The sequence below is a fragment of the Microbacterium sp. SORGH_AS_0428 genome (assembly GCF_031453615.1).
Classification (GTDB): domain Bacteria; phylum Actinomycetota; class Actinomycetes; order Actinomycetales; family Microbacteriaceae; genus Microbacterium.
On sequence record NZ_JAVIZT010000001.1, the window covers coordinates 2,045,231 to 2,100,646 of the forward strand.

Consider the following 55,416-nt stretch of genomic DNA (forward strand, 5'->3'; position numbering starts at 1 on the left):
CGGACTCGTCGCCCGCCTCATCGCGCCCTGGTCGAAGGGAGCCCACAAGTGACCGAAGCAGCCATCGCGGCCACCGGCACGCGGCAGTCCGCCGAAGCCATGAACCAGCCCTCCGGCCCGCAGCCGCCCGCCCGGAAGCCCGATCTCCAGGTGACAGTGCGCAAGCAGGTGGCGTCCGGTGCCCTCAAGGCGTTCGGCTGGGGCATGGTGACCTTCGTCGGCACCCTCGTGGGCGTGCTCGCCCTCTGGGTAGGTGTCCTGGCGATCCTCAACGTCTCGCCCATGATCGCCAAGGGCCCCATCGACGTGTGGAACTACCTCTTCACGCTGCCGGCAGCCGAGGCGAACCGCGAGCTGATGTTCGGAAACCTGGCCGTCACGCTGGGGCACTCGCTCATCGGCTTCGTGTCGGGACTGGTCGTCGCGATCCTCGGGGCCAGCATCTTCCAGCTGAGCAAGGGCATCGAGCACGCGCTCATGCCGGTCGCGATGCTCCTGCGCTCGGTGCCGCTGATCGCGATGGCACCGGTGATCATCATGATCTTCGGCCGCGACATCGCGACCGTCGCCGTCATCGGCGGGATCGTCGTGCTCTTCCCCGCCCTCGTGAACATCTCCTTCGGGCTCAAGTCCGCCTCCGCGCAGATGAACGACCTCGTCGAGGTCTACGGCGGCGGCTCCTGGGCCAAGCTGCGCAAGATCGCCATGCCGTCCTCGCTTCCGGCGTTCTTCGCCGCCGTGCGCATCTCCGTGCCCGGTGCGATCACCGGTGCGCTGCTCGCCGAGTGGCTCGCCGTCGGCGGCGGGATCGGCGGCTCGATCGCCGGTTACATCCCGCAGGCGCAGTTCAGCGCGCTCTGGACATCCGTGGTGCTCGTCACGATCGTCTCGCTCGTGCTGTACAACGTGATCCAGATCGTCGAGAACGTGGTCCTCGCCCGCATGGGCATGCGCGCCCAGACCGGCATCTGACCCTCGCGGCTCGCGCCGCATCCGCCTCTTCCAGGAAGATCTTCGGTATGACCGATCTCACCGCGTTCGCGCACGGCCTGCCCAAGGCAGAGCTCCACCTGCACCTCGAGGGCACACTCGAGCCCGACCTCAAGTTCGCGCTCGCCGAGCGCAACGGGATCGAGCTCGCCGAGAAGACGGTCGACGAGGTGAAGGCCACTTACGACTTCACCGACCTCACGAGCTTCCTCGCGGTGTACTACCCGGCGATGCGGGTCCTGGTCACGGCCGACGACTTCCACGACCTCGCCTGGGCCTACCTCCAGCGGGCGGCGGCGCAGGGCGTCGTGCACGTCGAGATGTTCTTCGACCCGCAGGCGCACACCGGTCGCGGAGTGCCGTTCGGCGATGTGATCGGCGGGTATCGCCGTGCCGTGGTGCGCGCGGAGCGCGAGCTCGGCATCTCGGCCGAGCTCATCATGTGCTTCCTGCGCGACTATTCCGCCGAGTTCGCCTTCGCGACGCTCATGGAGGCGCTGCCCTACAAGCAGTGGATCCTCGGGATCGGCCTGGACTCCGACGAGCGCGGCAACCCGCCGGAGAAGTTCGCCGAGGTCTTCGCCCGGGCGCGCGCCGAGGGCTTCCTGCTCACGATGCACTGCGACATCGACCAGCCCGGCTCGATCGACAACATCCGCGCGGTGCTCGACGAGATCCAGGTCGACCGCATCGACCACGGCACGAACATCGTCGAGGACCCGGCGCTCGTCGCCCTCGCCATCGAGCGCGGGCTCGGCTTCACCACGTGCCCGGTGTCGAACTCCTTCGTGACCGAGCAGATGAAGGCGGACGAGATCGTGGGGCTGCTCCGCCAGGGCGCCAAGGTCACGCTGAACTCCGACGACCCGGCGTACTTCGGTGCGTACGTCGGCGACACGTACGTCGCGCTCGCCGAGAAGGCGGGGCTGACCGAGACCGATCTGGTGCAGTTCGCGATCAACTCGTTCGAGGCCTCGTGGCTGACACCGGCTCGCCGCGCCGGCTACCTCGCGGCCGTCGCCGACTATGCGGCGCGCCACGGCGTCGCGATGCCCGCCGCATAACCTCGGACCATGACCGACCCTGTCGCCACGATCGCCGCTGACGAGGATGCGGCCGGCCAGCGTCTGGGCGCCCGCATCCGCGAGCTGCGACAGGCGCGCGGACTCACCCTCGTGCGCTTGGCCGCCGCCACCGAGCTCTCGCATCCGTTCCTGAGTCAGCTGGAACGGGGGCTCGCCCAGCCGAGCCTGGCGTCGCTGCGACGCATCGCGGTGGCGCTGGAGACGAGCCCGATCGAGCTGATCGCCGCCTCCGACGAGCCGCGCGAGGCCGCATCCGCGATCGAGATCCAGCGCGCGGGATCCGGCGCCGTGCCGGAGGGGTTCGCATCCGGTACCGCGCGGATGCTGGCGCACGACGCGCGCGCCTTCCACCCGGTCGAGGTCGTCGCCGACGCCCTCGTGCCCGGTGAGAGCTTCACCCACGAGGAGGAGGAGTTCCTCTATGTGGTGGCCGGGGGCATCCGGATCGAGCTCGACGGTGAGGCGCACGATCTGACCGCCGGCGACTCGGTGCACTTCCCCGGGGGCGTCGTGCACCGCTGGTGGTCGCTGGACGAGAAGCCGTACCGGCTTCTCGTCGTCAAGAGCGCGGGCGTTCTCAGGCCCCGCACACCCGGAGGAACACCGTGATCTCGTACGCCGACTACCTGCAGCTGCTGCCCAAGACGGAACTGCACTGCCACTTCGCCTCGACCATGACGGCGACGACCTTCATCGAGCTGGCCGCGCGCTACGGCGTGGAGCTGTGGGGCGATGACCCCGAGACGCTCTTCGACTTCGCCGACCTGCCCGAGTTCCTCGTCGCCTTCCGCGCCGCGCACGACGTGCTGCGCGAGCCGGCGGACTTCGAGCGCGTCGCCTGGGAGGGTGTGCGGGCCGCTGTCGCCGAGGGCAACCTCCGCTACCGCGAGTACTACGTCAACCCGCAGTACTTCGCCGCCCGCGGGATCGGTTACCGCGACGTGATGGACCCGATCATCGCGGGCCTGCGACGCGCCGAGGCCGACTTCGGCGTCGGGTTCCGCATCGTTGCCGCGATCAACCGGCGCGACAGCCCGGAGTCCGCGGTCGCGATGGTGCGCGAGGTGATCGAGCACGGCATCCCGGAGGTCGTGGGCATCGGCCAGGACGACCTCACCCCGGAGAACACCGAGGACCCCACCCGGTTCGCGGCCGCGTACCGGCTGGCCGCATCCGCCGGTCTGAAACTGACGGCGCACGTCGGGGAGACGCCGACGGCGACGCCGGATGCGGTGCGCGAGGCGATCGAGGTGCTGGGCTGCGACCGCCTCGACCACGGGTACCGCATCGTCGACGACCCGGCCGTCGTGGCGCTCGCGCTCGAGCGCGGCATCGGGTTCGCGACGACGCCCGTGTCGACGACGATCTGCTCGGGCTGGACTCTGGACGAGGGGCACCGACTGCGCGCCATGATCGACGCGGGGCTCACGGTCAGCGTGTCCACCGACGATGCGATGTTCTTCCGCACCGACATCGGCAAGGAGTACCGCGAGGGACTCATGGCATTGGGCGTCGATGCGGCCGCGGCGAAGCGGATCGCGCTCGCCGGCATCGACATCTCGTTCGCGGATGCGGCCACGAAGGCGCGCCTGCGCGGCGAGTTCGAGGGCGCCTTCATCGCCCTCGACGCCCTCCTCGAGCCCTGACTGCCGGTCCTCTTCGGTTCGAGGGACGCGTTTCGCTCCCTTTTCCGTGGTTTGGCCGCGTTTCGGGTCCCTCGAACAGGGCTTACCGCGGTCAGGCGGCCGCGGAACGGCGACGGAAGTACGGGTTCGACGTCGGCAGGTACATCAGCACGGCCGCGGCGAGGGCGACGACCACGATGAGGATGTCCACGATGTTGCCCGCGGCGAAGGCGGGGAGCCCGGCCAGCACCGCGATGATCGCCAGGATGAGCAGCACGATGCGTGCCCAGTTGCGTCCGCGGAGCATGTAGACGGCGAACAGGATGCGCAGCGCCGCCCCGCCGGCGAGGCCGATGATCGCCGCGGCAGGACCCACGGCGTCGGCGACCTGTGCGTTGCCGCCGACATCGACCACGGCGTAGCTCCCGTTCGCGAGCGACGTGAGGATCGAGATCGCCGAGAGCGCGACGCTCGCGATCCAGAGCCAGAAGGATGCGGTGACCGCCGTCGGGCGTGCGCTGTTGTCCATGATCGTTCCCCCTCCGAGCCGCCCACGATGGGTGCTCTGGCTCAGACCATAGGGCACGCACAGGCGCGCCGCCGGGCTGTGCGCGTCGTGGACCGGGCCGGTCGTGCTTCCTCCGGCGGTATCGCGCACGCGTGGTCGCCGCATCCGGTGTCCCGGGCCCCGTGTTCGAGGGACCCGTGTTGTCGCGCCGGGGGCGTGCGGTCGGCGTTTCGGGCCTCTCGAACGGAGCTTGCCGGTGTTCGAGAGACGCGAATCGCCGCTTCGGGGCCGGTTGGACCGCGTTTCGGGTCTCTCGAACAGAACTCAGGCGAAGAAGCCCGGGGCGGGGGATCAGCGAGCGGCGGCGACGAGTTCGGCGCCGCGCTCGGCGATCGCCACCGTCGGGGCCTGCGTGTTGCACGTCGGGATCGAGGGCATCACCGACGCGTCCGCCACCCACAGCCCCTCGAGGCCCCTCACCCGCAGCGCGGGATCGACCACCGCGAGCTCGTCCGTGCCGATGCGCGCGGTGCCCGAGCAATGGAAGAACGTGCCGATGTTCTCTCGCACGAACCGAACCCTGTCCGCGGGCGCGAGTCCTGCGGCCGGCGTGATCGGGCCCTCCGCGAGATCGGCGTAGGCGGATGCGGCGACGAGATCCTGCACGGCGTCGACCGCCTCGACCATGGCTGCGAGATCCGTCGGATCGGCGAGGTAGTTCGGATGGATGTCGGCGGCAGCATCCGGATCCGCCGAGCGCACCCGCACCCAGCCGACGCTGCGCGAGCGGTACAGGCCCGGGACCAGGGCGAACACGCGATTCCCGGACAGGTCGTGGCGCGCGTGCAGCACGTCGTCGCCGCGAGAGCCGTGCGCGACGACCGTGTGGAGGTCGGGGCCGGTCTCGGCGTAGGAGCTGCGCCAGTTGAGCATCGCGCCGCCGCCGTTGCCGATCACCGGGCCGAGGTCGTGCCGGGCGCGGAAGTTCATGCCCAGGATCAGCGGGTGATCCTGGAAGTTCTCGCCGACCCCGGGCAGATGGTGCATCGCTCGGATGCCGGATGCGGCGAGCCGCGCGGCGTCCCCGATCCCCGACAGCTGCAGCAGCCGCGGGGTGTCGAGCGCCCCGGCCGCCAGCACGATGCGCGTGGCGGCGGTCTCCACGGCGACATCGCCCACCGTGTGCCGCACGCCGGTGACGCGGTCTCCGGTCAGGACCAGCGCGTGGACCCGGCTGTCGACCAGCACGTCGAGATTCGCTCGGCCCAGCGCGGGCTCGAGATAGCCTCGCGCGGTGCTCCAGCGCTCGAAGGATCCGTCGTCCCCCTCGACCGCGTTGTAGTCCGGGTAGGTCGCGCCCTCGTTGGACGCCGCATTCGCGTCGTCGATCACCGGGAGGCCGCGTTCGGCGGAGGCGGCGATGAGCGCGTGCGCGATCGGGTGCACGTGCGCGAGAGGCCCGACCCGCATCGGTCCCGTGAGCCCGCGGTACGCCCGGTCGCCGCCGGCGCGGGACTCGGACCGGCGGAAGTACGGCAGCAGATCGTCGTAGCCCCAGCCGGCGGCGCCCGCATCCGCCCACGCGTCGTAGTCCGCGCGGTTGCCGCGGTACCAGAGCATGGCATTCGTCGAGGACGATCCGCCGAGCACCTTGCCGCGCGGCATCGCGAGGGAGCGACCGAGAACGTGCGGGGTGGGCGTCGACCGGTAGCCGTGGTCGTACGCCCCGCCGATGAGGGCGTCCCAGTGCGCGGCCTCGAGGATCTCGCGCACGCCGCGGTGGTCGCCGCCCGCTTCGATCAGGAGCACGCGGACAGCGGGATCCTCCGACAGGCGCGCCGCCAGCACGCATCCGGCCGCCCCGCCGCCGACCACGATCTCGTCGTAGCCGGCGGCGGGGGTGCGCACCAGGGGCATCACGCGCTCCTGGGCGCGAGGGTGTCGTCTTGCGACGCTCGTGGAGCGACCGGCACGATCTGAGACGCGACCATCAGTTGTGCTCGCTCGGACCCATGATGCTGATGCCCTCCGTGGCCTCGACGTGGCGCACGAAGATGTACTTGTCCTCGCGTCCGTCGGAGTGCTTGCGCTTGATCCCGGGCTCGAGGATCCCGTCGGTCTTCGCGACGACGATGTACGGCTCGGATGCGGCGAGTCCCGCCGCGCAGTGCGCGTCGAACTCTTCGAGCGTCTCGGCGGTGAACGCCTTCTCGACACCCGCGCCGCGGGCGATCGCGGCAAGGTCGACGCGACCCTTCGCCGTGTGCGTGGCCGGGCCCCCGATCGACTGGTATTGCTCGTTGTCCCACACGACGATGAACAGGTTCTCCGGGCGCTCGTTGCCGAGGGTCGCGAGGATCCCGAGGTTGAACAGGAGGCCGCCGTCGGTGTCGAGCGAGACGATGCGGCGGTGGGGCAGGCCCACGGCGAGGCCGAACGCCTCCGGCGTCACGCATCCGAGCTGCTGCTGGAACAGGCTCGCCTCGCGCATGTGCGGGGCGGCGTTGTACCACTCGTCGACGGCGCCGCCGAGGGAGAGGATGACCAGCTCGTCCGCAAGGCGTGCGGCGAGCAGCTTCATGGCTTCGAATCGGGAGTAGCTCATCGGACCAGATCCCCTCCGAGGACGATGGCGGCGTGGTAGTACGACGCGTAGGCGGTGTCGTAGGCACGGACGATCGCCGTCTCGAGCTGGTCGACGTCGCGGACGATCGTGTACGGCGTGCGCAGCGCCTTCAGCAGCGGCTCCATCGTGATGCCGTGCGGGATCGCCCACCAGTTGTTCTCGCCCATCTCCCCGCGGTAGCTCATGATCATGACGACGGGGATGCCGGCGCCGAGACCCATGCGGGCGAGGTGCTCGGTCGCGGCGCGCAGCCCCGAGTTCTCCATGACCAGTACGGCGCGCTTGCCCGAGAGGAACACGCCGCCGGCGATCGCGGCGCCCTCGCCCTCGTTCGTGACGGGGATGGTGCGGATGTCGGGGTCCGCATCCAGAGCCGGGTACAGCTCCTTCAGCAGCGAGTCGGGCAGGTACGTGGCGACGGAGACGCCGGCTCGCTTGAGCCCGCGGATCACCGCCTCGACGGCGTCGGCTCTCATGTGCTCTCTCTTTCGTGCGGGTGGGTGGAGTGTCTTCCGGGTTCGGGGCGCCTTTCGCGCTGTGGGGCGGACACTTCGCGCCCCACAGCAGCACGTGCGCCCCGAAGCCGGGAGCTGGGTGGCGGATCAGGACGGAACGGATGCGGCCTCGCGCGCGGCGAGCGAATGCGCGCGGTGCGTGGGGGCCAGGCGAGGACCGCCGCCGAAGTGCTCGCGCAGCGTGGCGCCGGCGGGAGGGCCGACCCGGCTCCGCTCGGCCAGCACGGGCACCACGAGGTCGATGAACGCGCGGTAAGCTCCGGGCCCGCCGAAGGTCGGCTCCAGCATGAGACCGTCGAGTCCGGAGCCGTCGACGATCGCCTCGATCTCGTCGGCGACCTGTTCGGGGGATCCGGTGATCTGGAACCCGCGGATCGCCTTCGTGCGGAACTGGTCGAGGATCTCGCCCACACGCATCTCGGGGTTCTGGCGCGCGTAGCGCTGGATGAGGGTCTGGCCGAGGTCCGTGCGCAGGTCCACGACCCTGGTGTCGGGATCGATGCCGGTGAGATCGAGCCCGGTGATCCCGGCGAACATGACGGCCGCATCCGCGCGCTGCAGCACGGCCTCGTACTCGTCGCGCAGGGCGCGCGCCTCGGCCTCGGTCGCGGCCACCGTCACGGTCATGCCCGAGATCACGGCGATGTCGTGCGGGTCGCGCCCGTGGGTCACGGCCTGTGCCCGGATGTCGTCGACGTGCGCCTTGGCGGCGGCGATCGACTGGCCCTGGATGAACACGGCCTCGGCGTTGCGGGCTGCGTAGGCGCGACCGCGGTCCGAGGTGCCGGCCTGGAAGAGCACCGGGGTGCGTTGCGGCGTGGGCGGCACCGCGAAGATCCCGGCGGCGCGCTGGTAGGTGCCCGCGACCTCCACGCGGTGCAGCTTCGCGGGGTCGGCGTACACGCCCCGTGCGCGGTCGCGCAGCTCGGCGTCGTCGTCCCAGCTGTGCTCCCACAGGCGCAGGCACGTGTCGAGGAACTCGTCGGCGGCGTCGTAGCGCTGGTCGTGGTCGAGCGCCTCGGTCACCCCGAACAGCTGGTCCGTGGTCGCCTGTGAGCTGCCGGTCACGACGTTCCAGCCGATGCGTCCGCCGGTGAAACGGTCGAGGGTCGCGAAGCGGCGCGCGGTCCCGTAGGGCTTCTCCACGGTCGTGGGCGAGGTCACCACGAACCCCAGGTGCTCGGTCTCGCGTGCGAGCGTCGCGATCGCGAGCATCGGATCCAGCGCGGGGAACTGGATGCCGTGGGCCGCCACCTCGTCGGGCATCCGCCCCTCGAGCGTGGCGTAGCCGTAGGTGTCGGCGAAGAACAGGAAGTCGAAGCCGGCCGCATCCAGTTCGCGCGCCAGATCGACCCAGTAGTCGAGGCGGTCCCAGTCGTCGCCGCGGCCGTCGGGATGCGTCCAGGTGGGCATGCCGTTGGAGGGGTTCATCATCTCGAAGACCCCGAGCGCGATCCTTGTCATACGACCATCACCACCGACTTCGTCTCGAGATAGTTCTCCAACCCCTGCGCTCCGTTCTCGTAGCCCCAGCCCGACTCCTTGTGCCCGCCCTTGGGGAGCTCGGGGCCCAGGAAGGAGTGGCAGTTGACCCACACGGTTCCTGCCGCAAGGCGTGCGGCGACGCGGTGGGCGTTGCTGAGCCCCTCCGTCCAGATGCTCGCGGCGAGCCCGTAGTCGCTGTCGTTCGCCCAGCCGACGACCTCGTCGAGGTCGTCGAACGGGGTCACGACGGCGACGGGTCCGAAGATCTCCTCGCGCATGAGGCGGGCGTGCGGGGGGACGTCGGTCAGCACGGTGGGGGTGAAGAAGGTGCCTGCGCTTCCGGTGCGCTCGCCGCCGGTGACCACGGTGACCCCGTCGGCCGCACCCTCGTCGACGTAGGCGGCGACGCGCCTGGCCTGCGTCTCGCTCACGAGGGGGCCGAGATCCGTACCGGCCGCAAGTCCGTGACCGAGTCGCAGTGCGTCGCCCGCGGCCGCCATGCCGGCGACGACCTCGTCATACACGTCGCGGTGCGCGTAGATGCGTGCGCTCGCGACGCACACCTGGCCGCCGTTGTCGAAGATGCCGCGTGAGACGCCCGCGACGGCGGCGGACAGATCCGCATCCGGCAGGATGATCGACGGCGACTTGCCGCCGAGCTCCAGCGTGAGGCGGGCCAGACGATCGGATGCGGTCGCCACCAGCTTCTTGCCCACCGCGGTCGAGCCGGTGAAGGCGATCTTCGCGACGCCGCGGTGCTCGACGAGTGCCTGTCCGGTCTCGTGCCCGTAGCCGGTGACGATGTTGACCACGCCGTCGGGCAGCCCCGCCTCCTGCAGGAGGCGTCCGAGGTAGAGCGCGCTGAGCGAGGTGTTCTCGGCGGGCTTGAGAACGATCGTGCAGCCGGCCGCCAGAGCGGGGGCGAGCTTCATCGCCGTCATGATGAGCGGCGAGTTCCACGGCACGATCGCCGCGACCACGCCCACGGGCTCGCGCCGCGTGTAGGCGAAGACGTCCTTGCCCTCGGGGGTGCGGGTCAGCGAGGTGGGGATCGTCTCGCCCGTGATCTTCGTGGGCCAGCCCGCGTAGTAGCGGAACTGCGAGATGGCGGCGGGAACCTCGCCGAAGCGGGCCGTGCCGAGGCTCTTGCCCTGGTCGAGGGTCTCGAGCTCGGCGAGGTCGTCGAGGTGCTCCTCCATGACGTCGGCGATGCGCCACAGCAGCTTCGAGCGGTCGGCCGGCCGCATCCGCGCCCAGGCGGGGCTCTCCAGCGCGGCGCCCGCCGCGCGGACGGCGGCATCGACGTCGGCGGCCGAGGCGCGAGCCACCTCGGCGAGCATCTCGCCGGTCGCCGGGTCGAGCGAGGCGAAGGTGTCGGATGCGGCGACCCAGCGTCCGCCGATGAGCAGGCGACCGGGATCGTCGGCGAGGAAGCGGGCGACCCGCTCGCGGAGCGGCCCGTGATCGAGCGCGATGGTCATGGCGTGGCCTTTCAGTGGAACAGTCCGTCGAGCTCGCCCTGCGCTGCGATCCAGGCGGAGCGGCGGGCGAAGAGGTCGGGCACGAGCGCGCGCACGCGGTCGATGAGCTCGCCCAGGTCGGCGTTCACGAGGCGGCCGTCCTGCACGACGATCCCCCCGTCGACGACCGTCATGTCGACATCGGAGCCGCGCACCGCGTGCACGAGGTTGTGGTGGATGTTGGGATATGCGCCGTCGGGCATGAAGGGGGTCATGCGGGGGGTGTCGGTACGCACGGCGACGAAGTCGGCCTTCCGACCCGGGGTCAGCGCGCCGAGCTCGTCGCCGCGGCCGATCGCCGCCGCGCCGCCGCGGGTCGCCATGCCCAGCACCTGCCACGAGTCCATCGCAGCCGCATCCATCGTGCGGAGCTTGCCGAGGAGGGAGGCGACCTTCATCTCCTCGAACATGTCGAGGTTGTTGTTCTCCTTCTCGCCGTCGGTCCCGAGTCCCACGTGGACACCCGCGGCGAGCATCTCGGCGACCGGTGCCATCCCGCTGGCGAGCTTCATGTTGGAGACCGGGTTGTGCGAGACGCCGACGCCGCGCGCGGCGATGAGGTCGACCTCGGCCTGATCCAGCCACACGGCGTGGGCGATCATCGCGCGCGGCACATCGAAGAAGCCGAGCTCCTCGAGCGCGAACATCGGCCGGGCGCCGTGGCGGGCGGCGAAATCGGCCAGTTCGATCTCCGACTCGCTGCAGTGCGTGTAGAGACCGGTGCCGTAGGCGTTGGCCAGTGCGATCGCGCGGCGCTGGCCCGCCGCATCCGCGTAGAACGGGTGCTCGAGTCCGACCCAGGGCATGATGCGGCCGTTGGCTGCGCCCGTCCACTCCGACAGCATCCGCTCGTTGTCGTCGAGGGTGTCGAAGTAGTCGAAGTCGGGGTGCTCGCCGACGTAGTTCACGGTGACGACACGGTTGCCGAGCGCGGATGCGGCGCGCGCTGCGCCGTCCATGTAGCGCCACATGTCGACGACGGTCGTGGTGCCGGCCAGCAGCCCCTCGGCGTAGCAGAGCCACGCGGCGGCCTCGGCCTCGTCGGGGCGAAGCACGCGGTGCATCGGGTCGATGTGCAGCCGCAGCCACTCCCAGACCGGCAGGTGCTCGGCGGTGCCGCGCAGCATCCCGGAGTGGTGGTGGGCGTTGATCAGGCCCGGCATGAGCAGGCGGTCGGGCAGCTCGATGCGCTCGGCGTCGGGGTGCGCCGCGATCAGCTCCGCGCGGGGCGCGACGTCGGTGATCGTGTCGCCGGTGACGAGGACGCCCGCATCCGTGAGGACGCGGCGCTCGTCGTCCATCGTGACGACGACATCGGGCAGGAAGAGGCGCGCGGTGGGAGGCACGCTGCCGATCGTAGGTACCTATCGTTGATTACACATACCAATCACGTTTCGCGCGCGTTACCTCTGGGCCGAAACGGGCGACCCAGCTCCCCGGGCGAGCCGGGGTGTGGATGCGCGAGCCGGGGAGTCAGCGCTGGGCGACGTGCACAAGCAGCAGCACGGCCGGCTCGGCGCCGTCGATGCGCCAGCGGTTGCGCAGTGCGCCGGGGTGCGAGAGGGCGTCGCCGGCGCCGAGCGTCCACGAACCGCGGTCCTCGAGCTCCACCGTCAGGGATCCCGAGACGAGGTAGATCGTGTTCTCGCCGTCGGATTCGAACCACTCGCCCACATACGGCGCGCGGGTGATGCGGTACTCCTGCACGGTCGCTCCGCGGGTGGCGGCGGAGGAGATGATCCGGCTGACGGCGCCGTCGTCGCTCTCCGAGACGGGAACGAGCTCGCCCTCGCCGCGACGGACGACGTGGATCGGCTCCGGCTCCTCCTCGGCCGGCAGCAGTTCCGACGGGGAGATGTCGAGCACCTTCGCGAGCTTGAAGAGCGTGAGGATCGACGGCATCGTCCGGCCGCCCTCGATCTGGCTCAGGAACGGCTGACTGATCTCCGCCGCGCCCGCCAGAGCCCGCATCGACAGCTTCTTGGCCGTGCGGGCGGCGCGGATGCGGCGTCCGAGCGAGACGCCGATGTACGCCTCCGCGTCGGCGGGGCCGGCCGCATCCGGCTCGGTCAGGGCGTCGGTCGTCACGGACCCAGGATCGCACCGGCCCCGCTGTGTCACAAACCAACCGGTATCCGACCGATGGCTCGAGGGACCCGATTCGTGGTGTCTCTGCCCGCGGGGCTGCACTTCGGGTCCCTCGAGCCGCGGGAATCAGCACCGGACAGTGTTCGAGGGGCGCGAATCGTCGTGTTTCGGGTCGCCGGGCCGCGTTTCGGGTCCCTTGAACAGGGGATGCGGCGTGCCGGGCGCGCGGGGGAGCCCGAGGTTCACCCCTGGGCGAGGCGCCAGACGCGCGCGCGGGTGAACGGCTGCTGGTACGGGCGCACCCCCAGTGCGCGGGCGATCGCGTTGCCGATCGCCGGTGCGACGGGATTGTAGGGCGACTCGCTCATCGACTTCGCGCCGAACGGGCCGAGGTCGTCACGGGTCTCGGCGAAGTACACCTCGGTGTCGACGATGTCGGCGAACTGCGGCACGCGGTACGTGCGGAAGACCGGGTTCTCCACGCGGCCGTCCGCGTCGATCAGCACCTCTTCGTAGAGCGCGCTGCCGATACCCTGTGCCGCACCGCCCTCGACCTGGCCCCGGCACTGCGCCGGATTGAGGACCGTGCCCGCATCCGCCGACTGGATGGACTGGAGGATGCGGACGATACCGGTCGAGGGGTCGACGGCCACCCGCACGGCGTGCACGTTGAATGCGAGAGAGCGCACCTCGCCGAGCTCCGCGCCCGTGGTCGTCAGACCCTCCGGCGTCGCATCGGATGCGGCCGCCACGATCTCCGCGAAGGAGATCAGTCGGTCGCCGGAGCGCACCCCGTCCGAGGTGAGCTCGGGTTCCGCATCCGGGACGAGCTCGCGCGCGATGCGCAGCATGCGCTGCTCGAGGGCGAGGCAGGCCGCGTAGAGCGCTTTGCCGGCGACCGTCACGCCCGCCGAGGCGAAGGCGCCCGTGTCGTGGCTGACGAGGTCGGTGTCGGCGGTCTTGAGGTCGAGCCGGTCCACGCCGACGCCGAAGACGGATGCGGCGATCTGGCGCAGCACGACCGTGGTGCCGTTGCCGAACTCGCTCGTGCCGGCGCGCAGCGCGTAGGTGCCGTCGGGGCGCAGCGTGGCGGTGGTGTGGGAGATGTGGCCGAACGGGGCCATCGTCGCGATCATCGCGACCGCCATGCCCTCGCCGACCGCCCAGCCCTCGGGCGCGGTCACTCCGTTGCCGCGCCGCAGCGCGCTCTCGGCCAGATCCAGGCACTGGTCGAGTCCGTAGGATCCCCACCGCAGGTCGGGCTCGTGCAGCTCGTCGCCCGGCCGGATCACGTTGCGTCGACGGAGCTCGAACGGGTCCATGTCGAGGGCGAGGGCCAGTTCGTCCATCGCCGACTCGACCCCCAGGATCACCTGGCCGAGCCCGTACCCGCGGAACGCTCCGGAGGGCACGTTGTTCGTGTACACGACCTCCGCGTGGATGTCGCGCACGGGTGAGCGGTACACCGTCATCGCGTCGGCGCACGCGTGGAACAGCACGCCCCGCGAGTGGTTGCCGTAGGCTCCGGTGTCGCTCAGAAGGTCGAGCTTCATCGCGGTCAGCATGCCGTCGCGGGTCGCGCCGAGCGTCACCGCGACGCGCATCGGATGACGCAGAGCTGCGCGCTGGAACTCGTCGGTGCGGGAGAACTCGTACGAGACCGGACGGCCGGTGTCGAGCACGGCGAGGGCCACGAGGTCCTCCGTGAAGATCTCCTGCTTGCCGCCGAAGCCGCCGCCGACGCGGGCAGCGTACACGCGCACCTCGGCGGGGTTCCGGCCGAAGATCCGTGCGATCTCGTCGCGCACGAGGAACGGAACCTGGGTGCTGGAGCGGATGACGAGCCGCCCGTCGTCGTCGATCCACCCGATCGAGCCGTGCGTCTCGAGCTGTGCGTGGGTCACGCGGCCGGTCTGCCAGGTCCCCGTGACGGTGACCTCGCTCGCCGCCAGCGCCTCCTCGACGTCGCCGCCGTGGTTCTCCTGCAGCGAGAGCACCGTGTTGCGATCGGCGTGGTCGACGCGGTCCTGCGGCGTGCGGTCCGGGTGCAGCAGCGGTGCACCCGGGGTCCGGGCGGCCTCAGGGTCGAAGACGGCGGGCAGTACCTCGTAGTCCACCCGGATGGCGCGGCAGGCCGCATCCGCCGCCGCCGCCGTCTCTGCCACGACGGCCGCGACCCGCTGACCCACGTGGCGCACCACCGAGTCGAGCATGCGGGTGTCGTCGGGGTCGTCCGTGCGGTGCTCGTGGCGGCCGGTCGAGTACCGCACGTCCGGGACGTCCTCGTGCGTGTAGACCGCCACGACCCCCGCGATCGCGCGCGCGGCGGTCGTGTCGATCGAGCGGATGCGGGCGTGCGCGTGCGGCGAGGACAGCACACGCAGCACGAGGGTGCCGACGACGGGCTCGTCGAAGGTATAGGGCTCGAGCCCCTGCACGATGCGGCGGGCGGCTGGCGGGACGAGCGAGGTGCCGACGGCGCCGGTGGGCGCGGATCCGGTCTCGCGCACGGGGCCCAGCACCGAGGATCGGATGGCCTCGCGGATGGGGCGGTACCCGGTGCAGCGGCACAGGTTGCCCTTCATCTTGCGGTCGAGGTCGTCGAGATCGTGCTCGCAGACGGTGGATGCGGTCACGCTCATTCCGGGCGTGCAGAATCCGCACTGGAATCCGAAGTTCTCGGCGATCGCCTCCTGTACGGGGTGCAGCTCGCCGGGCGGGGCGAGGCCCGCGGCGGTCGTGACCGAACGGCCCTCCATCCGCACGGCCGGGATGATGCAGGAGTGCACGGGCTCGCCGTCCAGGAGCACCGAGCAGGCGCCGCAGTCGCCGGCGTCGCACCCCTTCTTCACCTCGGTGTGTCCGTGCTCGCGCAGGAGCGTGCGGAGGCACTGACCGGCGGCGGGCTCCGCATCCACGGCCTCGCCGTTGACCTCGAACCTCATACGGCCTCCTCCAGCTCGGCCCGGATCCGCTCCGCGAACTCGATGCTCACCCCTCGCCGCCAGTCCGCAGAACCGAGGGGATCGGTGTAGTAACCGGACACGGAACCGACGGATGCAGCCAGCGTCGCCGCATCCGGAAGCGAGGCGAAGCGCAGCACGGTGGGCGCCGCAGTGGCGGCGGTCAGGGTGAACACGCTCCGTCCGTCCTCGTCGACGCGGCCGGTGACGACCGCTCCGGAGCGGCCCAGCTCGGCGAGGGCGATCTTGCGCAGGCGCACGGTGGAGCGCAGGGCGGATGCGGGGAACTCGAGCGCCCGCAGGACCTCCCCGCGGGCCAGCACGTTGGTGCCGTTGCCGGTGGGCACTTCGGCGACGGGCATGCGGCGCTCGTCGCCGTCCGGCGTCCAGATGACGGCCGTCGCGTCCAGCGCTGCGGCGAGTGAGATCATGGCGCCCGCGGCGAACGAGCGGCACACGTTGCCGCCGACGGTGGCGGTGTTCCAGATCTTGAACGATGCGAGGAGGGCATGCGCCGCATCCGCGACGAGGTGTGCGGCGGTCCACTCGGCGGGAACCGGCGGCAGGTCGGCCGCGCGCCCCTCGGACCAGGCGAGGAAACGGGCGATCGTGCAGGTGGCTCCGACCCGCAGGCCGTTCTCGATGAGCTCGATCTCGGCCCAGCCGAGGGTCGTGAGATCGACGAAGCCGGTCGTGCCCGGCAGCGGCTCGCTCATGAGCCAGGTGCCGCCCGCGATGAAGACCTCGCCCTCGTTCAGGCGCAGGTCGGACCGGCTTCGCGCCGGGCGGAAACTCGTGATGGTCGTGATGTCCACGGCTGCCTCGGGATGTTGGTCACATGAACAGCCCTCAGTGAACCAGGGCGGCGTTTCGTGGGTGTTTCGCGGGCGTGAGCCCGCGATCCCCGGCGAGCAGGCTACGCCCGGACGCGAGCATAACTCCCGCACATCCGCCGTGCCGTACTCTGCCGCGCCGTCAGCCGCCGGTTCTGCAGGAGTTCGGGCACGCGGATGTCGCAGGAGTCGTGTGCGGGCGCGAGCGGCATCCGACCCTTCCCTGCGACGCAACTCCTGCAGAACCGTGTGTCGACGTCGCAGCGGGCCCCGCCCGGCCGGTTCTGCAGGAGTTCGGGCATGGAATGGGCCCCGCACGCGCGGGGCGACGGGTCAGCGCGGAGCCCACCCCGCGACCAGGATGCGGGCGTTGTCCACGAGGTCCGCCGCCGCGGCGGGCTGGGCGCGCACGATGGCCATGGCCGAGAGCACGTGCGCGGTGCAGGAGCGGGTGAGCACGGCGTGGTCCTCCGCATCCAGATCGGGGCGACGGGCGGCGACGCCGGCGGCGAAGGCCGTCGTCAGTTCGGTGCGGTACTGGCCGACCGCGCGTCTGACGTGCTCGTCGTCGGCCAGGGTGCCGCGCACGGTGTTCATCAGGAGGCAGCCGTGCTCGGCGAGCCGCGTCCGAGGGGCTTGCAGAGCGGCGGCAAGACCGGTGAGGTAGGTCTCGAGCGCATCGGCGCTCACGTCGGGTCCCAGGAGAGGGGCGAGTCGTGGCCGGATCACCTCGTCGAGGTAGCTCTCGATCGCCGCGTCGAACAGCTCGCGCTTGCTGCCGAACGAGTGGTACAGGCTCGAGCGGCCGAGCCCGGTGGCCGCCTCGAGGTCCGGAACGGATGCCTCGGCATAACCGTGCTGCCAGAACACGTCGCGCGCCGCGCGCACGACCGCGTCTTCGTCGAAGGTCCGAGTGCGACCCATTCCGACCACCGCCTTTACTAGAACGTCCATTGCAGTATATATTGAAACGACCGTTGCAATAACAGGAGGATTCCATGCTCATCGTCGGACTCGTGTTCGCGGGCCTCGCGGCCGTGCTGCACGTCTACATCTTCTGGATGGAATCGTTCGCGTGGGATCGTCCCCGCACCCGTCAGACCTTCGGTCTGGGCAGCGACGAGCAGGTGCAGATGACGAAGCCGATGGCGTACAACCAGGGCTTCTACAACCTGTTCCTCGCCCTCACGGTCTTCGTCGGCATCGTCGGTGTCGCGGCGGGAGCGACGGCGGTGGGCGGGGCGCTCGTGCTGACCGGCACCGGCTCGATGCTGGCGGCGGCCCTGGTGCTGCTGCTCTCGGACCGCACCAAGGCGCGCGCCGCGATCACGCAGGGCACGCTGCCGCTGCTCGCCGTCATCGCGACGACGATCGGCCTGCTGCTGCAGTCGAACCTGGCCGCCTGACCGCAACGACCTCGGGGACATCCACCCGATGCCCCCGCTTCCCTCACCCCACGAGAAAGAGGAAAAACATGCGCGCCATCGTGCACTCCGCCTTCGGCGATCCCGCCGAGGTCCTTCACGTCGAGGATGCTCCGCTCCCCGAGCCCGGCGCAGGGCAGGTCCGTGTGCGGACGCTGCTCTCGCCCATCCACAACCACGACCTGTGGACCGTGCGCGGCACCTACGGCTTCAAGCCCGAGCTTCCGGCGCGCGCCGGGACCGAGGCCGTCGGCGTCGTGGATGCGGTCGGCGAGGGCGTCGAGAACCTGAGCGTGGGCCAGCGCGTCGCCACCGGTGGGACCTTCGGCGTGTGGGCCGAGTACTTCATCGGCCACGCGGCCGCGATGATCCCGGTGCCCGACGCGATGGACGACGTCACCGCCTCTCAGCTCGTCTCCATGCCCTTCAGCGCCCTGAGTCTCATCGAGTTCCTCGAGCTCGAGCGCGGCGACTGGCTCGTGCAGAACGCGGCGAACGGCGCCGTCGGTCGCCTCGTCGCGCAGCTCGCGGTGGCCCGCGGCCTGAACGTGCTCGGACTCGTCCGTCGCGACGCGGGTGTGGCCGAGCTCGAGGGCCTCGGCATCGGCAACGTCGTCTCGACGGAGGGTGAGAACTGGCGCGAGCGCGTCGCCGAGATCACCGGTGGCGCCCCGATCGTCGCCGGTGTGGACTCGGTCGGCGGCGCCGCATCCGGTGAGGTGCTCTCGCTGCTCGCCGAGAACGGCACGCTGGTTGCCTTCGGTGCGATGGCCTCGCCGATCATGGAGATCGCCTCGGGCGACGTGATCTTCAAGCAGGCCACGGTGAAGGGCTTCTGGGGCAGCAAGGTCAGCTCGTCGATGGCGCCCGCGCGCCGCGGTGAACTGCTGCGCGAGCTCGTGACCCGCATCGGCGAGGGCGTTCTCACGCTCCCGGCCTCGCACACGTTCAGCTTCGACGAGATCTCGGATGCGGCCCGCGCCAACTTCGAGCCCGGCCGCATCGGTAAGGTGCTCCTCAAGCCCTGAGCGCGCGTCCTCTCACCGAGCGAGCATCCGTTCGCCGGGCGAGCATCCGATGGGGTGCTCACTCGGTGAACGGGTGCTCGTTCGCGTCGGGGCCTACAGCTCCAGCTCGACCGCGGTCTCGAGCGCGGCCTCGATCGAGCGCATCCAGCCGTCCTTGAGCGCGGTGTTCTTCTCGTCGTACAGCGATGCGCCGTCGACGAGGTTGCTCGAGCAGGCGCACACCATGCCGGCGCGCAGTCCCCGCATCCGCGCGACGATGTAGAGCGCCGAGGCCTCCATCTCGACGTTGAGGATGCCCATCCGGTTCAGCTGGCCGATCCACTCCGGGGTCTCGGCGTAGAAGGCGTCGTCGCTCACGCTGATCCCGCTGTGCGAGCGCGTGCCGGATGCGGCGGCCAGCCGCTCGGAGTGGCGTTGCAACGCCAGCGTGAGCGACAGGTCCGGCACCGCCGGGAAGCCCTTGGGAAGGTACGCGTCGGTCGTGCCGTCGTTGCGGAAGCTGCCTTCGCTCACGAGCAGGTCGCCGGGTTCGATGCCCGGCTGGAGCCCGGCGGAGCTGCCGACGCGGATGAACGAGGTCACCCCGACGCGGGCGAGCTCCTCCACAGCGATCGCGGTCGAGGGGCAGCCCATCCCGGTGGAGGTGGCCGTGATGTGGCGCCCCTTGTACCAGCCGGTCATCGTGCGGTGCTCGCGGTTGTGCGCGACCTCGCGCACGTCGGTCAGGAACTCGGCGACCAGCGGTACCCGGAACGGATCGCCCGGCAGGAGTGCCACGGACGACACCTCTCCCGGTGCGATGCCGATGTGATACTGCCTGGCCGTGAGACCGGCCTGGGACTTGTCGACGGGCTGAGACATGCCTGCTCCTCGGGTGCTGAGACGAACGGTTCGTCGCAGTCCCCGCCCTGGCTGTCGCCATGGTTGTTAGGACGCGCGGTCAGGCTAGCACCGCGTGCGCGTCTGCTTCGCCGAGCGCGCACTCACTCGTCGAGTGAGCACCCGATCGGATGCTCGCTCGACGAACGGATGCTCACTCGGGATGCGGATGCGCGCGGATGCAGGGCCCCCGTGCCGGCGCGCAGCGGCAGACCCGAGCCGCCGCGGCGCGCGGCGACGATCTCGGCCAGCACGGCGATCGCCGTCTCCGCGGGCGTGACACCGGCCAGATCCAGTCCGAGCGGCGAGTGCAGGCGTGCGAGGTCCGCGTCGGCGACGCCGGCCTCGCGCAGCAGCTGCGCGCGACGGGCCACGGTGCGCCGCGCGCCCATCGCGCCCACGAAGCCCACGGGCAGAGCCAGCGCGGTCTGCAGCGCCGGGATGTCGAGGCGCAGATCGTGGGTGAGCACGCAGACGGCCGTGCGCTCGTCGAGCTCGCCCCTCTCGTCGAGCTGCTGGAGGTACTCGTGCGGGAGGGTGCACACCCGCTCGATGGCCTCGGGGAAGCGTTCCTCGGTGACGAGGGTGTCCCATACGTCGCAGACCGAGACGGCGAAGCCGGATGCGGCGGCCACCCGGCTGAGGGTTGCGGCGTGCTCGCCCGCTCCGAGGATCACGAGGCGCGAGCGGCGCGGGGCCGCCACCACGAGCAGGTCGTGGTGCAGCGCGCTCTCGGGCACCGCGTCGCGCGGCACGAGCGTGCCGGCGTCGGGTCCCGCCGCAACGATGCCGATGGCGGCCGGGCGATCAGCCGCCGCGCGCTCGAGGGCGTCGAGGGCGACCGCATCCGTGGGGGAGACGACGCTGATGAGGGCGTCGATCGTGCCGCCGCAGGCGAGCCCCGCGGCGAACGCCTGATCGTCGGTGAACCCGAACCGCGCCGCGTCGCCCGTGCCGCGCGCGAGGGCTGCGAGTGCGAGCGCGACCGCGTCGCCCTCCACGCATCCGCCCGAGATCGAGCCGATCACCCGTGCGTCCCGGGTGACGGCCATGGCCGAGCCGACGCCGCGGGGAGCGGAGCGGGCGACTGCGGCGACGGTGATGGTCGCCACGGTCTGTCCCGCACGCAGCAGCGGCAACAGGTCGGCGGCGAGTTCGAGCATCCTCCCACGCTAACCAGCGCGTGTTTCGTGCGCGATACGCTGACCTGATCATGCCCCAGCCAGCTGTCGCCGGCCTCGTGCTCGCCGCCGGTGCGGGGCGCCGGTTCGGCTCTCCCAAGGCCCTCGCCCGCACCCCCGACCAACGCTCGTGGCTCGCGCTCGCCGTCGGAGCGCTCCGGGATGCGGGCTGTTCGCCGGTCTACGTCGCGGTGGGGGCGTGCCTCGACGAGGTTCTGCCGCTCGTACCCGCCGATGCGGAGCCCGTTGTCGTCCCCGACCCGTCCGAGGGGATGAGCGCCTCGCTGCGCGCCGGGCTCGTCGCCGCGACGGCGTCGGATGCGGTCGCTCTCGCGATCATCACGGTGGACACCCCCGAGCTTCCGGCTTCCGCGGTGCAGCGGGTGACGGGCGCAGCGGATGCCGCATCGCTCGTGCAGGCGGTGTACGGCGACCGGCCCGGGCACCCTGTGGTGATCGGCCGCGACCACTGGTCGGCGCTCGCCGCATCCGTCGTCGGGGATCGGGGAGCGCGTGACTATCTGCGTGCCCACGGCGCGGAGCGGATCGACTGCGCCGACCTCTGGTCCGGGGAGGACCGCGACACCCGTTGATGCGCCCTGGCGCCGCCGCGGCCCAGAATGGGCGTATGCCGGACGACACCGACGACGAGCTGGCGCGTCTGCAGGCGCGTGCGTACGGTCCCGCCGCCGACATCGATGCGGAAGGCCTCGCCCGGCTCGCCGCGCTCCAGGAGAGCAGGACCGCTGCCGTGCCCACCGCTGGGCTTACGGCGGACGCCGCCTCCGCCACGGACGCGTTGGCGGCGCTCTTCGGACCGCTGTCGGGACCAGCGGGCGCCGCATCCGACGTCGCGGCCCCGACGCGTCGCGGGTTGCGTGCCGGACTCCGTGAGGAAGACCTCGCGCCCGCACCCGAGCCCGGACTCGTCTTCGAGCCGCTGCCCGATGCCGCGTCGGAGGCCGCCGAGGAGGAACCCGCTGCGCCCGCGCGATCGAGCTCCGCCACGCGGATCGCCGCGTGGCTGCCGAGCGGACGGATGCGGTGGGTGTGGCTCGCGAGCCTCGTGGTCGCGATCGTCGTGACGGCGCTCGTCACGGCGTGGCTGCGCCCCTCGGACGGCGCGGGACGCGCTGCGACGTTGACGCTGCGGACCGACACCGCGACAGGCGACCGTATGCGCGGGTCCATGTCGATGGAAGACGGTGTGCGTTACTTCGGCGAGTACCTCGGGCTTCACATCTACTCGGTCGACTCCTGCCTCGAGGCATCCGTGGGCGATGCCCGGCGGCCCGTGTGGCGTACCTGCGCCAGCGAGGAACTCACCCCGATCATGGACGTCTACTTCTCCGGTGCGAACGACGAAGGCGGACTACCGGTACCGGATGCGGTGTCGGAGCGTTTCCCGGAGGGGGCCGTCATCCGCTTCACCCTTCGCGGTGACACCGTGCTCGTCGACGAGGGTCCCCTGCCCAGCCGCGGCTGAGCGTCGTCCACCGAGATCCGGCCGAACAAGGAGGAGCATGCCCGACCCGACCGAGGAAGAGCTCGCTCGCCTGCGTGCCCGCGCCTACGGCCCGCATGCCGATCTCGACGAGGCGGGGCTCGCGCGGCTCGCCGAGCTCGAGGCCACGCTCTCCCCGCGGCGGCCGAGCGCTCGGCTCGCCCCGGAGCCGAGGCCAGACCCGGAGCCGGAACCGGGCACCGTGCCGCAACCGGCCGCCGCGGAGGGCACGTCTCCTTCCGACGAGCCGGAGCCGGTCCCGCTGATCGCCCCGGTGTCGTTGACGGCACAGCCGACACCGCGCACGCTCGATCGCCGTCTGCGCGTCGCCTGGGTCCTCAGCATCGTCGTGACCGCAGGCATCGCTGCCGGCGTCACCGCGTGGACGCTCCCGTGGGGCGTGCGCGACGACCAGCAGCACGCCGCGCGGCTCACCGAGCAGCCCGGTGTGCCGGAGGGCGTGGATCAGTGGAAGATGACCGGACTCGAGGCCGGCGAGCTCCGTTCGTTCGGCTCTTACGCCGGCCTCGAGGTGTACGCGACCGATGCGTGCATCATCGTCGCGACGGCACCCCTCACCGACCCTGGCTCGGGAAGCGGCACGTGCGCGGGTGCAGGGCTCGAACCGCTCGTCGAGTTCCACATCCCACGGCGCTCGCGCGCGAGCGCCGGTGATTTCGGCTACCCCGAAGAACTGCGCGACCGGTTCCCCGATGGCATCGTGCTGCGCTTCGCACGCCACGGTGACGTCATCCTCGTCGACGAGGGAGAATTGCCGCCCTGGTTCTGAGTCGCGCTCAGGTGCGGATCACGATGTTCTCGGGCTCCTCGCCCGCGAGCAGGTGGGCGATCTGACGGCGCACGAGGGCCACCATCCGCGGCTGCATCGCCGTCGACGCGCCGCCGACGTGGGGCGAGATGAGCACGCCCGGCAGCTCCCACAGCGGGTGATCCGTCGGGAGCGGCTCGGGATCGGTGACGTCGAGTCCGGCGCGGATGCGGCCGCGGCGCACGTGATCGACCAGCGCATCCGTATCGATGAGCGTGCCGCGTCCGACGTTGACGACGAGGGCGCCGTCCGGCAGGGCCGACAGCTCCGCGTCGCCGATGATGCCGCGGGTGTGCGCGGAGGCGGGGAGCGCGAGGATCAGCACCTCCGTCTCGGCCAGCACCGTGTGCAGATCGTCGAGGGCCGCCACCTCGACGCCGTCCTCGGTGCGCGCATGCGTCGCGACGGCGCGCAGCTTCACCTCGAAGGGGCGTAGCCGCGCGGCGATCGCCTTGCCGACGCCGCCGAAACCGAGCACCGTGGTGCGCCGGTCGGCGAGACTCGGCGTGAAGGCGCGCGTCCAGTCGCGCTGTCGGGCGAAGACGTCGAGCTCGCGCTGCACGGCGAGCGTCAGGGCGAGAGCCAGCTCGGCCGTCGACGTCTCGTGCACGGTCGCCGCGTTCGCGAACACGATCCCCGGGGGCAGGAGCTCCTCCGTCCCCTCGAAGCCGATCGACTGGCTCTGCACGAGGCGGGTCTCGACGCCCTCGAGCCGCGCGACGACGTCACGCGCGCTCATGTACGGCGGAACGACCAGGTCGATCCGGTCCGTCTCGGAGGCCGCGTCCATCGGCCAGACGATCACCTCCACGCGCTCGCCGAGGTCCGCCAGTTCGGCGGCGAAGGCGGGATCGGGCACGGACACGATGAGGCGGGAGGGCGTCATGCTGCGAGCGTAGCCACCCCGCCGATGAGCCCCGAGGGCGTTGCGCTCCCGCATCCGCTGCGGATGCGGCTGGCAGCCGCTCTGCAGGAGATCTCCCTCCTGCAGGACGATGGAGCGTGAATCCTCCTGCAGGAGGGATTTCTCCTGCGCACGGGATGCGGCCGCCGCCCGTGCGCCCCCTAGCCTGGCGCCATGTCCGCCATCCGGGTTGTACGTCCGACGCGACCGCGCGCTCGTGCGGCGGTGGCGCTCGCCGTGGTCGTCGCGCTGGTGGCCGGCGTCGGAACCCTGGCCGCCCTGCTGTACCCGGTGGTGTCGGGGGTCGGCGGACGTCTCGCCGTGTTCTTCGGGATCTACCTCGCGATGGCGGCGCTCGTTCTTCTCGCGCACCGCTTCGACGGGCTGCGGACGATGATCCCGCTCGGCTTCACCCGCGAGCGACCCGTGCGGCAGTTGGTCGCCGGCATCCTGCTCGCCGCACTGCTGCTGTTGCTGGTCGTCGGCGTTCCCGCCCTGGCGGGTGCGGATGTGGGCGGCATCGTCGGCGCGGGGCAGAACGCCCTGTGGTTCGCCCTCGTCTCCGCGGTGACGGTCGGCGTCGCCGAGGAACTCATGTTCCGCGGGTACCTGCTGGGGAGACTGCGGATCGCCCTGGCGTCGCGCACGGGCGCGATCATCGTCTCCTCCGTGCTGTTCGGGCTCCTCCACTTCGTCAGCGGCGACCTCGTGCAGGTGCTGGTGACCGCCGTCATCGGAGCGCTGCTCGCGACGGCTCGGGTGGTCTGGCCGAGCTGCTCACTCGCCTCGGTCATCGTCGCCCACGTCCTCTACGACGCGGCCCTGGCCGTCATCGGCGCGTCGATCGTCGGCTGACAGACGCCTCAGCGGGAGCGGTCGCCCCATTCCTTCTCCGACACGACCCGGGCGACCGTGAGTCCGATCGCGAGGGCCGCCACGACGAACAGCGCCTGCACACTGTTCTGCACCGCAGCGAGCGTGTCGCCGTCGATGGTGGCGACGATGGCGCGATACGCCGCAGCGCCGGGGACCATGATCACCACCGCCGGCACCGTCAGCGCCACCCGCGGAGCATCGAGGCGGCGGTAGCAGACGAAGGCCCCGAGGCCGACCAGCACCCCCGCGGCCATCGCCGCGACAGCGGGCATGAGTCCCGCATCCACCGCCGCCAGACGCGCGGTGTTCGCGATCGCGCCGACCGCGGCAGAGGCGATCGCGATGCGCCAGGGAGTGGCGAACAGCAGCGCGAAACCGAGCACGCCGACGAATCCGGCGACGAGGCGCATCACGGCGAGCGCGGGTTCGTCCAGCAGCGGCGTCGTAACGGCGCCGGGCGAGGTGGCGAACAGTGCCGCCACGGCCCAGACCGCGGAGCCGGCGGTGAGCAGGATGAGGCACGCGTAGACCACCCGCGCGATCCCCGCGTTGAGGTCCAGGCGGGCGAGGTCCATGGCGCCGGTGACGAGGGGGAAGCCGGGCACGAGGAAGAGCACGGCACTGGTGAGGGCGGCGTCGTGCGCGAAGGGCTGGCCCAAGAGCTCCAACAACTGGGCGGCGGCGAGGTAGATCAGCAGTGCCGTCGCCGCAGCGAGGAACACGGTGAGGAACTCGTTCAGCCGTGCGCGGGCGAGCAGCATCCGGATCGCCTGCCCTGCGGCGGCGCCGATGCCGACCGCGACGGCGGCCGCCCATCCGCCGTTGTTGAGCAGGGCGAAGGCGGCGCAGGCAGCGCCCGCGGCGATGATGCGCAGAAGCATCCCGTACCGGGCCGGGCGTGCGGCGATCGCATCCAGGCGCGCCGCGAAGTCCTCGACGCTTCCGCCCGCCTCTGCCTCGACCCGGTGGGAGAGCCGCTGGAGGGCGGCGATGCGCTCGGCGTTGACCACGGGGCGCGCGACCTCGGCCACACGGGTGCGCACGAGCTGGCCGCGGCTGACGGTGAGCACGATGTCGAGCATGCCGACGCGGGCGTTCATGGTCTCGATGCCCCATGCGCGCCCGACGCGCTCCATCGTCGTTCGCACGCGTGCGGAGGATGCGCCCGCGCCCAGCATGAGGATTCCCAGCCGCAGCACCGCGTCGGTGAGCGCGACGAACCGCACGGGTTCCAGTCGTGCCTCATCGAGGGGGGTGGCGTCGCCGTCGTCCGCCGGGATCATACGGGCGCCGGCCATGCGGCCATCCTCCCATCTCCACGCCGTCGGATGCGGGACCAAGGCCCCACCGCGCCCGCCCGCGCCTCTGTTCAAGGGACCCGAGTTGCGGCGCGTGGCTTTTCGGGGCGACGTTTCGGGTCCCTTGAACAGGGTTTCAGGTCAGGAGACGGCGACCTCGTTCGGGGTGACGGCGAGCGTTGTGCTCGCGAGCACCTCGCCGCTCGTCAGGTCGACCGCGTGCACCTTCTTCGCCGCGGGCTCGGTCACGTAGGCGATGTCGCCCGACACGACGATGGCGGGATGCGGGTCCTGCCATTCGAGGGGGCCCTCCCACGCCGCGATGACCGGGAACTCGTCGACCAGTTCGCCGCTGGCGGGATCGATCACGTGGATCGATCCGTCGGTGGCGAGGATGTAGCCGAGGTCCTTCGGGCCTCGCGCCAGGTCGCGGAACGTGTACGAGACGCCCTCCGGGAGCGGCACGACCTCCATGCTCGCCGTCGCGGTGTCGATCAACGCCACGCTCGAGAGCAGGTAGCCCTCCGCATCGGGGTCGTTCTTGTAGTCGCCGACGACGAGCGGGCTCGTGTCGGTGACGAAGATGTTGCCGGTACGGCCGTAGGCGTCGGGCGCCGTGACCTTCGCGATCTCGCCGTCGCGGTAGATCAGCGCGCCGTTCTCGCATCCGAAGACGACGACCTCGTCGGCGGCCGTGCCCTCGCCGTGCACGCCGGGGCAATCCGCGTTCGAGGCGATCTCGGCGCCGTCCGCGTCACGCACCGTGATGCCGGTGCGACCGTTCGCCGAGCCGACGGTCGTCACGAAGGTGCCGTCCTCGAGCACGATCGACACGCCGTGGTGCGCCTCGGTGCCGGGGATCGTCGTCGAGGCGGGGAGGGCGTCGCCGAGCGAGGCGAACGCATCCGTGTCGACGATCGTCGTGTCGCTCGTGCCGTCGGCGTAGAGCACCGTCTTGCCGGCGTGGCGCACGACGTGCCCGGGAGCGTCCGCGGGGAACACGAGGTCGGTGAGCACGGGCTCGGACCCGGATGCGGCGCCGGTGTCGAGGACCTGGAAGCCCTCGCTCATCGTGACCAGCACGTGCGAGCCGTCGCCGGCCCGGTTGAGCCGGGTGAACTCCTCGGAGGCGAGGTCTCCGACCGTCTCCAGCGTCGTGCCGTCGAGCACGAGGATGCCGCCTTCGTAACTGATCGCGACGCGTTCGCCGGCGGTTGCGTCGGCGGAGGTCGAGGATGCGGGGGCGGGCGCGGTGCCGGCGCAGGCGGTCAGCGTCGCGGCGGCGGCGAGTCCGAGCGCGATCAGCGCGGGACGTCTCAGGTGCATGTGGTGCCTCATTTCTGTGGGGTCGCGGGCGGGGCCCGCCGGCCGGTACGGCCGTGTGGATGGGCTCAGGAGAGCCCGGCGACGATGCGCTGCGTGTTGACGCGCATCATGGTCAGGTAGTCGCCGGCGGCGCCGTCGGCGGCGGTGAGCGACTCGGTGAACAGCTCGACGACCCGAACCTCGATGCCGGCCTCCTCGGCCAGTGCGCGCATGAGCCGGTCGGGCGAGGAGGACTCGGCGAAGATCGTGCGCACGCCGGCCTGCCGGATGGCGGAGACGAGCTCCGCGAGGTCGGCGGCGCTCGGAGCGGCGAGCGTCGTGCCGCCGGGGATCGCGGCACCCACGAGACGCACGTCGAAGCGGTCCGCCAGGTAGCCGAAGACGTGGTGATTGGTCACGAGCGCACGTCTCTCGGCGGGGATGGCGGCCAGGGCTGTGCTCATCTCGGCATCCAGAGCCGCAAGCTCGGTGCGATATGCGGCGGTGTCGGCGCGGAGAGTCGCCGCATCCACCCCGTCGATGCCTGCGAGCGTCGCCTCCAGCGCGTCGACGACCTGCAGCATCCGCGCGGGATCTGTCCAGAAGTGCGGGTCGTCGGCGCCGTCCGCCTCCTCGCTCGTGTACGGCAGGACGTCGACGACGTCACCCGCGACGAATTGCGCGACGCCCTCGTCCGCTGCCGCCTCGAGGTGCTGCGCGAGACCCTCTTCGAGCCCGAGACCGTTCGAGACCACCAGGTCGGCCGAGCGCAGCCGCGCCGCCTCCTGGGCCGAGATCTCGAAGGAGTGGGGATCCGAGTCGGGCTTCATGAGGGTCACGACCTCGGCCTGATCGCCGACCAGCTCGGTGACGACATCGCCCAGGATGTTGGTGGACACCACGACGAGGGGTCGATCCTCTGCGGTCGGGGCGCAGGCCGACAGCGCGCCCGCGACCAGGAGCGCGCCTGCGAACGCGGCGATGCGCTGGCCGGCGGTCATCGGCCGGTCTCCGCGACGAAGGCCGGCTCGTCCGCCGTGGCGAAGGTGCGGGCGATGCGCCCGGCATCCGCGAAGTCGATCTCGAACAGCACGCGCTCGGTGATCCCGTTGAGGTATGCGCGCCGGTCGTCCGCGATGAGGGTGGGCGTCCACCCCGCAGCGAGCGAGTCGGCGACCAGCGGTTCCGTGAGGGCGAGTTCGGCGCCCGTCGCGCCGTCGATCACGCTCACCCTTCCGTCGGCGGTGAGCCCCAGCACGTGCTCGGATGCATCGTCGACGGCCGTGACGGCGATCAGTGGTCGCGGGGCTGCGACCGCGGTCGCGGTGCGTTCTCGCGTGTCGAGGAGCACGATCGGCCCGTCCGGACTGAGACCCGCGGCGGTCGGGCGACCCTCCCGGTTGGCCCAGGAGCGGGGCGCGGAAATCCCCTCGGGAAGCGCGATGCGTTCGACCGCGGCCCCCGCGTCGGCGGCCACGGCCAGCAGCACGCCGTCCCGGCATCCGAGGATCGCGCCCACACGCGTGGTGAGAGTGCCGGCAGGCTCGGCACAGGGGACGGGCTCGCCGTGGACGGCGCCGTCGCGGTCGCGCACCTCGACGGCGCCCTCGCCGGTCGTGACGAGCGCGTGGTCGCCCACGGGCACGATGTAGCCGTCGTGCGCGGGCATCCGCACCCGGAACCGCTCGACCACCTCGCCCTTGGAGAGGGCCTCGGTGTCCAGCAGCACGGCCTCGCCGTCGGCGAAGAAGATCCCGGTGCCGCCCGTTGTCGATGAGTTCGTCGTCGCGACACGGGCCGTGCCGCGGCCGGGGACCTTCGTCAGCACGCGCGGCTGGGCGCGGTAGTAGTGGAAGTGATCCACGTGATCCCAGGTCCACATCCCGCTGTCGACGATCTCGACGCCGTCGCCGGTGTCGGCGAAGAGGTAACGGCCGTCCGTAGCGGTGGCCAGGGGAGCGTCGATGCGGCCGAGGTCGGAGGTCTCCTCGGCGAGCAGGTCGAGCAGCGTGAGTCGGCCGTCGATCGTCGCGGTCAGCAGGTGCAGGGGCGGCTCGCTCACCTCGGCGGCGCCGGTGACCTGCCCGTGACCGGTGCTGCCCGCCGGGGCGGCCGGGGGTTCGGGAGTGTTCGCGCACGCGGCGAGCAGGAGAGCGGATGCGGTGACGACGGTGAGGGCGAGGGGATGGCGCACGCGGAGCTTTCTAGAGGGGAGCCGGCACCGCGGCGGCGGAGCGGCGGGACACGAACAGGGAGTGCAGCAGCGCGGACAGCGCGGCCGCGGCGATGGCGGATGCGGCGATCGATGCTCCGGCGGCGGTGCCGAGGTGCCACGAGAGTGAGAGGCCGGCGGTGACCGAGGCGATCCCGATGGCGCCGGCGAGGACCATGGCGGCGGCGATCCCGCGCACCCACGGTCGGGCGGCCACAGCCGGGGCGAGCAGCATCCCGACCACCAGGAGCGAGCCGACGGCTTGGTACGAGGCGACGACGGCGAGCGTCACGAGACCGGTGAGCGTGGCCTCGGCCCACGCCGGACGCACGCCCAGCACCCGGGCGACGCGCGCGTCCACGGCCACCGCGACCAACGCCCGGTGCGCGACGGCCGCGAGGGCCAGGCCGACCGCCGTGGCCGCGGCCAGCACTGCGAGATCCTCGGTCGAGATCGCCAGCACGTCACCGAAGAGGACCGCGGTCGCATCCGTCGCGAAGCTGCCGGAGTGCGAGATGACGATGACGCCGACGGCGAGCATCGCGACGAACAGGAGCCCGATGCTCGTGTCGTACGCGAGACGCCCGCGCCGGCGCAGCGCCCCGATCCCGACCGTCATGACCACGGCGCTCGCGGCGCCGCCGAGGAGGACGGGGGCGCCGAGCACGGTGGCGAGGGCGACGCCGGGCAGCATCCCGTGCGCCAGCGCCTCGCCGAGGAAGGCCATGCCCCGGATTACGACCCAGGTGCCGACGACCGCGCACAGCACGGCCACGAGCGAACCGCCGACGAGAGCGCGCAGCAGGAACGCGTGCTCGAGGGGGAGGAGAAGGGTCACGACACCCGACCGTAGCGATAATGAGAACCGTTCTCAACTTGGCTAGGCTGGTCGGATGTTCCTCTCCGATCCACCGTCGGCTGCCGCGCCGACCCCGCTGTGCGCGGCGGGTCTGCGCGTCGACGCGAAGGGGCGGACGCTGCTGCATCCGCTCGATCTGCGCCTCGATCCGGGCGTGATGACCGTCATCGCGGGGCCGAACGGCGCGGGCAAGACCACGCTTCTCGAGGCGCTCGCCGGGGTGAGGCCCGGCCGGTCTGGCGTCGTCGACGGGGCCGGGCGGATCGCCTTCGTCCCGCAGCATTCGGCGATCGCCGAACAGCTGCCGCTCACGGTGGCTCAGCTCGTGCGGATCGGGGCCTGGCGGCGCCTGCTCCCGCTGCCCTCACGCGCGGAGCGGACGGATGCGGCGAAGGCCATGGCCGCGCTGGAGATCGCCGACCTCGCCTCCCGACCAGTGGCGACCCTCTCCGGCGGCCAGCTCCAGCGGGCGCTGCTCGCTGCGGCGCTGGCCCGTCGCGCCGACGTGCTGCTGCTCGACGAACCGACGACGGGCCTGGATGCGGCCAGCAGCACCCGCATCCTCGCCGCCGTCGAGCGGGAGCGACGCCGCGGCGCCGTGGTCGTGTGCGTGAGCCACGACCCGGTGCTCATCGCCGCGGCCGGGCGCGTGCTCCGCCTCGAGGGCGGTCGCCTCGTGTGACCCCGCGCCCCCGCCCCTGTTGGAGGGACCCCTCTTGCGGCGCGGAGCGCCCGGACGCGACATCACGCGTCCCTTGAACAGAGCCCCCGTCGCGGAGGGTGACGATCGCCCCCCCGAACACCGCCGCCAGCGCGCTTGCGCTAGATCCAGCCCTTCTCGCGGGCGACCTGCGCGGCCTGCGAGCGATTCTCGGTGCCCGTCTTGCCGATCGCCGACGAGAGGTGATTGCGCACGGTGCCCGCCGAGAGGAACATCTCCGCGGCGATCTGCGCGACGGCCCGGCCGTCGGCCGACAGTCGCAGCGCCTGCTGCTCCCGCTCGGTCAACGGGCTCTGACCCTCGAACAGCGACGCCTCGGCGAGTTCGGGATCCACCACACGGAGCCCCGCGTGCACACGCCGCACCGCGTCGGCGAGGCGATCCGCCGGGGCATCCTTCACGATGAAGCCGCTGGCGCCCGCATCCAACGCCTGGCGGAGGTAGCCGGGTCGGGCGAACGTCGTCACCACCAGCACGCGCGTCGCCGGATTCGCCTCGCGCACCTGGCGCGTGGCGGTGATCCCGTCCATCCCGGGCATCTGGATGTCCATGAGGCAGACGTCGGGGGTCGTGTCGGCGGCGAGGGATGCGGCCTGCGCGCCGTCGGCGGCCTCGGCCACCACGACGAGGTCTCCCTCCAGCTCGAGCAGGGCACCCATCGCGCCGCGGACGAGCGCCTGATCGTCGACGAGCATCAGTCTGATCGGTGCGGTCACCACGTCATGCTCACTCTCGTTCCGCCGCTGGGCGCGGGAGCCACCTCGAGAACGGCGCCGGCCGCGGCCGCCCGCTCCTGCATGCCCCGGATGCCGTTGCCCGGGCGCTGGCGCACCCCCTCGCCGTCGTCGTCCACCGTGACGACGCCCGGTGCCACCGAGATGCGCACCGTGCGGGCATGCGCATGGCGCAGGATGTTGGTCGTCGCCTCGCGCACGATCCACCCCGCGGGCAGCGACTGCGCGGGCGAGAGGGATGCGGCGTCGCCGCTGACCTCGACGGCCATCCCCGCCGACTCGAGCGCCGCACGGCTGGCGACGAGCTGCTCGGCGAAGGCCTGACCGCGGATTCCGGTCACGGTGCTGCGCACGCCCGAGATCGCCTCGCCCGTGAGTCGCACGATGTCGGCGAGCTCTGCCTTCGCGCGATCGGGGTCGCGATCGACGAGCCGCTCGGCGAGTTCGGCCTTCAGCTTCACCGCCGTCAGGGTGTGCCCCAGCAGGTCGTGAACGTCGCGGGCGATCGCCGTGCGCTCGTCGCTGGCGGCGAGCTCCAGACGGATCCGATCCGTGTCGACGGAGCGGCCGATGAGCCAGCTCGTCACGGTGTTGACGACGGCGATCATGATGACCACCGAGAGGATCTGGATGTTGTCCTCGATCGAGCCGGTGGCGACGATCACGACGACGACGGCCCCGATGCCCGCGACCGTCGTCGCCCAGTGCCAGCTGCGGCGGAGACCGTAGCTCGCGTACGACATCACGAACGGCACGAAACTCAGAGCGCCGTCGCCGATCGCCGGCACCGTGGCTGCGGCGCACGCGATCTGCACCCAGAACAGCGTCTTCACGCGTGGGCTGGGCGCCCCCCAGGCCGACCGCATCCCGGAGACGAAACCGACCACGTAGGCCACGGCGAACCCCACCAGCGCAGCCCACCCGAGCACGAGGACACCCGGCGGCGCCGGCGACGACAGCAGCGAGAGGATCGGGAAGATCAGGAAGACCATCCACACGATCGCCATGAGCCAGCCCCAGCGCTGCCACGGATCCTGTGGCACGCGCGGGGGCGCGGAGGGGCTCGTCACCGCTCGAGCCTAACGACGACGACGCGAACGCACGACGCCGAAGCGCACCAGAAGGGCGAACAGCGCGCCCCAGACGACCACGTTGAGAACGACGGCCCAGAGCGGGTCGGAGCCGCCGGCGACGAGCGCCCCGCCCGTCGCCGGCCAGCGCACGAGGGCCGCGTAGCCGTACATGGGCGTCCACTTGGCGATGTCGAGCATGACGCCGCTCAGGGGAACGAACACGTTGCCGAAGAAGCCGAAGAAGGTGATCGAGATCGACGCGAGGGCCGCGGCCGAGTCCGAGTTGAACGCGAGACCGACGCCCAGGCCGAACAGGCCGTAGACCAGGCCGAGGACCAGGGTGATGGCCGCGGACGCGAACCAGCGCCACACGTCGTCGGCGGCGGCTCCCGTCACGTACCCCGCGATGTAGACGATGAGCACCGACAGTGCGGCGAACGACATCGCCGACAGCACCTTCGTCAGCGCGTATCCGGCAGTCGAGAGCGGCGTGAGGGCGAGCTGGCGTCCCCACCCCTGACCGACCTCGGATGCGGCGAGCGAGCACAGCGAGCTCATCGCCGTCGCGGTGCCGTAGGCGCCCATCGAGACCATGACGTAGAACGAGGCGTTCGCGTGACCGACGCTCTGCGAGGCGTAGTCCATGCTGGCCCCGAACAGCAGGTACATCGCGAACGGCATGGCCAGCGTGAAGGCCAGCGTGTACGGGTTCCGCAGCTGGCGCAGACCCTCGATGCGGTACATCGCGGGCGAGACGAGCGTGCTCATGAGGGCTCCTCGGTGAGTCGGGTGAAAGCGGATTCCAGGGTCGGTGCGGTGATCTCGAGGTCGCTGGCGCCGGCGGCGAGCAGACGCGCAGCGAGAGCGTCGGATGCGGCGGTGCGCACCGTGAGCCGAGACGCGTCCACCGACACCTCTGCGGCGGACTCGTCGCCCACCAGCTCTGCGGCGAAGGCCGTGGCGAGCGCCTCGTCGGCGAGCGTCGCCGAGACGAGGCGGCCTCCGAGCGAGGCGCGCAGGTGCGCGGTGGCGGCGTCGGCGACGATGCGGCCGCGGGTCATCACGACGGTGCGCCGGGCGAACTGCTCGGCCTCCTCGAGGTAGTGCGTGGCGAAGATGATCGTGCGTCCCGCATCCGCGTCGGCCCGCATCGCCTGCCAGAACCGGCGGCGTGCCGTGACATCCATACCAGCGGTGGGCTCGTCCAGCACCAGGACGTCGGGGTCGGGCAGGAGCGCGAGCGCGAACTTCACCCGCTGCTTCTCGCCGCCCGAGCACTTGCCCACCCGCCGGCGGGCGATCTCGGTGAGATCGGCGCGCTCCATCACCTCTGCGACGCGGGAGCCGGCGCCGTACAGGTCCGCGATGACCGTGACCGTCTCCCGCACGGTGAGATCCGACAGCAGGCCGCCGGTCTGCAGCACCGCGGCGAGCCGGCCGGCCGCCACCGCGCGGTGCGGGTGCGCGCCGAAGACGAGCGCGCTGCCCTCATCCGGTTCCGCGAGTCCCAGCAGCACGTCGATCGTCGTGGTCTTGCCCGCCCCGTTCGGGCCGAGCAGCGCCACGATCTCGCCGCGCTCGATGCGCAGGTCGATGCCGTCGACGGCGGTGAAGCGCTGACCGGCGCGGCCGAAGCGGCGCACGAGGCCGCGCAGCTCGACGGCCGCCGCATCCGGGGCGAGGGGGATCTCGGGTATCTGCACGCGCGGTTCGCTCATGCCTTCAGCCAACCGTGCAGCCTCCCGCTGCGCCGGAGGCTTCTGTCACGTCCCGGGCATGACACGTGTCATGCCCGATGGGACACGGGCGGGTGCTCTCCCGTTGGGTACCGCCTTCACCCTGCACGTTCGCCTGTCCCAGATCGATGCGCGGGGCTCGATCTGGGACAGGCGAGCAGGGAAGGAGGCGGGTCAGGCGGCGGCGGAGACCACGGCCGCAATGGCCGAGCTGAAGAAGCCGAGACCGTCGACGCCGGAGCGCATGGCGGCGGACGTGTCGGGGCCGAAGCCCGGCTCGACGGCGTGCTCGGGATGCGGCATGAGTCCGACGACGTTGCCGCGTTCGTTGGTGAGCCCGGCGATGTCGTCGAGCGAGCCGTTGGGGTTGACGCCGACGTAGCGGAAGGCCACGAGACCCTCGCCCTCGACGCGCGCGAGCGTCTCGGCGTCGGCGATGTAGCCGCCGTCGGCGTTCTTCAGCGGGATGACGATCTCCTGTCCCGCGCTGAAGTCGCTCGTCCAGGCGGTGTCGGCGTTCTCGACACGCAGACGCTGGTCGCGACGCACGAACTGCTGGTGCGCGTTGCGGATCAGTCCGCCCGGGAGCAGGTGCGCCTCGACGAGCATCTGGAAGCCGTTGCAGATGCCGAGGATCGGCATGCCGGCGGCGGCCGCATCCTTCACCTCGGACATGATCGGCGCGAGGGCCGCGATCGCCCCTGCGCGCAGATAGTCGCCGTAGCTGAACCCGCCGGGCAGCACCAGGGCGTCGACGCCCTGCAGGTCGTGATCGCCGTGCCAGAGCGCGACGGGCTCGGCTCCGGCGACGCGGATGGCGCGCTGCGCGTCGCGGTCGTCGAGCGAACCGGGGAAGGTGATGACCCCGACGCGTACGCTCATTCGACGACCTCGATGCCCACGACGTCCTCGATGACCGCATTGGAGAGCACGTCGTCGGCGATCTCGCGCACCTTCTCGAGCAGCGCCTCATCGACGGTGCCCTCGACGGTCAACTCGAACCGCTTCCCGATCCGGACGGAGCCGAAGTCCTCGACGCCGAGGCGGTGGAGGGCGTTCTGGACCGCCTTGCCCTGCGGGTCGAGCAGTTCGGCCTTGGGCATGACATCGACGACGATCGTGGGCATAACGGCTCCGAGGGTGCGCGGGAGAGGGTCTGCTCCCAGTCTAGAGGCGGGCGGGAGAACCGCGGTGCCGGCGCGTTATCGAACCGTTACTCGAACGCTGGGAGCGCTCTCTTGACCTCTCGGGAGCGCTCCCATACTGTGAGTCGCGTCCGATGAGAGCGCTCCCAGTCCTGGGGACAGCGGAGAGCTTTCTGGCACCGAACCGCATCCACAAAGGAGTGTCCCGTGAAATCACGCGCCCTGCGACCGCTCGGCCTCGCCGCCGGCATCGCAACCGCAGCCATCGTCCTCGCCGGTTGTTCGACCGGTGGCGGAGAGCAGTCCGACCCGAACGCGCCGGTCACGCTCACCATCGCCACCTTCAACGACTTCGGCTACACCGATGCACTCCTGCAGGAGTACATGGACGAGAACCCGAACGTGAAGATCGTCCACAACAAGGCCGCGACGTCCAACGACGCCCGTGCCAACTACTTCCAGAAGCTCGGCAAGACCGGCCTCGCCGACATCGAGGCAATCGAGGTCGACTGGCTCCCCGAGGTCATGAAGTACTCCGACATGCTCGCCCCGGTCCCCACCGACCTGACCGACCGCTGGCTGGACTGGAAGGTCAAGGCGGCCACCGACGCCGACGGCAACCTCATCGGCTACGGCACCGACATCGGCCCCGAGGCCGTTTGCTACCGCTCCGACCTGTTCCAGGCCGCCGGTCTTCCGACCGACCGCGCCGAGGTCGGCAAGCTCTTCGACGGCGACTGGGCCAACTACTTCAAGGTCGGCGACCAGTACGTCGCAGCGACCGGCAAGGCCTTCTTCGACTCGGCCGGCGGCACCTACCAGGGCATGATCAACCAGGTCGAGGCGGCCTACGAGAACCCCTCGGACGGCAAGATCACCGCCACGACGAACCCCGAGGTCAAGGACATCTACGACCAGGTGACCGCGGCCAGCGCCACGCAGTCGGCGCACTTCAGCCAGTGGTCGGACGACTGGTTCGCGGGTCTGAGCAACGGCGACTTCGCCACGATGCTCTGCCCCGGCTGGATGCTCGGTGTCATCTCCGGCAACGCGAAGGACGTCACCGGCTGGGACGTCGCACCGATGTTCCCCAACGGCGGCGGCAACTGGGGCGGTTCGTACCTGACCATCCCCGCCAACGGCAAGAACGTCGCGGCCGCGCAGAAGCTGGCCGACTGGCTGACCGACGCCAAGACCCAGGTCAAGGCGTTCGAGAACGCCGGCACCTTCCCGAGCCAGAACGACGCGCTCACCGACGCCACGCTGCTGGACTCGACCAACGAGTACTTCAACAACGCTCCGGTCGGCCAGATCTTCTCCGAGCGGGCCAAGGCCGTGACGGTCAGCCCCTTCAAGGGCGAGTTCTACTTCCAGGTCAACGACGCGATGCAGAAGGCGCTCACGCGCGTCGAGGACGGTACGCAGGACGCGAAGGCTTCGTGGGACCAGTGGGTCTCTGAGGTCGAGGCCATCAAGTAATCCCGCAGTGAGAGGGGCCCGCAGGGCCGACCCTGCGGGCCCCTCTCACGCTCAACGAAACGAAGGAACGACGTGAGCGCCTCGTCCACGACGGCCAGATCCCCCAAGCGCATCGGCTTCGGTGGCAAGAGCCTCAGCTCCTGGGACCTCAAGCTGTCCCCCTATCTGTACATCTCCCCCTTCTTCATCCTGTTCCTGATCGTCGGGCTCTTCCCGATCGCCTACACGGCGTACATCTCTTTCCAGGACTGGGACCTCGTGCGCGGCACGGGCACGTTCGTCGGCTTCGACCAGTACGCGACGGTCATCAACGACCCGAAGTTCTGGACGGCGCTGCGCAACTCGTTCTCGATCTTCCTGCTCTCCACCGTCCCGCAGCTGATCCTCGCTGTCTTCATCGCGGTGCTGCTGGATCAGAACATCCGCGCCAAGACCTTCTGGCGCATGGGCGTTCTGCTGCCTTACGTCATGGCACCCGTCGCCGTGGCGCTCATCTTCTCCAACATGTTCGGCGACCAGTACGGTCTCGTGAACTCGATCCTCACCGACCTCGGCATCCCTGCCATCAAGTGGCACTCGGATGCGTTCGCCAGCCACATCGCGATCGCCACGATGGTCAACTTCCGCTGGACCGGGTACAACACCCTCATCCTGCTCGCGGCCATGCAGGCCATCCCGCGCGACTTCTACGAGGCGGCGACGGTCGACGGCGCCGGCAAGGTCCGCCAGTTCTTCTCCATCACGCTGCCGAGCCTCAAGCCCACCCTGATCTTCGTCATCATCACCTCGACGATCGGTGGCCTGCAGATCTTCGACGAGCCGCGCATGTACGACCAGACCGGAACCGGCGGCGCCGACAACCAGTGGCTCACCATCACCCTGTGGCTCTACGACCTCGGCTGGGGCCAGTGGAACTTCGGTCGCGCCGCCGCCCTCGCGTGGATCCTGTTCCTCATCATCCTCGCGATCGGCGCGATCAACCTCTTCGTCACCCGCGGGCTCGTGCGTGACGAAGGTAAGAAGTCCGACATGAGCCGAGCCCAGATGCGCGCCGCCCGACGCGCCGCCAAGGAAGCGGTCGAAGCGTCCCGCACCGCGTCCCAGAAGACGGAGGTCCTCCGATGACCACTCTGCAGAACCCGCCCGTCGCGGCGGAGGAAGCGCTGCTGGAGCCCGGCCGCAAGCCGGTGCGCAGGCGCCGCCCCGTGCGCGGGTCGCGTCCGGGCTGGTTCGTGTACGCCGCCCTCGGCGTCGTGCTGCTCAGCGCGGCGTTCCCCTTCTACTGGTCGCTGCTCATCGGCTCCGGCGATTCGTACACCATCCGCGACCCCAACATGTCGTGGATCCCCGGCGGCAACTTCCTCGCCAACGCCGCGAAGGTCATCAACGACCCGGCCGTCAACTTCTGGCCGGCGCTGTGGAACTCGATCTTCAGCTCGGCGCTCATCGCCGCATCCGTCGTGTTCTTCTCGACGCTGGCCGGATGGGCCTTCGCGAAGCTGAAGTTCCGCGGCTCGAGCTGGCTGCTCGTGTTCGTCATCGCCACGATGGCCGTGCCGACCCAGCTCGGCGTCGTGCCGCTGTACCTCCTGTTCAGCGAGATCGGATGGACGGGTCAGATCGGCGCGATCATCATCCCCGCCCTGGTCAGCGCCTTCGGCGTGTTCTGGATGACGCAGTACATCCGCCAGGCTGTGCCGGACGAGCTGATCGAGGCCGCCCGCGTCGACGGGGCGAGCTCGTTCCGCACCTTCCTCACGGTGGGTGTGCCCGCCGCGCGGCCCGCGGCGGCGATGCTGGCCCTGTTCACGTTCGTGACGGCATGGAACAACTTCTTCTGGCCGTTCATCGTGCTCGACCGGCAGAACCCGACCCTTCCGGTCGCGCTCTCGCTGCTGCAGTCCAACTACTTCGTCGACTACTCGATCGTCCTCGCGGGCGTGCTGCTGTCGACGATCCCGCTCCTGGTCCTCTTCGTCTTCGCCGGCAAGCAGCTGGTGAGCGGAATCATGCAAGGCGCCGTCAAGGGCTGAGGCCCGGGCGCGAGAAAGGTACATCGATGAGCGACGCTCTGCGCGCGTTCCCGCGGAACTTCCTGTTCGGAGCGGCCACCGCGGCCTTCCAGATCGAGGGCGCAGCCTTCGAGGACGGGCGGACCGCATCCATCTGGGACGCGTTCTGCCGCGAGCCCGGTGCCGTCATCAACGGCGACAACGGTGACGTGGCATGCGATCACTATCACCGCTACGGCGACGACGTCGCGCTGATGAAGGGCCTGGGGCTCGACACCTACCGGTTCTCGGTGTCGTGGTCGCGCGTGCGCCCGGACGCCGGCCCGCTCAATCAGAAGGGGCTGGACTTCTACAAGCGCCTGGTCGACGAGCTGCGCGACGCCGACATCCTGCCGTGGCTGACGCTCTACCACTGGGACATGCCGCAGGCGCTCCAGGAGCGCGGTGGGTGGACGGTGCGGGAGTCGAGCGATCTGTTCACGGAGTACGCGCTGGACGTGTACGACGCGCTGGGAGACAGGGTCGACATCTGGACCACCCTCAACGAGCCGTGGTGCTCGTCGTTCCTCAGCTACACCGCCGGCATCCACGCCCCCGGCCACTACTCCGTCGCCGAGGGGATGCTGGCCTCGCACCACCTCCTGCTCGGTCACGGACAGGTCGTGCGGGAGCTCCGGGGCCGCGACGCGGGCAAGAACCTCGGGATCACGCTGAACCTCACCGTTCCCGACCCGGTGGACCCGCAGAACGAGGGCGACCGGGACGCGGCGCGCCGTATCGACGGCCAGTTCAACCGCTGGTTCCTCGACCCCATCTTCCGCGCTGCGTACCCGCAGGACGTGGTCGACGACATCCGCGTGGTCGACCCGGCGGCGGTCGAGACGTGGCAGGCGGCCATCCGTCCGGGCGACCTCGAGCTCATCGCGCAGCCCATCGACAGCCTGGGCGTGAACTACTACCACGGCGAGTTCGTGGGCGCCGAGCCCGACCCGAACCCGCCGCTTCCCGGCGAGGCGCCCACCGATCGCCCCGGCCGTTCGCCGTTCCCGGCGGCGGAGGGGATCTACTGGCACGATCGCGGCCTGCCGCGCACCTCGATGAACTGGGAGGTGCAGCCGGAGGGTCTGACCAGGCTCCTCCGCCGCGTCTCGGACGAGTATGCCGCCTCGGCGGGCACCGTGCTCTACGTCACCGAGAACGGTGCGGCCTACGACGACGAGCTCGTCGTCGAGGACGGCGCCGCCCGGGTGAAGGATGCGGAGCGCACCGCGTTCCTGCGCGCGCACCTGTCGGCGGTGCTGGATGCGGCCGACGCGGGCGTCGACGTGCGCGGCTACTTCTATTGGTCCCTGCTCGACAACTTCGAGTGGGCCTGGGGCTACGAGAAGCGGTTCGGAATCGTCCACGTCGACTACGACACCCAGGTGCGTACCTTGAAGGACAGCGCTCTGGAGTATCGTCGGGTGATCGCCGCCCGTGCGATCGATAACGCGCCCGAGGGCGCCGTCCTGCAGAGGTAGAGAACCGTGACCAGCGACCCTCGTCGTGCCACCGCCACCATCGAGGACGTCGCCGCGATGGCCGGGGTCTCCCGGTCCACGGTCTCCAGAGTCGTCAACGGCGCCACCGCAGTGAGTCCCGCTGCGGTGGCCGCCGTCGAACTGGCCATCAGCGAGCTGAACTACGTACCCAACCGGGCCGCCCGCTCGCTGGCGAGCCGCGCGACGATGGCGATCGCGTTGATCGTGCCGGAAGACACGAACAGGTTCTTCGGCGACCCGTTCTTCGCGTCGATCGTGTCGGGCATCAACGCCCGGCTCAGCAGGTCGGACTACGTGCTGAACCTCATCATCGCGAGCAACGATCCGCGGGACAAGACGGCGGCGTATCTGCGCAGCGGCGCCGTCGACGGCGCCATCGTCGTCTCGCACCACACGACCGACACCTTCGTCGACCGGATCGCCGCGGCGGTGCCCGTCGTCTACGGCGGCCGGCCTGCACACGGCCGCGCCGGCGCCTACTTCGTCGACATCGACAACGTCGAGGGCGGCCGTACGGCGACCCGACACCTCGTCGAGGCGGGCCGTACCCGCATCGGCACGATCTCGGGCCCCGTCGACATGCCCGCGGGAATCGACCGTCTCACCGGCTACCGCGAGGTGCTCCAGGATGCGGGGCTGCAGGTCGGCCCGATCGAGGACGGCGGCTTCAGCTCCGCCGGCGGCTATGCGGCGATGGAACGCATCCTCGCCTCCGGTGCCGACATCGACGCCCTGTTCATCGCGAGCGACCTGATGGCGCGCGGCGCGCTGGCGGCGCTGGAGCGCACGGGCCTGCGGGTGCCGGACGACATCGCCATCGTCGGCTTCGACGACTCGCCCGTCGCGACCGCTGTGACTCCCGCACTGACGACCGTCCGCCAGCCCTCGCAGCTGCAGGGCGAGCAGATGGTCGACGTGCTGCTGGCGCTGCTCGCGGGCCAGGAGCCCTCGCACGCCACGATCCTGTCGTCCGAGCTGATCCGGCGCGAGTCGGCCTGAGTCGCCGCATCCGGGCGGACCGGATGCGGGGCGCCGCGCACGGGACGACCCCGCCCGCGACGCCCGCGCATCACTCGGGGTCGCCGCCCAGCGGGCCGACCGCGGGGATGGGACCGCCGTCGTCGGCGCCGGTCTTGCGCCAGCGCGCGATGGCGTTGCCGAGGTGGTAGATCACCAGGGCCGCCGCGGTGGCCACGACGATCGCGCCGAGCTGGAAGTCGCCCCACGACATCGAGAACCCGGCGATCGCCATGACCAGGGCGACGGCGGCGGTGTACTGGTTCACCGGACGTGAGAAGTCCACGCGGTTGTCGACCCAGATCTTGATGCCGATGATGCCGATCAGACCGTACAGTGCGGTCGTCACCCCGCCCAGCACACCCGCGGGAACGGAGTTGATGACGGCACCGATCTTGGGCGACAGGCTCAGCAGGATCGCGACGACGCCGGCGACCCAGTACGCGGCCGTCGAGTACACGCGGGTCGCGGCCATCACGCCGATGTTCTCGCCGTAGGTGGTGGTGCCCGAGCCGCCGAAGAAACCGGCGACGGTGGTGGCGGCACCGTCGGCGATGAGGGCGCGCCCGGTGGAGCGGTTGACGGACGCATCCGTCATCGTGGCGACGCCGCGCACGTGGCCGACGTTCTCGGCCACCAGCACGAGCACGACCGGCAGGAACATCGCGATCGCGCTCCAGGTCCCGCTGCTCGCGAAGTCGGCGATGTGGAAGGTAGGCAGGCCGATCCACGCCGCATCCGCCACGCTGCTGAAGTCGAGCTCGCCGGAGATCGCGGCGGCGATGTAGCCGACGACGACGCCGAGGAAGATCGAGATCCGGCCGAGGAAGCCGCGGAAGAGCACGCTGAAGAGGATGACGGCGGCGAGGGTGATCGAGGCGATCACGGGCGCCTGCTGGAAGTTGTTCCAGGCCGCAGGGGCCAGGTTGAAGCCGATCAGCGCGACGATCGCGCCGGCGACGACCGGCGGCATGAGCTTGTCGACCCAGCCGAGGCCCGCCAGCTGCACGACGACGCCGATGATCGCGAGCAGCACGCCCACGGCGACGATGCCCGCGAGGGCGGAACCCATGCCGGCGGATGCGGTCGCCGCCGTCACGGGCGCGATGAAGGCGAACGAGGAGCCCAGGTAGCTCGGGAGCTTGTTCTTCGTGACCACGAGGAACAGCAGCGTCCCGATGCCGGAGAACAGCAGGGTCGTGGCGACGGGGAACCCGGTCAGGATCGGCACGAGGAAGGTGGCGCCGAACATGGCGATCACGTGCTGGGCGCCGATCGCGATGGTCGCGGGCCAGTTCAGGCGTTCATCGGGGGCGACGACGTCGCCCGGGGCGACGGTGCGGCCGTTTCCGTGGATCTTCCACAGGGGCATGGGTGGTCCTTTCCGGGGTGTTCATCCCACGAGACTGCATCTCCCGCACGAGATCACGGGTATCACCCGTGATCTCGTGCCGAAAGTGCGGTCTCGCGGAAAGTCTGGCGTGCGGCGGCGCGCGGCGGTAGTGTCGTCCGGCCCGCGCGACGACGCGGATGCGGCGAGGGTCAGACGGTCGTGAGACGGCGCAGCAGCTCGGCGTATCGCGCGGAGGTCTGCGCCGCGATCTCGTCGGGCAGGCGCGGCGGCTCCCCCTCGCGGGGAACCCACGCGGCGGCGAGCCAGTTGCGCACGATCTGCTTGTCGAAGCTCGCCATCCGCTCCGCGGGCGTCGTGCCGGTGCGCCACGCATCCGCATCCCAGTACCGGGACGAGTCGGGGGTCAGCACCTCGTCCGCGAGGGTGAGAACGCCCTGGTCGTCGAGACCGAACTCGAACTTCGTGTCGGCGAGGATGAGTCCGCGCTCCTCCGCGGTGGCCGCGGCGCGCGCGTAGATCTCCAAGGAGAGCTCGCGCAGGCGCTCGGCCATCTCGCTCCCCACGATCTCGGCGGTGCGCTCGAACGAGATGTTCTCGTCGTGCTCACCCATCGGTGCCTTGTAGGCGGGGGTGAAGATCGGCTCGGGCAGGCGGTCGCCGTCGGCAAGACCCGGCGCGATCGGGATGCCGCAGACCGTTCCCGTGCTCTGGTACTCGAGCCAGCCGGAGCCGGTGAGATAGCCGCGCACGACGCACTCGATGGGCTGCATCTCGAGCGCTCGCACGACCATCGCGCGCCCGGCGACCGCATCCGGGATGAGTTCGCGTGCGTCATCGTCGGCGCCGAGGACGTGATCGGCGACGAGATGGTTCGGGATGCGGCGGCCGCCGTCGCCACCCGCGAGGCGGTCGAACCACCAGAGGCTCAGCGTCGTCAGCAGCACGCCCTTGTCGGGGATGCCGGGTTCGAGCACGTGGTCGAAAGAGCTCACGCGGTCGCTTGCGACGACGAGCATGCGCCCGCCGGAAGCGCCTTCGGGGGTGTCGTCGGGAACGTAGAGGTCCCGGACCTTCCCGGAGTACACGTGCCGCCAGCCGTCGAGGAGCGCAGGGTCGTTCACCCGCCCATTATCCCGTGCGGGCGCCGCTCGGCCCATCGCGTTCGTCAGGGCGTGATCTCGTCGAGGAAGGCGTACGCGTCGCGGACGATCTCGGGCCATGCAGAGCCCCGATCGATGCCGACCTCGATCCACTCGCGCAGCGGACGCCCCTTCATGACCATGCGCTGGGCGATCCCCGCCGCGACGAGCGCGTCGATGCGCGCGGAGGGCAGCTTGGCCATGAGCGTGCCGTCGAAACCGAGGAAGGCGAAGACCTTGCCCCGGATGCGGACGCCCTCCGAGCCGAACATCCTGCCCACATCCACGTCGGGCTCGGCGAGCAGCGGCTCGACGATCGGATCGAAGATCTCGTGACCGCGTCGGCGGGCGACTTCGCGCTGCGGATCCGGCATGTCGGCAGGGTACGCCGCGGGTGTATAGTCCATGTGGACTAATCGACATGGAGTATCGGATGACGGTTCGGATCACCCCGTTGGGCATCATGGTGCTCGCGCTGCTGCGCGAAGACCCCATGCATCCCTACGAGATGCTGCGGCTCATGAGACTGCGGCACGACGACCGCATCCTGAACGTCACCGGCGGCACCGTCTATCACACGGTCGCCCGGCTGGAGAAGGCGGGACTCATCGCCGAGGCGGGCACCGCCCGCGAGGGCAATCGTCCCGAGCGCACGACGTACGCGCTGACCGATGCCGGGCTGGCATCTCTGGACGAGTGGATCCGCACGGAGCTCGTGCGCATCGACCGTCCCGTCGAGTTCCGCGTCGCTCTCGCCGAGGCGCATAACCTCGACCGCGACGACGTCGGCGCGCTGCTCGACGTGCGCCGCGCCGCGCTGACGGCTCAGATCGCCGATCTCAGCGCGGGGCTTAACAAGGCCCGCCCGGGGGGAGTCTCCGAGCAGTACCTCATCGAGGTCGATCGCTCCCGTGCGCTCGCCGAGGCCGACCTGGCCTGGCTCGATGTCTTCCTCGGGCGCCTCGGCGACCCGAGCTTCGCCTGGGGGCCGGATGCGCACGACCGCACCAGCGACCGGTACCTCACTCAGAGAAAGGCTGCTCGCGAATGAGCGCTCCCACCACCGCCAACACCGCCACACCCACCCGCAGCCCCTGGCCCGCCCTGTGGGCCCTCGTCATCGGGTTCTTCATGATCCTCGTCGACACCACGATCGTCTCGGTCGCCAACCCGGCCATCAAGGCCGCGCTGGATCCGAGCACGAACAACCTCGACAACGTCGTGTGGGTGACCAGCGCGTACCTGCTCGCCTACGCCGTGCCGCTGCTGATCACCGGCCGCCTCGGTGACCGTTTCGGTCCCAAGAACATCTACCTCATCGGTCTCGCGTTGTTCACCCTCGCCTCGCTGGGATGCGGGCTCTCGTCCAGTCTCGGCATGCTCATCGCCATGCGTGCCGTGCAGGGGATCGGGGCGGCGCTCGTCACGCCGCAGACGATGGCCGTGATCACGCGCACCTTCCCGCCCTCGCAGCGCGGCGCGGCCATGGGCCTGTGGGGCGCGACCGCGGGTGTCGCGATGCTCGTCGGACCTCTCGCCGGCGGACTGCTCGTGGACGGTCTCGGCTGGGAGTGGATCTTCTTCATCAACGTGCCCGTCGGCATCATCGGCCTGGTCCTCGCCTGGATCCTGGTGCCGCAGCTCGAGACGCACCGTCACCGCTTCGACATGGTCGGCGTCTTCCTCTCCGCCCTGGCGCTGTTCCTCATCGTCTTCGGGCTTCAGGAGGGTGAGCACTTCGACTGGGCGCCGTGGGTGTGGATCATGATCGCCGCCGGCGTGCTGGTGCTGGCGGTGTTCATCTGGACGCAGGCGCGAACCCGCAGCGAGCCGCTCGTTCCGCTCGATCTCTTCCGCGAGCGCAACTTCTCCGCCGCGAACGTCGGTATCGCCGCCGTGGGCTTCGCGGTGACGGCCATGTCGTTGCCGTTCATGTTCGCGCTGCAGCTGGCGCGCGGGCTCACGCCCACCGAAGCCGCGTTGTTGATGATCCCCATGGCCGTGCTCTCGGGAGTGCTCGCGCCGCTGGCCGGTCGTCTGCTCGACCGTGTGGATCCGCGCGTCATCCTCGTGCCGGGGCTCCTGTTGGTGGGGGGATCGCTTGTCTTCAACGCCGTCCTGATCGCCGACCCGGCGACGCCGATCCTGATGTTCCTGCTCCCCTCCGCCCTGCAGGGAATCGGCAACGCCGGGATGTGGGGGCCGCTGGCCACCACCGCGACCCGCGGGCTTCCGCCGCGTCAGGCCGGCGCGGGAGCGGGCATCTACAACACGACGCGCGTCGTCGGGTCGGTCATCGGATCGGCCGCGATCGCGGCGGTCATGCAGGCGCGGCTCGAGGCGAACCTCCCGGGCGCGGCGGATGCCACCTCCGGCTTCGGCACCGGCACCCTCCCCGAGCCCGTGATCGCGGGGTTCTCCACCGCGATGGCGCAGGCCACGCTGCTTCCCGCGGGGATCGTCCTCCTGGGGCTCGTCGCCGTGCTGTTCATGCGGCGCCCGAAGGAGCTGGTGCGCCGCTGACCGCGGGTCCGAACTCCTGCGAAACCGGCCGGCCACGGGTCCTGGGACCCCGGCGCACCGGTTCTGCAGGAGTTCGGACCGGATGAGGGCGCCCACCGTAGACGCCGCGCCGCCCAGAATCAACGGGCTCTGCGGCCGCGTTGGGCGCTTTCTACTGTGGAGGTATGAGTAGCCGCATCCGTCCCCTCCTTCTCGGTGGTGTGATCCTCGCCGCTCTCGGTATCGCCGGGTGCACGGCGGGCGCCGTCGACAGCGACCCGACCGCCTCCGTCACGCGCCCCGCGCCGTCCGGCGAGCAGACGCCGACGGGCGAGGCCGCCCTGCCGACGCCGAGCCAGACGCCGGATGTCGACGATCCGAGCCAGATCGCGCTCTTCCTGCTCAACCCGGATCGTCGGGAGGATTACAACGAGTCCACGGCCGGACCCGGGGTAATCGAGGCCGGGCATGGGCTGCGCATCGACGGATGGTGCGAAGGGGGTCGGGTGTCGTACGAGCTGATGACGGCGGGTGTGGGCGATGAGAAGCGCTCGATCGCGGGCGGCACGTTCGTCTGCGGCGACGCGATCGTGTCGAACGAATGGGCTTCGATCGACTACACGGGTCCCGTTCAGCTTCAGGTCACCACCACCGATGACATCTCGACCGGATGGGTGCAGGCGCGGGTGCAGTGACCCTCATCCTCCGAATGTCGTCCTGAGGGCGATGCCGATCGCGAGAGCCCACATCGCCGCCGCAAGGGTGACGGCGAGCAATGCCGGTGCGCGCTCGATGATCGCCATGAGAGCGACGAGCGCGGTCTGTCGTATGCCGCCGAGACGACTTCTGCGCATTGGGTTCCCCAGGCCGATGGAGCATGTATACATGAGCATGTCACAATGCGGAAATGGGGGCAAGGATGTGTCGCATGTATACATGTGCATGCCAGTGTGCACCGTGTTCGAAGCTGGAGCTATGCCAGATCCGCTGTCGCCGTGGGACGACTTCGCTCGCCGACTGGGGCTCAATCTCCGCGAGGCTCGGGCGAGACGCGGCATCAGTCAGGAACGCGCCGCTCACGCGGCCGGCATCTCCGCCTTCACCTACCGGAAGCTGGAGCGCGGCGAGTCGAACCCGGGTACGCCGGCCAATCCGCGCCTTCGCACACTCGTCGCGCTCGCGGAGGTGCTCGACACTCCGGTCGAGGTGCTTCTGCCTCCGGTGCCGGAGGGCATCGCGGAAGGTCGCTGATCGCGCCCGCGCGTGGGATGTCGCAGCCTCGTGCGTGAATGTCGTCGTGCCCGCTCGATGACCCTGGAGTGAAGCATGCCCGCGAGCCGGCCGTCCTGGCAGACGCACGAGTGTCCGACCTGGTGCGAGGGTGGGCACCGTGAAGACGACCATGTCGACGATCGTGTGCACCGCGCGGTCGCGGAGGGGGTCGACGTCCTTCTCGACCCGGACACGACGACGACCGTCCAGCTGGAGTTCGCGGTGTGGCGCCGCGACGGTCGGGCCGACACCTGGCTCTACGCCGGGTCGGGGCCGGGCCGGGAGCTGCACATCCCCCTCCCCGATGCGCCGCGGGTGCTGCGAAGCGCCCTGCGGCTGGCGGGGGTGGAGGATGACGACGTCGAGGAACGGCTGTTGGTCGCGCTGGCCCGCTACGCGGACCCTCCGGTGAGGGCGGTCCGGTAGGCCGGGACTCAGCCGACGACGCGCGCCGCGATGTCGGTGCGGTACTGCCCGCCCGCCAGCTCGATCGCATCGAGCGCACGGTACGCGCGGTCGCGGGCGGTGGCGAAGTCGTCTGCCACGGCCACCACGTTCAGTACGCGCCCGCCCGTCGCGATGAGCTCACCGTCCTGGTCCCGGGTGGCGGCGTGGGCGATGTGCACGCCCTCGACGGATGCGGCCGCATCCAGCCCTGCGAGCGGGCGGTGAGTGACGGGCGCCGCCGGGTAGCCCTCGCTCGCGAGGACGACCGTCACGGCGGCCGTCTCTGAGAACTCCGGCCGCGGCTCGTCCTCGAGGGTGCCGGACGCCGCCGACAGGAGCAGCTGGGAGAGGGGTGTGACCAGGCGCGGCAGCACGACCTGCGTCTCCGGGTCGCCGAACCGGGCGTTGAACTCGATGACCTTGACGCCGGTGTCGGTGAGGATGAGGCCGGCGTAGAGCAAGCCGATGAAGGGCGTGCCCTCGCGGTCGAGTTCGCGGATGACGGGGAGGGCGACGGTCTCGGTCACGAGATCGACGAATGCACGTTCGTCGCCGAAGTGCTCGGCGAGCCAGGGGAGCGGGGAGTACGCGCCCATGCCGCCCGTGTTGGGGCCGCTGTCGCCGTCACCCAGTCGCTTGAAGTCCTGCGCCGGGCTCAGGGGGCGCACGGTGTCGCCGTCGCTGAGGAAGAAGAGCGACACCTCGGGGCCGGAGAGGAACTCCTCGATCAGCACCGCCCCCGTCGGGAGGAACTCCTCGGCATGGGCGAGGGCGGCGTCGCGGTCCTCGGTGACGATGACGCCCTTGCCGGCGGCGAGTCCGTCGGCCTTGACGACGTGCGGGGCGCCCAGATCGTCGAGCGCTGCCCGCACCTCCTCGATGGTCTGAGCGCGCACCGCGCGGCCGGTGGGGACACCCGCCGCATCCATGATGCGCTTCGCGAAGGTCTTGGAGCCCTCGAGCTGTGCAGCGGCACGGCCGGGCCCGAAGACCGGGATGCCGCGCTCGCGCAGCGCGTCCGCGACTCCGGCGACGAGGGGGGCCTCGGGGCCGATGACCACGAGATCGATCGCGTGGGCGTTGGCGTACTCGGTGACGGCGGTGGGGTCCTCGGGGTTCAGCACCCCGCCGTCGGGTACGCGGGCGATGGCTGCGTCGCGGGCGATTCCGGCGTTGCCCGGCGCTGCGAGGATCTCGTGGTGCGCCTGTTCGGAGGCGAGCGCGAGGATGATGGCGTGCTCGCGCGCGCCGGAGCCGAGAACGAGGATCTTCACGCGCCCCACCCTACCGAGAGCGGCTCGCGGGCGCCGGGGTAGCGTGGCGTCATGCCGCGCATCACCACCGACGCCGGCCGCGCCGCGCTCGCCGCGGTGGCCGCGGCCGACCAGCCCGCCCGCACCGATCTCGCCACGGCCGTGCGGTACCTCCTGCAACTGCTCGCGGAGAAGGCGCCCGGTCACACGGTCGAGGTGCGCGTCCCGCCTTTCGGTGCGGTCCAGATCATCGAGGGGCCGCGTCACACCCGCGGCACGCCGCCGAACGTCGTGGAGACCGATGCGCGCACCTGGATCGCCCTGGCGACAGGTCTTCAGTCGTGGTCGGATGCGGCGGCCGCCGGCCGCATCCGCGCCTCCGGTACCCGGTCGGATGTCTCCGACCTGCTTCCGTTGCGCCCGTAACCGCCGCGGAGGCCGGCGCGACCATCCGATAGGGTAGGCAAGGCTTACCTCACTTAACTCCGGAATGGTCCCGCCATGCTCCTTCGTTCCGCTGCGTCCGCGATCGCCCTGGCCGCCTCTCTGCTCGCCGTGCCCACCGGTGCCGTCACGACCCAGCGCGCGGATGGGACGTGTGCGGTGACCGGCGGCTCGTTGACGTGGGGCTTCAAGGAGTCGTTCCGCTCCTACATCTCCGGCACGATCGCGAAGGGGGCTTGGGAGCCGATCGACGGCGCGTCCTACGCGACGCCGGTCTTCGGATGGCCGGTCACCGGCGGGAGCATCGACCCCGTCACGGGCGAAGGATCGGTGTCCTTCGGCGGCGGCGTCCGCTTCACCGGGCACAATGGGCTGCTCGACACCACGATCGCGCAGCCGACACTTGTCGTGGATTCCGCGGGTGCGCACCTCTTGCTCGATGTCAGCGGACTCTCGATGGATGATGCGCTGGCCGGGGCGACCGACCAAGCGCACTCCGACACGCAGGTCGACTTCGTCACGCTGGACCTCGCAGCCGCTGCGCCCACGACGACCGACACCGGGATGTCCGCGACGGAGGTGCCGACCGCCATCACCGCGGACGGCTATGCGCAGTTCGGCAACTACGAGACCGGGACGGCGTTCGACCCGATCTCCTTCGACCTGACTCTCGACTGCGCCGATCCCGAGCCTTCGCCCACCACATCGCCCGAGCCCTCGCCGGCGGTCGTGGCCGCGGAAGGCGTCGACGAGGCGGGAACGCCCGCCTGGGGGTGGGGCATCGGTGCTGCTGTCGCCGTCGCCGCCGCCGCCGTGATCGGCGCCGCGCTCCGGCGCCGCGCGCGGGGAGGACGGTCGTGAGACGGCGGCTGCTCGTGGTCGCGGTGGCGACCGCCCTCGCGCTGCTCGCCGGTTGCGCGGCGCACGACCCGTCGGAGTCGCCTGCGGCGAGCGGCTCGGCGGCACAGCCTCAACCGATCTCCGAGCTCGACGTCCTCGAGGATCCTCGCTCGTACGAGGGGCCGTCGACCGCCGTCCTGCCCGACGCGGCGATCGTCCCGGTCGTCGACGGGCCCGCCCAGTCGCTGCCCACGACCGTGCTCTCCCACGATCTCGGCGGGGCGAGAGAGGTGACGGTCGCCGACACCTCTCGTGTCGTCGCGATGGACCTGGCGGGTTCGCTGGCGGCGACGGTGTGGGGGCTCGGCTTCGGCGGCTCCCTCGTCGGACGTGACGTGTCGACCGCCTTCCCGGGCGTCGAGGATCTGCCCGTGATCACGACGGGCGGTCACACTGTCAGCTCCGAGGCCGTCATCGCGCTTCGCCCCACGCTCGTCATCACGGACGGCTCGATCGGGCCGAGGGACGTGGTCGAACAGCTGAGGGATGTGGGCATCCCCGTCGTGTTCGTCGAGAACGAGGCGTCCTTCGCTGGGGCGCAGCAGCTGGCCCGCGACATGGCGGCGGTGTTCGGCGCGCCCGCGGCGGGGGAAGCCCTCGCTACGCGCATCGGCGACGAGGTGGAGCGCGCGCGAGCCGACATCGCCGCGATCGCCCCCGCGCGCGACGCAGATCGGCTGCGCATGGTGTTCCTCTACCTGCGGGGGACGGCCGGCGTGTACTACCTCTTCGGCGAAGAGTCCGGCGCGGACGAGATCATCCGTGCGCTGGGCGGCGTCGACGTCGCCGGCGAGCTCGGATGGGACGGGATGCGGCCCCTCACCGACGAGGCGATGGTCGCGGCGAATCCCGACCTCATCCTGGTCATGTCCGGCGGTATCGAGTCCGTCGGAGGCGTCGACGGGCTTCTCGCGGCGAAGCCGGCGATCGCCATCACGACGGCCGGGGCCCACCGCCGTTTCGTCGACATGGCAGATGGCCAGATCCTCTCGTTCGGTCCGCGATCGGCCGAGGTGCTCGAGGCGCTGGCGCGCGCCGTGTATGCGCCGGTCGGGTCGTGAGCGCGCGGGCGGTGAGGGCTCGTCGGATGCTGGTGGGCGGCACGGCTGTCGTCCTCCTGGTGGTCGGGGTGCTCCTGTCGGCGGGCGTCGGTCAGCTGCCCATCGCCGCATCCGAGGTCATGGGCTCGCTGCTGCGCGCGATCGGGATCGCGAACCCGTGGGCGCCGGGCGATCCGCTCGTCGAGCAGACGCTGTGGCAGATCCGCTTCCCCCGCGTCGTCATGTCGCTGCTCGTGGGTGCGCTGCTGGCTGCAGCCGGCGCCGTGATGCAGTCTGTGTTCGGCAATCCGCTCGCCGAGCCCGGCGTCGTCGGCGTCTCCTCGGGTGCCGCCGTCGGTGCGGCCGCATCCATCACGCTCGGCCTTGCCGCGTTCGGGGGGTGGACGACCGCGGTGTTCGCCTTCCTCGGCGGCCTCGCCGCGACAGGCATCGTCTACGCGACCGCCCGGGCCCAGGGGCGCACCGAGTCGGTCACGCTGATCCTCACGGGCATCGCCGTGAACGCCTTCGCGGGCGCGGCCCTGGCCGTGTTCATGTTCGTCGGGGACACCGCGTCTCGTGAGCAGATCGTCTTCTGGCAGCTCGGATCGATGAACGGCTCGCGGTGGGACGAGGTCGCGGTCGTCTCAGCCGTGGGGGTGCTCTCCGCCGTCGGCGCGGTGGCGCTGGCGCGCAGGTACGACCTGCTCGCGCTCGGAGAACGGACGGCGGCGCATCTCGGGGTGCGTGTGGAGCGGCTGCGGATCGTCTCGATCGTCCTGGTGGCTTCCATGACCGGTGTCGCCGTCGCCTTCGTGGGGATCATCGCATTCGTCGGTCTCGTCGTGCCTCATCTCGTGCGGATGATGCTCGGCCCGGCGAACCGTCCGCTGCTGGTCGCGTCGCTGCTCGGCGGCGCCGTGCTCCTCGTCTATGCCGACCTGCTGGCCCGTACGCTCGTGCCGGCGGCCGACCTGCCCATCGGCATCCTCACTTCGCTCATCGGCGGGCCGTTCTTCTACTGGCTCATCCGGCGCAGCCGTCGGCGGGGCGGGGGGTGGGCATGAGCGCGCCGGCGATCCGTCTCGACGCGGTCGGTCTGCGCCTGGGCGGCGTCGACATCCTGCGCGACATCAGCCTGGACATCGGGTTCGGCCGGGTCGTCGCGCTCGTGGGGCCCAACGGAGCAGGCAAGTCCAGTCTGATGGGGATCATGGCGGGGGATGTGCGACCCGCATCCGGCGAGGTGCTGCTGGACGGGCGGCCCATCGGCAGCCTCCGACCCTCGGAGCTCGCACGGATGCGGTCGGTCCTGCTGCAGGAGAACCGCGTGGCCTTCGCGTTCTCCGCGCGCGAAGTGGTGGAGATGGGTCGTGCTCCGTGGCACGGGGAGGCTCGTGGACGCGACGACGTTCCCATCTCCGACGCCATGGCGGCCGCGGATGTGGTGCATCTCGGCGAACGGACGTACACGTCGCTCTCGGGGGGAGAGAAGGCTCGTGTCTCGCTCGCGCGCGTGCTCGCTCAGCAGACGCCCGTGGTGCTCCTCGACGAGCCGACCGCGGCGCTGGACCTCCGGCACCAGGAGGACGTCCTGCGCATCGCCCGCGGACTCGCCGCCGCCGGTCGAGCGGTCGTCGTGGTGCTGCACGATCTGTCGCTGGCGGCCGCGTACGCGGACGACGTGGCGATGGTCGCCGCAGGATCGCTCGCCGCCTTCGGCGCCCCCGCCGAGGTGGTCACCGCCGAGCGCGTCGAGTCCGTGTACGCCACGCCCGTACGGATACTCGCCGATCCCGACACCGGTCGACCGATCGTGTTGCCGCGGCGGTCGTCGTAACGGGTGCATATCGAATTCCCAGATTCGAGTTTGGTAAGGCTAAGCTAACTCGAAGACCGCGGGATGACCCACGCCGCGGTCATCGACCCGCCTTCCGCAAGGAGATACCCGTGCACAGATCACCTCGAGCGCCGCTGCGGCGCCTGCTCGCGAGCGCCGTGGCGACCGCCCTGGTCGCCTCTGCCGCCGTCTTCGGCGCCGCCGTCCCCGCCCAGGCCGCCAGCTACACCCTCTCGGCGACGGCAGCCGTCGACCCCGGCGCGTCCGTCAGCGTCTCCGTCACGGGAGACGGCTACGGCAGCGTCCCGCTCCTGCCCGGCCAGTCGCAGCGCTCGCTGTACATCGCGCTCATCCCCGCCGACACGGATCTCGGCAGCATCCAGCTCGGGGGCAGCATCCCCGCCGCGGCGGTCTATCCGGACGCCTCCGGCGTCATCGCCGGTTCGCTCGAGCAGTCGGCCGCGACGCTGGATCGCACGAAGTCCTACGACGTGATCGCCTGGCCGTCCCGGTCGAACCCCAGCGAGAGCAACCTCTACGCGCGCACCGGCGTCGCGATCGACTGGGCGGCGTTGTTCCCTGCGGCGGCGACGACCACCACGCTCGCGGCGGCTCCCGCATCCGCCGTTGCCGGAACCGAGGTCACGCTGACGGCGACCGTCGCGCCGGCCGCGCCGGGATCGGTCGAGTTCTTCGACGGCGCGGCATCGCTCGGCAGTGCGCCGCTGGATGACGGGATCGCGGTGCTGCGCACCTCGTCGCTCGGCGTCGCCACCCACACCGTGAAGGCCGTCTTCACGCCGACAGATGCGGCGTACCAGAGCTCCGCATCCGACGCCGTCGCCGTCGCCGTCACGGCGCCCGCCAGCCCTGTGTACACGCCCTCACTCTCGGTCTTCCTCGCCGACGGGGTCACGCCCTACACCGGGCAGCCCGTGTACAGCGACGATGTCCTCGTCGTCCGCGGCTCGGGCTTCGACCCCGCGGCCAACGTCGGCGGGCGCGGGATGCCGATCCCCAACACGCTTCCTCAGGGCAGCTATGTCGTCTTCGGCTCGTTCCTCGACACGTGGCGCCCCTCTCAGAGCGCGCCCTCCTCGGCGCGCAAGGTCGTCTCGCAGTTGTGGGCGCTGACCGCCGACACGGTGTCGAAGATCCCGGTGGCGTTCCAGAGCGCCGTGCGCCAGCAGTGGACCGAGCTGTCGACCGACGGAACGTTCACCGCCACCC

Annotated in this window: 58 protein-coding genes (2 of these 58 only partly in view); 28 read left to right on the plus strand and 30 right to left on the minus strand. The window is 70.8% G+C overall.

Translation table 11 applies throughout. The features are described from left to right. The 5 genes in view from QE374_RS09860 to add (QE374_RS09880) are tightly spaced (at most 47 nt apart) and all read left to right on the plus strand, a layout consistent with a single transcriptional unit that may run on beyond the window. Positions 1–52 carry the 3' end of an ABC transporter permease subunit gene (locus tag QE374_RS09860; protein WP_309734432.1) on the plus strand. Its footprint begins 782 nt before the window's first position, so only the last 52 of its 834 coding nucleotides appear in the window; its start codon lies beyond the left edge, outside the window; it ends in the stop codon at positions 50–52. Then, positions 49–972 carry an ABC transporter permease subunit gene (locus tag QE374_RS09865; RefSeq protein ID WP_309734434.1) on the plus strand — a complete coding sequence of 308 codons (924 nt, stop codon included), beginning with the start codon at positions 49–51 and terminating at the stop codon, positions 970–972. The genes QE374_RS09860 and QE374_RS09865 overlap by 4 nt, the downstream gene beginning before the upstream one ends. Positions 973–1,019: 47 nt before the next feature. After that, the gene (gene add / locus QE374_RS09870; protein ID WP_309734435.1) at positions 1,020–2,054 is read left to right on the plus strand and encodes an adenosine deaminase; all 1,035 of its coding nucleotides are present in this window, start codon (positions 1,020–1,022) and stop codon (positions 2,052–2,054) included. 9 nt (positions 2,055–2,063) lie between these two features. Further along, positions 2,064–2,684: an XRE family transcriptional regulator gene (locus QE374_RS09875; protein ID WP_309734437.1), complete on the plus strand. Its 621-nt coding sequence runs from the start codon at positions 2,064–2,066 to the stop codon at positions 2,682–2,684. Further along, positions 2,681–3,721: an adenosine deaminase gene (gene add / locus QE374_RS09880; protein WP_309734440.1), complete on the plus strand. Its 1,041-nt coding sequence runs from the start codon at positions 2,681–2,683 to the stop codon at positions 3,719–3,721. The genes QE374_RS09875 and add (QE374_RS09880) overlap by 4 nt, the downstream gene beginning before the upstream one ends. Positions 3,722–3,812: 91 nt before the next feature. Here add (QE374_RS09880) and QE374_RS09885 read toward each other — a convergent pair whose 3' ends face one another. The 11 genes from QE374_RS09885 to QE374_RS09935 form a co-directional block, all read right to left on the minus strand. Continuing rightward, entirely contained in the window at positions 3,813–4,229 is a 417-nt protein-coding gene (locus QE374_RS09885; RefSeq protein ID WP_309734442.1) for a hypothetical protein, read from the minus strand. Between the two features lie 330 nt (positions 4,230–4,559). Further along, positions 4,560–6,125, minus strand: coding sequence for a GMC family oxidoreductase N-terminal domain-containing protein (locus QE374_RS09890; RefSeq protein WP_309734444.1), 1,566 nt, complete (start codon positions 6,123–6,125; stop codon positions 4,560–4,562). A 73-nt stretch (positions 6,126–6,198) separates the two neighbouring features. Next, positions 6,199–6,813, minus strand: coding sequence for a thiamine pyrophosphate-dependent enzyme (locus QE374_RS09895; RefSeq protein ID WP_307321821.1), 615 nt, complete (start codon positions 6,811–6,813; stop codon positions 6,199–6,201). Then, a complete protein-coding gene (locus QE374_RS09900; RefSeq protein WP_137418374.1) occupies positions 6,810–7,310 on the minus strand; it encodes a thiamine pyrophosphate-binding protein in 501 nt (166 codons plus the stop codon). The genes QE374_RS09895 and QE374_RS09900 overlap by 4 nt, the downstream gene beginning before the upstream one ends. Positions 7,311–7,436: 126 nt before the next feature. Next, positions 7,437–8,813, minus strand: coding sequence for an NtaA/DmoA family FMN-dependent monooxygenase (locus tag QE374_RS09905; RefSeq protein ID WP_309734447.1), 1,377 nt, complete (start codon positions 8,811–8,813; stop codon positions 7,437–7,439). Then, positions 8,810–10,315 (minus strand): aldehyde dehydrogenase family protein, encoded by a 1,506-nt coding sequence (locus QE374_RS09910; RefSeq protein ID WP_309734449.1) that lies wholly within the window; start codon positions 10,313–10,315, stop codon positions 8,810–8,812. The genes QE374_RS09905 and QE374_RS09910 overlap by 4 nt, the downstream gene beginning before the upstream one ends. A gap of 11 nt (positions 10,316–10,326) precedes the next feature. Further along, on the minus strand, positions 10,327–11,700 hold the full coding sequence (locus QE374_RS09915) for an amidohydrolase (protein ID WP_309734451.1): 1,374 nt from the start codon (positions 11,698–11,700) through the stop codon (positions 10,327–10,329). Positions 11,701–11,827: 127 nt separating this feature from the next. Beyond that, positions 11,828–12,442 (minus strand): XRE family transcriptional regulator, encoded by a 615-nt coding sequence (locus QE374_RS09920; protein WP_309734454.1) that lies wholly within the window; start codon positions 12,440–12,442, stop codon positions 11,828–11,830. 242 nt (positions 12,443–12,684) lie between these two features. Next, entirely contained in the window at positions 12,685–15,387 is a 2,703-nt protein-coding gene (locus QE374_RS09925) for a molybdopterin cofactor-binding domain-containing protein (protein WP_309734455.1), read from the minus strand. Next, positions 15,384–16,220: an FAD binding domain-containing protein gene (locus QE374_RS09930; protein WP_309734457.1), complete on the minus strand. Its 837-nt coding sequence runs from the start codon at positions 16,218–16,220 to the stop codon at positions 15,384–15,386. The genes QE374_RS09925 and QE374_RS09930 overlap by 4 nt, the downstream gene beginning before the upstream one ends. Before the next feature lie 351 nt (positions 16,221–16,571). Continuing rightward, the gene (locus QE374_RS09935) at positions 16,572–17,162 is read right to left on the minus strand and encodes a helix-turn-helix domain-containing protein (RefSeq protein WP_309734458.1); all 591 of its coding nucleotides are present in this window, start codon (positions 17,160–17,162) and stop codon (positions 16,572–16,574) included. Between the two features lie 74 nt (positions 17,163–17,236). Between QE374_RS09935 and QE374_RS09940 the strand changes: the two genes are divergently transcribed. Next, positions 17,237–17,644 carry a DUF1304 domain-containing protein gene (locus tag QE374_RS09940; protein ID WP_309734459.1) on the plus strand — a complete coding sequence of 136 codons (408 nt, stop codon included), beginning with the start codon at positions 17,237–17,239 and terminating at the stop codon, positions 17,642–17,644. 68 nt (positions 17,645–17,712) lie between these two features. Continuing rightward, a complete protein-coding gene (locus QE374_RS09945; protein ID WP_243232191.1) occupies positions 17,713–18,690 on the plus strand; it encodes a zinc-binding dehydrogenase in 978 nt (325 codons plus the stop codon). A gap of 93 nt (positions 18,691–18,783) precedes the next feature. Here the strand turns inward: QE374_RS09945 and QE374_RS09950 are convergent, their stop codons facing one another. Further along, positions 18,784–19,551, minus strand: a complete 768-nt coding sequence (locus QE374_RS09950) for a nucleoside phosphorylase (RefSeq protein WP_137418366.1) — start codon at positions 19,549–19,551, stop codon at positions 18,784–18,786. A 122-nt stretch (positions 19,552–19,673) separates the two neighbouring features. Beyond that, a complete protein-coding gene (locus QE374_RS09955) occupies positions 19,674–20,732 on the minus strand; it encodes an XdhC family protein (protein WP_309734462.1) in 1,059 nt (352 codons plus the stop codon). A gap of 50 nt (positions 20,733–20,782) precedes the next feature. On the opposite strand from QE374_RS09955, the gene QE374_RS09960 reads away from it, so the two are divergent. The 3 genes from QE374_RS09960 to QE374_RS09970 are packed head-to-tail and all read left to right on the plus strand — an operon-like array spanning position 20,783 to position 23,044. After that, positions 20,783–21,343 (plus strand): nucleotidyltransferase family protein, encoded by a 561-nt coding sequence (locus QE374_RS09960; RefSeq protein WP_309734463.1) that lies wholly within the window; start codon positions 20,783–20,785, stop codon positions 21,341–21,343. 35 nt (positions 21,344–21,378) lie between these two features. After that, entirely contained in the window at positions 21,379–22,236 is an 858-nt protein-coding gene (locus QE374_RS09965) for a hypothetical protein (protein WP_309734465.1), read from the plus strand. A gap of 37 nt (positions 22,237–22,273) precedes the next feature. Further along, on the plus strand, positions 22,274–23,044 hold the full coding sequence (locus tag QE374_RS09970) for a hypothetical protein (protein ID WP_309734467.1): 771 nt from the start codon (positions 22,274–22,276) through the stop codon (positions 23,042–23,044). 7 nt (positions 23,045–23,051) lie between these two features. On the opposite strand, the gene QE374_RS09975 is transcribed toward QE374_RS09970, so the two are convergent. Beyond that, positions 23,052–23,969 carry an NAD(P)-dependent oxidoreductase gene (locus QE374_RS09975; RefSeq protein WP_309734469.1) on the minus strand — a complete coding sequence of 306 codons (918 nt, stop codon included), beginning with the start codon at positions 23,967–23,969 and terminating at the stop codon, positions 23,052–23,054. A gap of 192 nt (positions 23,970–24,161) precedes the next feature. On the opposite strand from QE374_RS09975, the gene QE374_RS09980 reads away from it, so the two are divergent. Continuing rightward, a complete protein-coding gene (locus QE374_RS09980) occupies positions 24,162–24,842 on the plus strand; it encodes a CPBP family intramembrane glutamic endopeptidase (RefSeq protein WP_309734471.1) in 681 nt (226 codons plus the stop codon). Between the two features lie 8 nt (positions 24,843–24,850). Here the strand turns inward: QE374_RS09980 and QE374_RS09985 are convergent, their stop codons facing one another. From QE374_RS09985 to aztB, 5 genes are all read right to left on the minus strand, one after another. Then, positions 24,851–26,161, minus strand: coding sequence for a threonine/serine exporter family protein (locus QE374_RS09985; RefSeq protein WP_309734473.1), 1,311 nt, complete (start codon positions 26,159–26,161; stop codon positions 24,851–24,853). 141 nt (positions 26,162–26,302) lie between these two features. Further along, a complete protein-coding gene (gene aztD, locus QE374_RS09990) occupies positions 26,303–27,487 on the minus strand; it encodes a zinc metallochaperone AztD (protein WP_309734475.1) in 1,185 nt (394 codons plus the stop codon). Between the two features lie 65 nt (positions 27,488–27,552). Continuing rightward, the gene (gene aztC, locus QE374_RS09995; protein WP_309734478.1) at positions 27,553–28,467 is read right to left on the minus strand and encodes a zinc ABC transporter substrate-binding protein AztC; all 915 of its coding nucleotides are present in this window, start codon (positions 28,465–28,467) and stop codon (positions 27,553–27,555) included. After that, positions 28,464–29,660: an ABC transporter gene (locus QE374_RS10000; RefSeq protein ID WP_309734480.1), complete on the minus strand. Its 1,197-nt coding sequence runs from the start codon at positions 29,658–29,660 to the stop codon at positions 28,464–28,466. The genes aztC and QE374_RS10000 overlap by 4 nt, the downstream gene beginning before the upstream one ends. Positions 29,661–29,670: 10 nt before the next feature. Next, a complete protein-coding gene (gene aztB, locus QE374_RS10005) occupies positions 29,671–30,516 on the minus strand; it encodes a zinc ABC transporter permease AztB (RefSeq protein ID WP_309734482.1) in 846 nt (281 codons plus the stop codon). A gap of 55 nt (positions 30,517–30,571) precedes the next feature. Between aztB and QE374_RS10010 the strand changes: the two genes are divergently transcribed. After that, positions 30,572–31,219 carry an ATP-binding cassette domain-containing protein gene (locus tag QE374_RS10010; RefSeq protein ID WP_309734484.1) on the plus strand — a complete coding sequence of 216 codons (648 nt, stop codon included), beginning with the start codon at positions 30,572–30,574 and terminating at the stop codon, positions 31,217–31,219. A 140-nt stretch (positions 31,220–31,359) separates the two neighbouring features. Here QE374_RS10010 and QE374_RS10015 read toward each other — a convergent pair whose 3' ends face one another. From QE374_RS10015 to purS, 6 genes are all read right to left on the minus strand, one after another. Beyond that, complete coding sequence (locus tag QE374_RS10015) at positions 31,360–31,953, minus strand: response regulator transcription factor (RefSeq protein ID WP_309736667.1); 594 nt, start codon at positions 31,951–31,953, stop codon at positions 31,360–31,362. 17 nt (positions 31,954–31,970) lie between these two features. After that, complete coding sequence (locus QE374_RS10020) at positions 31,971–33,062, minus strand: sensor histidine kinase (RefSeq protein ID WP_309734486.1); 1,092 nt, start codon at positions 33,060–33,062, stop codon at positions 31,971–31,973. A gap of 9 nt (positions 33,063–33,071) precedes the next feature. Next, positions 33,072–33,833 carry an ABC transporter permease gene (locus QE374_RS10025; protein WP_309734488.1) on the minus strand — a complete coding sequence of 254 codons (762 nt, stop codon included), beginning with the start codon at positions 33,831–33,833 and terminating at the stop codon, positions 33,072–33,074. Next, a complete protein-coding gene (locus QE374_RS10030) occupies positions 33,830–34,783 on the minus strand; it encodes an ABC transporter ATP-binding protein (protein WP_309734491.1) in 954 nt (317 codons plus the stop codon). The genes QE374_RS10025 and QE374_RS10030 overlap by 4 nt, the downstream gene beginning before the upstream one ends. Before the next feature lie 192 nt (positions 34,784–34,975). Then, a complete protein-coding gene (gene purQ, locus QE374_RS10035; protein ID WP_309734493.1) occupies positions 34,976–35,683 on the minus strand; it encodes a phosphoribosylformylglycinamidine synthase subunit PurQ in 708 nt (235 codons plus the stop codon). Next, positions 35,680–35,928 carry a phosphoribosylformylglycinamidine synthase subunit PurS gene (gene purS, locus QE374_RS10040; RefSeq protein ID WP_274286606.1) on the minus strand — a complete coding sequence of 83 codons (249 nt, stop codon included), beginning with the start codon at positions 35,926–35,928 and terminating at the stop codon, positions 35,680–35,682. Before purS ends, purQ begins: the two co-directional genes overlap by 4 nt. 225 nt (positions 35,929–36,153) lie before the next feature. Between purS and QE374_RS10045 the strand changes: the two genes are divergently transcribed. The 5 genes from QE374_RS10045 (at position 36,154) to QE374_RS10065 (ending at position 41,977) form a co-directional block, all read left to right on the plus strand. Beyond that, positions 36,154–37,425, plus strand: coding sequence for an ABC transporter substrate-binding protein (locus QE374_RS10045; protein ID WP_309734496.1), 1,272 nt, complete (start codon positions 36,154–36,156; stop codon positions 37,423–37,425). 72 nt (positions 37,426–37,497) lie between these two features. Beyond that, positions 37,498–38,550: a sugar ABC transporter permease gene (locus QE374_RS10050; RefSeq protein WP_309734498.1), complete on the plus strand. Its 1,053-nt coding sequence runs from the start codon at positions 37,498–37,500 to the stop codon at positions 38,548–38,550. Further along, the gene (locus tag QE374_RS10055) at positions 38,547–39,458 is read left to right on the plus strand and encodes a carbohydrate ABC transporter permease (protein ID WP_309734501.1); all 912 of its coding nucleotides are present in this window, start codon (positions 38,547–38,549) and stop codon (positions 39,456–39,458) included. Before QE374_RS10050 ends, QE374_RS10055 begins: the two co-directional genes overlap by 4 nt. A gap of 26 nt (positions 39,459–39,484) precedes the next feature. Next, entirely contained in the window at positions 39,485–40,957 is a 1,473-nt protein-coding gene (locus QE374_RS10060) for a family 1 glycosylhydrolase (protein WP_309734503.1), read from the plus strand. 6 nt (positions 40,958–40,963) lie between these two features. Continuing rightward, positions 40,964–41,977 carry a LacI family DNA-binding transcriptional regulator gene (locus QE374_RS10065; RefSeq protein WP_309734505.1) on the plus strand — a complete coding sequence of 338 codons (1,014 nt, stop codon included), beginning with the start codon at positions 40,964–40,966 and terminating at the stop codon, positions 41,975–41,977. A gap of 70 nt (positions 41,978–42,047) precedes the next feature. On the opposite strand, the gene QE374_RS10070 is transcribed toward QE374_RS10065, so the two are convergent. From QE374_RS10070 to QE374_RS10080, 3 genes are all read right to left on the minus strand, one after another. Continuing rightward, the gene (locus tag QE374_RS10070; protein WP_309734507.1) at positions 42,048–43,367 is read right to left on the minus strand and encodes a solute carrier family 23 protein; all 1,320 of its coding nucleotides are present in this window, start codon (positions 43,365–43,367) and stop codon (positions 42,048–42,050) included. Between the two features lie 170 nt (positions 43,368–43,537). Beyond that, positions 43,538–44,506, minus strand: a complete 969-nt coding sequence (locus tag QE374_RS10075) for a phosphoribosylaminoimidazolesuccinocarboxamide synthase (RefSeq protein ID WP_309734508.1) — start codon at positions 44,504–44,506, stop codon at positions 43,538–43,540. 8 nt (positions 44,507–44,514) lie between these two features. Next, on the minus strand, positions 44,515–44,862 hold the full coding sequence (locus tag QE374_RS10080) for a hypothetical protein (protein ID WP_309734510.1): 348 nt from the start codon (positions 44,860–44,862) through the stop codon (positions 44,515–44,517). Positions 44,863–44,921: 59 nt separating this feature from the next. Here QE374_RS10080 and QE374_RS10085 point away from each other — a divergent pair, with 59 nt between their 5' ends. The 3 genes from QE374_RS10085 to QE374_RS10095 all read left to right on the plus strand — a co-directional run bounded on the left by QE374_RS10085 (position 44,922) and on the right by QE374_RS10095 (position 47,685). Beyond that, positions 44,922–45,539: a PadR family transcriptional regulator gene (locus QE374_RS10085; protein WP_309734513.1), complete on the plus strand. Its 618-nt coding sequence runs from the start codon at positions 44,922–44,924 to the stop codon at positions 45,537–45,539. Beyond that, the gene (locus QE374_RS10090) at positions 45,536–47,011 is read left to right on the plus strand and encodes a DHA2 family efflux MFS transporter permease subunit (protein ID WP_309734515.1); all 1,476 of its coding nucleotides are present in this window, start codon (positions 45,536–45,538) and stop codon (positions 47,009–47,011) included. Before QE374_RS10085 ends, QE374_RS10090 begins: the two co-directional genes overlap by 4 nt. 164 nt (positions 47,012–47,175) lie before the next feature. Beyond that, positions 47,176–47,685 carry a hypothetical protein gene (locus QE374_RS10095; RefSeq protein ID WP_309734517.1) on the plus strand — a complete coding sequence of 170 codons (510 nt, stop codon included), beginning with the start codon at positions 47,176–47,178 and terminating at the stop codon, positions 47,683–47,685. Between the two features lie 3 nt (positions 47,686–47,688). Here QE374_RS10095 and QE374_RS10100 read toward each other — a convergent pair whose 3' ends face one another. Beyond that, entirely contained in the window at positions 47,689–47,844 is a 156-nt protein-coding gene (locus tag QE374_RS10100; protein WP_309734519.1) for a hypothetical protein, read from the minus strand. Between the two features lie 121 nt (positions 47,845–47,965). On the opposite strand from QE374_RS10100, the gene QE374_RS10105 reads away from it, so the two are divergent. After that, positions 47,966–48,241 (plus strand): helix-turn-helix transcriptional regulator, encoded by a 276-nt coding sequence (locus QE374_RS10105; RefSeq protein WP_309734521.1) that lies wholly within the window; start codon positions 47,966–47,968, stop codon positions 48,239–48,241. A 75-nt stretch (positions 48,242–48,316) separates the two neighbouring features. After that, positions 48,317–48,688, plus strand: coding sequence for a DUF6907 domain-containing protein (locus QE374_RS10110; protein WP_309734522.1), 372 nt, complete (start codon positions 48,317–48,319; stop codon positions 48,686–48,688). An 8-nt stretch (positions 48,689–48,696) separates the two neighbouring features. On the opposite strand, the gene purD is transcribed toward QE374_RS10110, so the two are convergent. Continuing rightward, on the minus strand, positions 48,697–49,983 hold the full coding sequence (gene purD, locus QE374_RS10115; protein WP_309734524.1) for a phosphoribosylamine--glycine ligase: 1,287 nt from the start codon (positions 49,981–49,983) through the stop codon (positions 48,697–48,699). Positions 49,984–50,034: 51 nt separating this feature from the next. Here purD and QE374_RS10120 point away from each other — a divergent pair, with 51 nt between their 5' ends. The 6 genes from QE374_RS10120 to QE374_RS10145 form a co-directional block, all read left to right on the plus strand. Beyond that, a complete protein-coding gene (locus QE374_RS10120; protein ID WP_309734525.1) occupies positions 50,035–50,388 on the plus strand; it encodes a sterol carrier family protein in 354 nt (117 codons plus the stop codon). Between the two features lie 75 nt (positions 50,389–50,463). Continuing rightward, the gene (locus QE374_RS10125) at positions 50,464–51,267 is read left to right on the plus strand and encodes an HtaA domain-containing protein (protein WP_309734527.1); all 804 of its coding nucleotides are present in this window, start codon (positions 50,464–50,466) and stop codon (positions 51,265–51,267) included. Beyond that, positions 51,264–52,367: an ABC transporter substrate-binding protein gene (locus QE374_RS10130; RefSeq protein WP_309734529.1), complete on the plus strand. Its 1,104-nt coding sequence runs from the start codon at positions 51,264–51,266 to the stop codon at positions 52,365–52,367. Before QE374_RS10125 ends, QE374_RS10130 begins: the two co-directional genes overlap by 4 nt. Before the next feature lie 26 nt (positions 52,368–52,393). Further along, positions 52,394–53,413 (plus strand): iron ABC transporter permease, encoded by a 1,020-nt coding sequence (locus QE374_RS10135; protein ID WP_309736669.1) that lies wholly within the window; start codon positions 52,394–52,396, stop codon positions 53,411–53,413. After that, positions 53,410–54,186: a heme ABC transporter ATP-binding protein gene (locus QE374_RS10140; RefSeq protein ID WP_309734530.1), complete on the plus strand. Its 777-nt coding sequence runs from the start codon at positions 53,410–53,412 to the stop codon at positions 54,184–54,186. The genes QE374_RS10135 and QE374_RS10140 overlap by 4 nt, the downstream gene beginning before the upstream one ends. Positions 54,187–54,296: 110 nt before the next feature. Then, positions 54,297–55,416: the 5' portion of an HtaA domain-containing protein gene (locus tag QE374_RS10145; RefSeq protein ID WP_309734532.1), read on the plus strand. It continues 1,442 nt past the right edge of the window; only the first 1,120 of its 2,562 coding nucleotides appear in the window; it begins with the start codon at positions 54,297–54,299; its stop codon lies beyond the right edge, outside the window.

Bases quoted from the DNA above. Each gene is read 5' to 3' on its own strand.
- aztC (WP_309734478.1), bottom strand. From the start codon at position 28,467: ATGACCGCCGGCCAGCGCATCGCCGCGTTCGCAGGCGCGCTCCTGGTC.
- QE374_RS09950 (WP_137418366.1), bottom strand. From the start codon at position 19,551: ATGTCTCAGCCCGTCGACAAGTCCCAGGCCGGTCTCACGGCCAGGCAG.
- QE374_RS10080 (WP_309734510.1), bottom strand. From the start codon at position 44,862: ATGCCGGATCCGCAGCGCGAAGTCGCCCGCCGACGCGGTCACGAGATC.
- QE374_RS10135 (WP_309736669.1), top strand. From the start codon at position 52,394: ATGCTGGTGGGCGGCACGGCTGTCGTCCTCCTGGTGGTCGGGGTGCTC.
- QE374_RS10060 (WP_309734503.1), top strand. From the start codon at position 39,485: ATGAGCGACGCTCTGCGCGCGTTCCCGCGGAACTTCCTGTTCGGAGCG.
- QE374_RS09965 (WP_309734465.1), top strand. From the start codon at position 21,379: ATGCCGGACGACACCGACGACGAGCTGGCGCGTCTGCAGGCGCGTGCG.
- QE374_RS09970 (WP_309734467.1), top strand. From the start codon at position 22,274: ATGCCCGACCCGACCGAGGAAGAGCTCGCTCGCCTGCGTGCCCGCGCC.
- QE374_RS10100 (WP_309734519.1), bottom strand. From the start codon at position 47,844: ATGCGCAGAAGTCGTCTCGGCGGCATACGACAGACCGCGCTCGTCGCT.
- QE374_RS09895 (WP_307321821.1), bottom strand. From the start codon at position 6,813: ATGAGCTACTCCCGATTCGAAGCCATGAAGCTGCTCGCCGCACGCCTT.
- QE374_RS09940 (WP_309734459.1), top strand. From the start codon at position 17,237: ATGCTCATCGTCGGACTCGTGTTCGCGGGCCTCGCGGCCGTGCTGCAC.
- QE374_RS09945 (WP_243232191.1), top strand. From the start codon at position 17,713: ATGCGCGCCATCGTGCACTCCGCCTTCGGCGATCCCGCCGAGGTCCTT.
- QE374_RS09955 (WP_309734462.1), bottom strand. From the start codon at position 20,732: ATGCTCGAACTCGCCGCCGACCTGTTGCCGCTGCTGCGTGCGGGACAG.
- aztD (WP_309734475.1), bottom strand. From the start codon at position 27,487: ATGCACCTGAGACGTCCCGCGCTGATCGCGCTCGGACTCGCCGCCGCC.
- QE374_RS10070 (WP_309734507.1), bottom strand. From the start codon at position 43,367: ATGCCCCTGTGGAAGATCCACGGAAACGGCCGCACCGTCGCCCCGGGC.
- QE374_RS09900 (WP_137418374.1), bottom strand. From the start codon at position 7,310: ATGAGAGCCGACGCCGTCGAGGCGGTGATCCGCGGGCTCAAGCGAGCC.
- QE374_RS09875 (WP_309734437.1), top strand. From the start codon at position 2,064: ATGACCGACCCTGTCGCCACGATCGCCGCTGACGAGGATGCGGCCGGC.
- QE374_RS09985 (WP_309734473.1), bottom strand. From the start codon at position 26,161: ATGGCCGGCGCCCGTATGATCCCGGCGGACGACGGCGACGCCACCCCC.
- QE374_RS10120 (WP_309734525.1), top strand. From the start codon at position 50,035: ATGCCGCGCATCACCACCGACGCCGGCCGCGCCGCGCTCGCCGCGGTG.
- QE374_RS10030 (WP_309734491.1), bottom strand. From the start codon at position 34,783: ATGAGCGAACCGCGCGTGCAGATACCCGAGATCCCCCTCGCCCCGGAT.
- QE374_RS10110 (WP_309734522.1), top strand. From the start codon at position 48,317: ATGCCCGCGAGCCGGCCGTCCTGGCAGACGCACGAGTGTCCGACCTGG.
- QE374_RS10025 (WP_309734488.1), bottom strand. From the start codon at position 33,833: ATGAGCACGCTCGTCTCGCCCGCGATGTACCGCATCGAGGGTCTGCGC.
- QE374_RS09960 (WP_309734463.1), top strand. From the start codon at position 20,783: ATGCCCCAGCCAGCTGTCGCCGGCCTCGTGCTCGCCGCCGGTGCGGGG.
- QE374_RS10015 (WP_309736667.1), bottom strand. From the start codon at position 31,953: ATGCTCGTCGACGATCAGGCGCTCGTCCGCGGCGCGATGGGTGCCCTG.
- QE374_RS09925 (WP_309734455.1), bottom strand. From the start codon at position 15,387: ATGAGGTTCGAGGTCAACGGCGAGGCCGTGGATGCGGAGCCCGCCGCC.
- purQ (WP_309734493.1), bottom strand. From the start codon at position 35,683: ATGAGCGTACGCGTCGGGGTCATCACCTTCCCCGGTTCGCTCGACGAC.
- QE374_RS10095 (WP_309734517.1), top strand. From the start codon at position 47,176: ATGAGTAGCCGCATCCGTCCCCTCCTTCTCGGTGGTGTGATCCTCGCC.
- QE374_RS10125 (WP_309734527.1), top strand. From the start codon at position 50,464: ATGCTCCTTCGTTCCGCTGCGTCCGCGATCGCCCTGGCCGCCTCTCTG.
- QE374_RS10085 (WP_309734513.1), top strand. From the start codon at position 44,922: ATGACGGTTCGGATCACCCCGTTGGGCATCATGGTGCTCGCGCTGCTG.
- QE374_RS09910 (WP_309734449.1), bottom strand. From the start codon at position 10,315: ATGACCATCGCGCTCGATCACGGGCCGCTCCGCGAGCGGGTCGCCCGC.
- QE374_RS10010 (WP_309734484.1), top strand. From the start codon at position 30,572: ATGTTCCTCTCCGATCCACCGTCGGCTGCCGCGCCGACCCCGCTGTGC.
- QE374_RS10105 (WP_309734521.1), top strand. From the start codon at position 47,966: ATGCCAGATCCGCTGTCGCCGTGGGACGACTTCGCTCGCCGACTGGGG.
- purS (WP_274286606.1), bottom strand. From the start codon at position 35,928: ATGCCCACGATCGTCGTCGATGTCATGCCCAAGGCCGAACTGCTCGAC.
- QE374_RS10140 (WP_309734530.1), top strand. From the start codon at position 53,410: ATGAGCGCGCCGGCGATCCGTCTCGACGCGGTCGGTCTGCGCCTGGGC.
- QE374_RS10075 (WP_309734508.1), bottom strand. From the start codon at position 44,506: ATGGGCCGAGCGGCGCCCGCACGGGATAATGGGCGGGTGAACGACCCT.
- QE374_RS10090 (WP_309734515.1), top strand. From the start codon at position 45,536: ATGAGCGCTCCCACCACCGCCAACACCGCCACACCCACCCGCAGCCCC.
- QE374_RS10055 (WP_309734501.1), top strand. From the start codon at position 38,547: ATGACCACTCTGCAGAACCCGCCCGTCGCGGCGGAGGAAGCGCTGCTG.
- add (WP_309734435.1), top strand. From the start codon at position 1,020: ATGACCGATCTCACCGCGTTCGCGCACGGCCTGCCCAAGGCAGAGCTC.
- QE374_RS09885 (WP_309734442.1), bottom strand. From the start codon at position 4,229: ATGGACAACAGCGCACGCCCGACGGCGGTCACCGCATCCTTCTGGCTC.
- QE374_RS09905 (WP_309734447.1), bottom strand. From the start codon at position 8,813: ATGACAAGGATCGCGCTCGGGGTCTTCGAGATGATGAACCCCTCCAAC.
- QE374_RS09890 (WP_309734444.1), bottom strand. From the start codon at position 6,125: ATGCCCCTGGTGCGCACCCCCGCCGCCGGCTACGACGAGATCGTGGTC.
- QE374_RS09980 (WP_309734471.1), top strand. From the start codon at position 24,162: ATGTCCGCCATCCGGGTTGTACGTCCGACGCGACCGCGCGCTCGTGCG.
- QE374_RS09975 (WP_309734469.1), bottom strand. From the start codon at position 23,969: ATGACGCCCTCCCGCCTCATCGTGTCCGTGCCCGATCCCGCCTTCGCC.
- QE374_RS09935 (WP_309734458.1), bottom strand. From the start codon at position 17,162: ATGGGTCGCACTCGGACCTTCGACGAAGACGCGGTCGTGCGCGCGGCG.